Source organism: Mycolicibacterium holsaticum DSM 44478 = JCM 12374, assembly GCF_019645835.1.
In the GTDB taxonomy this organism is placed as follows: domain Bacteria; phylum Actinomycetota; class Actinomycetes; order Mycobacteriales; family Mycobacteriaceae; genus Mycobacterium; species Mycobacterium holsaticum.
Genome location: NZ_CP080998.1, coordinates 1,476,884 through 1,533,394, shown reverse-complemented (window position 1 = coordinate 1,533,394; position 56,511 = coordinate 1,476,884). Strand labels below are relative to the sequence as shown.

Here is a 56,511-nt window from a genome sequence, read left to right as displayed (position 1 = left end):
CCATCAGCTCCACCGCAGAACGCAGGTACCGGTTCAAGCGTTCGGCCGCCGGCCGCACAGGCAGTCGAGCGCGCAGGCGCGCGTCTTGGGTGGCGATGCCGACCGGGCAGGTGTTGGTATGGCAGGCGCGCATACCGACGCAGCCGATGGCCTGAATCGCGCTGTTGGCGATGCCGACCGCGTCGGCCCCCAGAGCCAGCGCCTTGACCATGTCGGCGGGGGTCCGGATGCCGCCGGTGACGGCCAGCGTGATCGTGCTTTGACTGCGGTCCAGGTGTCGCCGGGCCCGCGCCAGCGCCGGAATGGTGGGGACCGAGATGTTGTCGCGGAAGATGGTTGGTGCCGAACCGGTTCCGCCGCCGCGGCCGTCGAGGATGATGTAGTCGACACCGATCTCGAGCGCGGCATCGAGGTCCCGCTCGACGTGCTGGGCACTGAGCTTGTAGCCGACCGGGATCCCGCCCGAGGCCTCGCGGACCTGTGCGGCGAAGTCTTTGTACTCCGCCAGCGACGTCCAGTCCGGGAACCGTGCTGGCGAGATCGCCGACGTGCCCGCAGGTAAGCCGCGCACCTCGGCGATCTTGCCGACCACCTTGGCCCCGGGAAGGTGCCCACCGGTACCGGTTTTGGCGCCTTGGCCACCTTTGAAGTGAAATGCCTGAACGTTGGTCAGGTGTTGGAAGCTCCATCCGAACCGGCCGGAGGCCAGTTCGTAGAAGTACCGCGAATTCTCCTGTTGCTCTTCGGGAAGCATGCCTCCCTCACCGGAACAGATCCCGGTTCCGGCGAGTTCCGCACCGGCGGCAAGTGCCGTCTTGGCCTCCTGGGACAACGCCCCGAAACTCATATCGCTGACGAACAGCGGAATATCAAGCACCAGCGGGCGTTTCGCCCCCGGACCGATGACTGTCTCGGTGCTGACCGGCTCCTCATCGAGCAGCGGTAATCGGGCCAGCTGCGCAGTCACCAGCTGGATCGAATCCCATGAAGGCAGCTGGGTACGCGAAACACCCATCGCCGCTGTAGGACCGTGCTTCCCGACCTTGCTCAGTCCGTGGGTGGCAAGCTCGTGGATCTGGGTATTGAACGGTTCTTCGACGGTGTCGGCAGGCTTGACCCACCGGCCCTGATAGCCGTCGTCGCCATACGATTGGGCGTTGGCCGCGGCGAACTCGGCGATCGCGGTTTGATCGACGTACACGCCCCCGTTGCGGACCCAGACCGGAAACGTCGCCAAAGCCACCGCGGGGTTGACCGGCGAGACGCCGGTGTCAACGTCGTACCGCCAGCCGTGCACGTCGCACACCACTAGGTTTCCGTCGACATGCCCGTCGCCCAACAGCGCACCCCGGTGTGCGCAGCGCCCGTAGAGCGCAGAGACGTGCTCACCGCGCCGGATGATCACAAGGTCCACGCCCGCCGCAGCGGTGGCGAAGGGAGCGTTGTCAGCCAGGTCGGAAAGGGATGCCACCTTCACGCCGGTTGTCGCTTCTGGTGTCATCTTTATGGGCTTTCCTCTGGTTAGTCGGGGTGCTCGGCGTCGTCGAGCAGGTGCGCCCGGATCTCGGCATAGGCGTGCGTGAATAGCCTGACGTCGCGGGGACTGAGCAGGTCGAATACATTGCGCCGCACCGTCGCTACATGCCCCGGAGCGGCCGATTGCAATTTCGCGAACCCGGCTTCGGTGAGCTCTGCAAAGAGGCCCCGCTTGTCCTCCGGGCACGGGACGCGGCGCAACCACCCGGCGTGCGCGAGCCTGTTCACCGCCCGAGTCACCCCGCTGCGTGTCGTCACGGCGGCCCCGGCGATCTCGCTCATCCGCAACCGCCGCTGCGGCGCCTCGGACAGCAATCCGAGAACCTCATAATCCGCGAACGAGATGGCGGCAGTGACTTCCAGCTGACGGTCCAATGCCCGCAACAGCAGCCGAGTGCTGTCGAGATATCCACGCCACATCTGCTGCTCGGGCTCGCTGAGCCATTCCACCTCCACCATCAGCAGACGTCCATGCTAGTTGCTAGCGAAACTTAATATCGCAGTACACCACACCCGCTGATGATATTACCTTCGGTGCGCTCACCGTGTCTGCCACGCGTATTCCGGGGCGATAGCCGTGGACGATCGGCTCCAGGTAGGGGCATTGCGCGTGGATTTTTAGTTTCGCCATCAACTAAGAGGCGGTCCGAATCGGACCCCTAGACCCGTGCGGTTCCGCGGCGGCAGTACGGAGCCACGTCCCGCACGACGTCCACGTCCAGGGGTCCGTCACGCCGAACAGCCTGGCTGCAAGCTAGACGCGTTCTACCGGGGCGGTTGACCAAGGAACGGGTTCTGCGCCGCCGATGCCCCTTGGGCTCGTTGCGCGACGGTCTGAGCCAGCGCGTTCAGCAAGGGATTTTCGTTGACCAGCGCGCGCTGCTCTTCTTCGGACAGCTGGTAGAACGTCCACAGTCCCCACGCCGCCGGCCGGACGTACAACGTCACTTTCTGACGGCGGCCTTTGGCCTGCGGCAGCATCGCGGGCACTGGGACCACCCGGTCCAACGTCACCGCGCTGGTGAGTTCCTGCGCGAGCTTCTCGATATCCACTGCGTCCTGAAGCTCATACGCCGACGACTGATGAGTCTGGTGGGCCGGCCCCTGCAGCGCCAGAAACCACGCCATCCTCGCCTCCTTTGCTCGCTATCGACGTCAGCGTAAACGAGGTGCTGCGCGCGCCGGCGTGCCGGGCGCCGGTGAGCTGGGGAGCACAGCGCCTTTTGACCCACCGGGCAGTTTGCGCGACGACGTTCGGCAGCCGTTGCGTCACGCAACGTATCTGCGTGGAATTACACATCCTCGACGAGGAGAAATGCGGCGTATACCACGCTGGTAGCTAACGCAATGACGAAATATCCGAAACTTGTCGTTCGCCACATTTTGGCGCTGTGCCAGCGTTTTCACGTGCCTGTCGTCGTGAAATGCGATAGTTGCTGGCGAAACTCTATTGACGTCGACGAAGCCCGGGGGGGTTTTCATGATGGTCGCCGACCGAACCGATTCGCACAGCCCGTGCCCCGCAGTTGCGCGCCTGCATGGCGTGAACCGCATCGCCGGCACCGGTTACGCCAAATACATCGGTCGCGTTGGGGCCCTCGCCGTCGCCCTGGGTGTCGCGGGCGTCGTTGCCACCTCGCCCGGCGTGGCATGGGCAGACGGCACCTCCTCCTCCACGTCGTCGCAGACATCGCAGTCCTCGCAGACGTCGCAGTCCTCGCAGTCCTCGCAGTCGTCGGAGACCTCGCAGCCCAGCCCGACGCCGGCGGACGAAACCGAAACCGAAACCGTCGACCCGACCGAAGAACCGACTGAGAGCGCTGAAGGCCTCGCCGACGAAGACAGTGAGGACGCCGAGGATCTGGAGAACGTAGCGGACCCAGAAGACGGTGCGGTCGAGGCGATCGACGACACCGACCTCACCGACACCGAGGAATCCACCACCGACGACGACACCGCGACGGAGGACGGTGACACGAACGAAGCCGATTCGACGCCAGCACCGCAGACTCAGACCGGCACCGACGTCAATACCGAATCCGTCGCACAAACGCTGACCACCGAGGCCTCCGACGCCCAGTACACGTCCGCGACCACGCTGAGGACCCAGTCGTCAGACAACCCCGAGACCGTCGCCCTGCTGAGCGCCGCGACAAGCGCGACCGCCGCTTCGGCCAACCGGATTGCGGTCCCGCTGCCGAAGCTGCCCACGCCCGAGGAGGTCGTGCACCACATTCAGGCCAAGGTGACCGAATGCCTCTGCGGCGTCATCAACGGTGTCACCAAACTGGTCAGCGTCGTGGCGGGTGCGATCAACGGAGGCGGCGGCGCGGGCCCTGGCGGCGGATCGCCTGCAGCACCGCCGATCGTGGCCGCGGTACTGGAGTTCGCACGCCGCGAAGTCACCCGCGTCGTCGACGCCCTGAACCGCACCCCGATCGGGCGCTTCGTCAACTACGTCGCAACGCAGGTCACCGACGCGATCACCGACTTCGGCAACTCACCGCAGGGCAGAGCGATTTCGGCGGAGCTCACCCAGTTCCTCGCGCAGTGCCAGGACTCCACGGGGCTGCCGGCCGAGCTCGAACGCGTCGCCATCGTGTCGGGCCTCAACGAACCGACAGACTTCGACATCCTCGCCGACACAGAACATCCCGATGAGATTCATCGCATCTTCATCACCGAGAAGGCCGGAGCGATCAAGGTTTACGACCCGGACACCGGCACCGTCGCGACGCTGATCAACCTTCCAACCGTGACCGCAGACGGTGAACGCGGACTGGTCGGCATCGAGGTCGACCCGCAGTACTGGGATGTCGGTCAGCCCGGCTACCACACCATCTACGTCGCCTACACCGGGGCGGACAACTATGACCGGTTGTCGAAGCTGACACTGAACGATTCGTTCGAGGTGGTGGGCGAACCGGTCGAACTGCTGAAGTCGACCGAGTTGGGCAACAACTTCCACCACGGCGGCGAGCTGCAATTCGATCCTGCCGGTGAGCATCTCTACTGGGCGGTGGGTGACAACACCGAGAGCGCCAACGCTCAGGACCTGTCGAACATCCACGGCAAGATCCTGCGGTTGAACCGCGACGGCACCGCGCCCGAAGACAACCCGTTCGTCGGCCATCCGGGCGCCGTCGAGCAGATCTACGCGATCGGCCTGCGCAATCCGTTTCGGTTCACCTTCACCCCCGACGGCCAGTTGCTGGTCGGCGATGTGGGCGAATCCAACTGGGAAGAGTTGAACGTCGTGACGGCCGGGGCCAACTACGGCTGGCCGGCCGCCGAAGGCTTCTGCACCAGTGGCGACTGCGCGTATGTCGACCCCATCTACGCCTACCGCCACTCCACACCACCGGCCAACGCGGGATCGATCACGTCGGTCGTCGTCTATACCGGTAGCACGTTCCCCGAGGAGTACCAGAACAAGGTCTTCATCGCCGACTACTCGGTCGGTTGGATCAAAGAACTGACGTTCGATTCGGAGTTCACCAGCCTGATCAGCGAGCGCATGTTCGACAACCAGGCCGGCACGACCGTCAAACTTGACCAGGGACCTGACGGAAACCTCTACCAGCTCAACATCTATCCCGGCACGCTCTACGTCATCCGGCCCTCCGGGGGGAACCGGGGACCAACCGCGGTACTCACCGCGTCGGAGACCTACACCGCCGAAGACTCCCTGGAAGTCCACTTCTCGGCCGGCGGATCGACCGACCCCGAAGGCGATGATCTGAGCTACGAGTGGAATTTCGGTGACGGCCGCACCTCGACCGAAGCCAATCCGACCATGGTCTTCACCAACACCGGCGCCGACTTCACCGCCTACACCGTGACTTTGACGGTCACCGACGGGGAGAAGTCCAGCACTGCGACGCAACGGATCGTGGTCGGCAGCACGCCGCCGGTCGTCGAGATCACCGACGTGCCGGACAAGTACAACGCCGGCGACACCGTGTCGTTCAGCGGCAGCGGCTCCGACGAACAGGACGGGGCGCTACCCGCCAGCGCCTACAAGTGGACGGTGGTGTTCCACCACGCCGACCATGTGCATCCGTTCCGGGACAACATCACTGGGCCGAGCGGCAGCGTCACCATCCCACGCACCCGCGATCAGCTCGGCAACACCTTCTACCGGATATCGCTGACCGTGACCGACAGCAGCGGCTTGTCGACCACGGTGTACAAGGACATCAATCCGAACCTGGTCAGGCTCACGTTCAACGCCAGTGACCCCGACGCCACCTTCACCATCGACGGAATCCCGTACCAGGGTTCCTATGTCGAAGAGCAGGCCGTGGTGGGCGTTGAGCGCGTACTCAACGCGCCGTCACCGCAGCCCGGCAGCGGGGGGCAGCTGATCTTCGTCAGCTGGTCCGACGGGGGCGCACAGAGCCACACGATCGTCACCCCGGAGGGCGACACCAACTACACGGTGACTTACGACTTCGTCCCATCGGGGGCCGAGGTGGCCGTCTGAGGCAGGCTGGTACCGGTCTCGTGCTCAGCGAATTCCCATAGCTTCCTGGCGTTTTCGTAGTCACAGGCGACCGCGGCGCGGCCGCTCAACGTCGGACCGCCCTTCAGTCCGAACCGGCTGTCGATGCCCACGTAGCTACCCGGCGGAATCGGCTCGGTGATGCAGTACAGCGTTGGCGCGGCGCCTGCATCGAGATCGTTCGCGAGCACGTCGGCCAGCGACTTGACCACCGAGTGAAACGTCGACATCAAGCGTTTGTCTGAGACGTTGGACAGGTTCGAAGCTACCCAGCCCGGGTGCGTCAGGTAGGTGCAGACCGGTGAACCGGCCTCACGCAACCGGCGGTCGAGTTCCAGACCCCACAACATCACCGCCAGCTTTGAGCGCGCATAGGCGGGAAACGCCGACCATCTGCGAGTGCGCAGGTGGGGATCGTCGAAAGCGATGCTGGCCGACTTGTGCGCGTCGGAGCCGACATTGATGATCTGCGAACGGACCCGTTCGAACAGCAGGTTGGTCAGGGCGAAGGGGCCCAGAAAGTTTGTGCCCAAGGTGATTTCGAAACCGTCCACCGTGTCGCTGCGCCGCTGAGCCACCAGGCCGGCGTTGTTGATCAGGATGTCGACCTCACCGTCGAACAGATCGGGGAACGCGCGCACCGAGGACTGATCGGCGAGGTCGAGTTTGACGACCGACGTGTCACCGCCCATCTCCGCCGCGCGCCGCGCACCGAGGTCGAGGTTTCGGACCGCCAGGATCACCCGCGCGCCGGCGCGGGTCAGCGACGTGGCCGTCGCGAGACCCACCCCGTTGGTGGCCCCGGTGACGATGACGCGCTTGCCGCGCATATTGCCGAGTCGGGTCGGCGACCAGTTCGTAGACACGGTGGCAGATTAACCAGGTGGCCGCCCCGCCGATGCGGGGCGGCCATCAGGTGGGCGGCGTCGGTCACCACTTCCAGGGTTTGTCCCAATGGCCTGGCGGCGGCACGAACGGCAGTTTCGCGATGTGTCCAGGTGGCGGCACGAACGGTAGATGCGCGATGTGCCCCGGCGGCGGGACGAGGTGATGGCCGGGTGATGGCGGGTGCCACCACCAGTCGTGATCGGCTTGCGCCTGACCTGCGCCGAGTCCGACGGACGCCAAACCCAGTGCACCGGTAAGGGCAACCCCTGCGGCGATCGTTTTCAGTGTTGTTCTGTTCAGTGTTGTTCTGTTCATCGAGAACTCCAATCGGCTGGATACCCTGCCGCGATCGGGAAGACGGCTTGCCGTTCTTGGGCTCAACCCGGCGAGACGATGACTTCCCTAACACCTCTATCGTCCCACCGGATCGCTCCGTTAACCACCGTGCGGCGGAGCCTAGGGACTGGCTGCAGCTCCGCTGGTACCAGTTCGCCTACACCCGCCCTGGGTGGCAATGTTTGGTTGCCTATGAATACGGGAAAAGAACTCGCACTGTGCGCACTGAACAGATTCGGTGTCCCGTCCCGTGGAGGCTCAATCGGCAGCATAACGAGCGCGTGAGATTCCTTGCCGAATCTTGATCGGCGATCACTCGTGCGGTTCATTACATTCGCTAGTGATGAGCCCATTTATTGCTGCAAAATTGTCTTTCTGGTCGTCGACCTCATGTCGACCCCGTCTATTGGGCCTTACTGTCACCCCATGGACGGGCAGGCCGGAGCGGACATCCGGCCGAGGATATGACCGGCTCCTGCACCACCTCCGCAGGTCACATCGCTGCACATTGCACAACCAATCCAGCAAAGCCATGGGCTTACGGTGACGTTAGTTTTATCGGGCGTTAGCGCCTGCGGATACGGACCGGGCAAATCGGCGCTCCCCGATGCATATCTCGGGAATGGCTACACTATTTCTTATTCGCATCGCTTCATCCGCGGGAAAGATCGATTAGATGCAACCAATCTTGATAGCCCTAAAGGACATCTCAGACAGAATTGTTCGGCTACTCACCAGACCCCCAAAAGTTCCGTCAATAAATCTGTTTGAATTTGCCAAATAGGGATATTGTGAGCCATACAGCATTTGCTATCGGCCCACCCACCCTAGGAACACCCATGGAACTCGCAGCGCGTCCCCTCGTCACCACCGGCGTCGCCATCGTCGGCGCCACCGCATTGATCGCCAACCCCGTCGCAGCGCCTGTGCCCGAGATCGCGATCCCGTCACTGCCGTCCGTTTCGGCCAATAGCGAGTTGCTGGCCTCCGTTCTCGATATGCCCGCTCCGACGCTGGCTACCCCCGCCGACGCCGCATCAGCGTTGACGTTCCTGATCACGCAAACCTCCGAGCTGATCAACGCCGGCCTGATCACCGTCGCCGAGGGCGTCACCTTCGGCGCCACCCAGTTCGCAGCGCTCGTCGCCGCGGGGGCCACCACCGTGGCCGGGCTGGTGGCAGCGGCCGCGGAAGCCGGCGTGTTCATCACCACCCAGCTGGCTGAGCTCATTGCCTTCGGGGTCACCCAAGCCGCCGGCCTGGTGAACTTCGCCGTCGCGCAGGGGGCCACCGCACTGCTGGCCGGTGGTGCGGTGCTTGCCGGTCTGGTCGCCGCGGGTGCGGGCGCCTTTGTCGATCTGGTCACGGCGGCAGCCGAGGCCGGCACGTTCTTCACCACCAGCGCTGCCGAACTCGTGGTGTTCGCCCTGAACTCGGTTCTCCCAGCGCCGTTCGCGGCGCCGCTGGAATTTCTGGTGAACGCCGGGGCGGGTCTGGTGAACTTTGGCATCACCGCCGCTGCCACCGGCGTGGCGGCCGGCACCGAGGCGTTCGTCGGACTGCTTGCGGCGGGCGCCGCCACCGTTGCCGGCCTGACGGCAGCGGGCGTTGAGGTCAGCGAATTCGTCGTCGACTCGCTGGCCGAGTTGGTGGTGTTCGCCACCGCGCAGACCGCCGGGCTGGTCAACTTCGGGTTGGCGCAAGCGGCCGCGGCGGTCGCATTCGGCGCGGGAGTGATCAGTGGCCTGACCACCGCGGGCACCGAGTTGTTCAGCGGCTTCGTCACCGCCATCGCCGACACCGGTGTCTTTTTCAGCACCGCGATCGCCGACACGCTGGTGTCGATCATCGATGCTGTCACGCCCGGCGCGGCGACGGCTCCAGCCGCCGCTACCTCGTTCCGCGCGGGGGCCGGCGGACCCGAGAACCCGCCCAATTTCAGGGCTCAGACATTCGCCGTAGACACCGATAACGGTGTCGGCCAAGCGGAGTCGGGGAACTCTGGCGACGATGCCGGTGTCGGCACGGGCTCCGAGGACCTCACCGCGGACACCAACGCTTCGACGGATCCCGATGACGGTGGCGTCGTCGACGACACGTCAGCTGACGAGAACACCGGTGGCGAGGTGGACGCCGTCGATGACGACACCGCCACTGACGGGACAGATGCCACCGGCGAGGAAGACGTGGACGTCGTCGTGGGCGCAGACACCGTCGGCGCCGACGACTCGGCCGTTGATGGTGCCGGAAATGCAGTCGGGGACGACGAATCGGTCAGCGACGCCGACGCCGGCGACGCGGATCAGAGCCCCGGGCCCGGAGCTGACGCCGACGGCGGTTCGGGCAATAACTCCGACGCCGGCTCGGGCGACAACGCCAGCAGCGGGAGCACAGACTGATCGACGCGATCAGCGGGTGACAAGCGCGCTGCGCTGCGCCACGCCGAGCGCTCAGTCACGTTCGGCATCGGGTTCCACACCGCGCACCACCACACAGCATCGGTCGGGGTGCGGGGTGAGTTCGGCGTGGGCCTGCGGTTGATCACAACCCGCGATGATTCCCTCGACGAGCCGCAGGTTCAGCCCGCACACCACATCCCGATGGTCGCGGGCGACCTGGTGAAACGGGCAATTTCGCAGGCTGACGCAATCGTCGTCGACGTGGGGCAGGTAGCCGCACCGACGCAGCGCGACGACGATGTCTCGCGCTGATTCGGTTCCCACGCTCCTGCCGGCTTCGAATGCGGCGCCGTCGACCGCCGCCTGCACTGCGCCGCTGTCATCCTGCTCGACGGCTCCCACCAGCAACCTGGCCAGCAGTTCGTAGTCCCGGGGCGGCACGCTGATCGTCATCTCCCCCGGCGCGCGGGCGTACAGCTTCGCCGGGCGACCCGCCCCCGGCCCGTCGCGCCCAGTGAGGCGTTGATAGCTGATCGTGAGCAGGCCGGCGTCGGCCAGCTTGTCGAGGTGATAGGCGGCCAAGGTGCGTCCGATGCCCGCCGCCGCGGCCGCCTGCTCCCGCGAAATCGGGACATCGCTTTCGGCCACGCACTCGTACAACTGACGCCGTACCGGGTCCTCCAGATGGCTCAACCCGGTCAGTGCAGCCAGGTCGTTCGGGCGGTGCACGGGCATGCCCAATTCTATCACCAACAACTCTTGACAAATAGAACGCGCAGGCAGATTCTAAAAAGGCATATTGCTACTTTTAGAAGGAGACTGGCTATGACTGCCTCGCGTTCAACGGCTCCCGCCGGCGTGCTCGATCGGGCCCGGAGCGAACCCGCGTACGGCGCGTTCGTGCTACTGCGGGTCGGGTTTACGGTGCTGCCGATCGTCATGGGCGTCGACAAGTTCTTCAACCTGCTCACCACGTCCCCGGCGAACTGGGAAGGGTATTTGGCAGGCTGGATCGCCGACCTGAGCCCGCTCAGCCCGGCGCACACGATGATGGTCGTCGGCGTGATCGAGATCGTCGCCGGCATCGCCGTTGCGATCAAGCCGCGATACGCCGCGTACATCGTGGCCGCCTGGCTCGCCGGCATCATCGTCAACCTGCTGACGTACTCGGGCTACTACGACGTCGCGCTGCGCGACTTCGGGCTGCTGCTCGCCGCGCTGACGCTCGCCCGGCTGGCCTCCGTCTACGACGCGCCCTTGGGCCGGCCCACCGCCTCGACCACGAGTTCCTCGGCCGCATAGCGAATTTTGCCCACCGATCCGCTCACCCGTCGAGTCCACGCACCTCGACGGGTGGCGGAGTCGATTGCCCGAAAGGAACCTCAGTCCATGCATTCGAACGCGGCGTTGCAGCTCGTTCCCCCGTCCCCTGACAGAGACGTTGCCGCCGCGGGGATCGCCGCCGCCGCGTTCCTGCGGGCGCTTGGTATTTCGCTGGAGTCAGAAGGTCTTCGTGACACCCCCGCCCGGATGGCGCGCGGCTACGCCGAACTGCTCACCCCGCGAACCTTCGACCTGACCACGTTTCCCAACGACGAGGGTTACGACGAACTCGTGATGTGCCGCAACTTGCCCATCCGGTCGGTGTGCGAGCACCACATGCTGCCGTTCACGGGCACCGCGCACATCGGGTATCTGCCCGGTGATCGCATCATCGGGTTGTCGAAGCTCGCCCGCATCGCCGAGCACTTTGCCTGCCGGCCTCAGCTTCAGGAACGACTCACCAAACAGATCGCCGAATGCCTCGTCGAGCACCTACAACCCCGCGGTGTCGGAGTCGTCATCGAGGCCGAGCACAGCTGCATGACCCTGCGCGGGGTGCACGCCACCGGGTCAGCCACAATCACGTCCACACTCCTGGGCGCCCTGCGCGATGACGCTCGCTCACGCCAGGAATTCTTTGCCCTGGCCGACGTCAACGCCTGACGAGAAGCGTTGTCGCGCGAGCTATCTGTTTGACCGAAGTGCCGGTATCAACCGGGTTGGGGTTCAGTTCCGCTCGGTTGCCGCGTGCCGGTGCCCGCTGTGGTCGATGGCGTCGATCGCCAACGTGGCGTGGGCGAACGCGCCGCCGGCCCGCATCTCGGCCGCCACCCAGATGGCTTCCATAATCTCTTCTGGGCTTGCGCCCTTGCGGGTTGCCAGTTTCGTGTGGCCGGTGATGCAGTACGGACACTGCGTGACGTGAGCAACGGCAACCGCGATCAGTTGCTTGGTCTTCTCCGGGAGGGCGCCCTCGGCGAAAACGGCGCTGCTGAACCGTTCGAACGCTTCATGGATTTCCGGCGCAAGCGCCTTGCGACGGGCAGACACCTCTGCGGTGGTCGGCTGATACATCGAATCCGGCATGCTGCTCTCCGATCCTGTCGGGCGTTACCAGCAGGAGCGAAAGAGGCAGCGCCAGTAGCGCGTTGATATCCGCATCCACGTTAGTCCGACAGGAATTCGCGGTCATCGCCAGCCCGTTGATGCACGCGTCGCAACTCGCGCCACCACGCTGGGCTATGCGAAGTCCTTCACCACGTCGGCGACCCGTCGCAGTTGGTCGGTGTCGGAACTGGTTGGGATGAGGTGGATTTCGTCTGTGCCGATATCGCTGAACCTGCGCAGCACCTCGGCCAGCTCGTCCTCATTGCCGGCCCATCCGGTGCTGGGAGCCATCGCATCGACGAACTCGGCGGGAATCCAGTTCATGTACCGCCGCAGATGCCGGTGAACCTGTGCGCGCGCGTCGTCCCCGTCACCGATGGCGAACCAGAACGAGGTGGCCAGGTGCGGGCTGGGCTTACCCGCATGGGCCCATGCCTTGCGTGCGACGTCGAACAGTTCGTCTTGCTTGGCGACGTCAAGGTCGAGAATGGTGCCCGCCATGCCGTCGGCCCATTCTGCAGCGCTGCGCACGGTCTTCGGCCCGATCGTGCCGACCATCAGCGGCGGGCCGCCGGCCTGAACCGGTGGGGGCCCGACCGCTTCGACGGATTCTGTCACCTTCTCGCCGGCCCAAACGCGCTTCATCACCGCGACACGCGCGGCCATCCCCTTCATGGTCTGCGTCGCCGGATCCGCACCGACGGCGTGGTAGTCCTCGTGCCTGCCGCCGACACCGATCCCGACGGTCAGCCGGCCGTCGCACAGCATGTCGCCGGTCGCCAACTGCTTGGCGAGCATGACGGGGTCGTGCAGCTGCGGCACCACCACCGTCGTCACGAGCCGCACCCGCTCCGTCCACGCTGCCAGCGCCCCCAACAGCGTCAGGCTCTCGGGGTTGTCGAACGCGATCCGCTCTCCCCAGCACAGCGACGAGAACGGCCCGTCGTCGATGGCCTTGGCCCACGCCTTGAGCGTGGCGGCATCGAGGTCGGCTTCCATCACCGGCATGGTCATCCCGATCTGCACGCCCGCGATTCTGGCACGGCCGACCCGATGCCGGGGATTGACCTCGACGAATCGTGTCCGCTGGCAGCATGGCAGTCATGGCGATCAACACCCGGTCCGTCGCACACGTTCGGCTCACCGTCACCGATATCGAGCGGTCACGACAGTTCTACGAGAGCGTGTTCGGCTGGGGAGTGCTGCTCGAGATACCCGACAAGGCCGACGAAGCCACCCGCGAGGCCCTGGGTTTTCTCTTCGGCGGCGTGGTCTATGACCTCGGCGGCATGCTGGTGGGGCTGCGTCCCGTCGCGTCCGATCGCTTCGACGAGAACCGCGCCGGTCTGGACCACCTGTCGTTCCGCCTGGATAGCAAGGACGAATTGGAGGCGGCCGCAGAACATCTCGATGCCCTGGGTGTCGCGCACGAGCCGGTCAAAGACATCGGCCCGGCCTACATTTTGGAGTTCAGAGATCCCGACAACATCGCGCTGGAACTCACCGCCCCGAAGTGATGCGGGGGTTAACCCCCATCAGGTTCTCCGGATAACGCTGTGTCGCCCGCCGCCGGAAATCCATAGGTTGGGGGCATGGTCGCAGTCACCGACACGAGCCCCGACGCCACCACGCCCGTCGGCGTGCACAGGAAACCGGCCCGGCACATCGGGGTGGCGCCGACCGCGTCGATGATCACGGGTGCGGCGGTGGCGCTGGTGTGGTTCTGGATCCCGTTGGGGATCCTGATCCTCGGCATCTCGTCGATCCCCAGCGGCATCGGATTCGCGCTGGCCGTCGTGATTTTCGTCTACCTGATGCGCGGCGTCGAGTGGATTGAGCGCACCCGCAGCGAAGCTGTCTTCGGCATGGGCATCGGCGTCCCGCCGCGGCGCATGTCGCCGTACGAGGGCATTCAACGCTGGCTGCACCAGCTGTGGCTGGACATCAGCGGCGCCCGGCTATGGAAGGCCACCGCCCACCACTATCTGCGGATGGCCTACGACATGCTGGCGACCGGCATCGCGTTCCTTCTGCTGCTGTTCGCCTTCGTGGGTCCGGCCGGTGCGATCGCCGTCCAGCACAGCGACGACGACGCAGGAATCTCGTTCCTGCCGGTGCCGTTGGCGTGGGTGCTGGCGCTGGTCGCAGCCGCGTCGGCGGTGGCCATCCTGATCTTCGCGCCGACGCTGGACGCCTCGATCGACCGGTGGCTGCTGGCCCCGTCGTCCACGGCGGCACTGCAGCACCAGGTCAGCGCGCTCGCCGACGCCCGCGAGGGCGCGGTGTCGTCGGCGCAGACCGAGCGTCACCGCATCGAACGCGACCTGCACGACAGCGTCCAACCCCGGCTGGTGTCGCTGGCCATGACGATCGGGCTGGCCCAGACCAAACTCGACACCGACCTGCCCGCGGCCAAGACGCTGATCGCCGAGGCGCACGACGACGCCAAAAACGCGCTCGTCGAATTGCGCAACGTGGTGCGCGGTATCGCACCGACGATTCTGTCCGACCGAGGTCTGGACGCCGCGCTGTCCGCGGTGGTGCAACGTTGCGCGGTGCCGACCACGCTCAACATCCACCTGCCGCGGCGGTTGCCCGACGAGGTCGAAGCGTGCGCGTACTTCGTTGTCGCCGAGGCATTGACCAACGTCGCCAAACACGCGCACGCCACCCAGGCCATCGTGAGCGTGCGGTTCGACGAATCGTCGAATCAGCTGTCGGTGTCGGTGTTCGACGACGGTCGGGGCGGTGCGCAGATCACGCCCGACGACGACGCGACCGGGTTGCGCGGTCTGGCGGAACGCGTGCGGGCCGCCCGTGGCGTGTTCACCGTTTCCAGCCCGGCCGCAGGTCCCACCATCGTGACGGCGGTGCTGCCATGCGCATCGTGATCGCCGAGGACTCCGCCCTGCTGCGGGCGGGGATCGAACGCATCCTCACCGATGCTGGTCACGAGGTGGTGGCCGGCGTGCCCGACGCCGGCAACTTGCTGCGACTGGTCAACGAAAAGCGTCCGGATCTGGCCATCGTCGACGTGCGCATGCCGCCCACGTTCACCGACGAAGGTATCCGGGCGGCCGCGCTGCTACGCAGCCAGAACCCGGAGTCGCCGGTGCTTGTGCTATCCCACTATGTCGAGGAGCGCTACGCGGCCGATCTGATCGCCTCGGACACAAAAGGATTCGGCTACCTACTCAAGGACAGGGTTGCCGACGTGCCCGCCTTCCTCGACGCCGTCGAGGTCGTCGGCGCAGGCGGAACCGTGCTCGATCCGGAGGTGGTTTCCCAGATCCTGATGCGCTCACACCGTCGCAGCGCGCTGGATCAACTCACCCCTCGCGAGCACGAGGTGCTGCAGTTGATGGCCGAGGGCAAGACGAACTCCGCGATCGCCGCCGCGCTGCACGTCTCGATCGGGTCGGCCGAAAAGCACATCGCGTCGATCTTCACCAAACTCGACCTCGTTCCCGACGAAAGCGAGAACCGCCGCGTGCTGGCGGTGCTGCGCTTCCTCGAGTCCTGAACCGCCGGAAGGATTCTCCCTGTGACCACGATCGCTCCCCCGCCGTCGGCGCCGCCCGCTGCCGTCGCCGGTCCGCCGCCGTCGCTGTCTCCCAGTGGCCGCACCGCCGTGCGCGCCGTCCTGATCGTCGCCGCAGTGGTGCTGTTGGTCGCAACGCTTGTCACGCTGGCCGTGTTGTCCTGGGGCATCACCACCTTCCGGGTCATCACGGATTCCAAAACGCTACCGCCGGCGATGCGGTCACTGGTGGTCGACTCCGGGTCGGTGCCGGTGGCCATACGTATCACCACCGACCGCCAAGCACGTGAGCCACGGGCCGATCTGCGCATGGTCAACTCGACTTCGGCGGGGGCAAACCCACTGTCGGTCAGCGCCGACGGCGCCGAGGCTCGGGTCACCATCACCGGTGAACCGTCGGAGTTTCTGCAATGGAGCCGGGCCGGTGAGATCACCGTCGTGCTGCCGCCTGAGCTGGCGCGCCGGATCACGGTGAGCACGCACCAGGAGACCGGTGTGGTGTTCGCCCAGGCCGATCTCGACCAACTCATCGCACGCACCGACGACGGCGCCGTCGTCCTCAGCGGTGCTGCACGACGTGTCGAGATCCACAACGTCAACGGCAAGGTCGTGACACGAGAACCAGTCAGTGTGTCCGAATCATTCACGGCCACAACGGTTACCGGAGACATCAAGGTGGATTTCACCGAAGCTGCACCGCGCACCGTCGACGTCAGCAGCCAGGACGGCGACGTCCTGGTCGCGCTGCCTGCACACGGGCGGTACTTGGTCGACGCCAGCACAGGCCGAGACCGCGGCGGGGCGGTCGTGCGGATACCGCGGACCACCGAACGGCAGGAGGCGGCCGCAGTGATCACGGCCCGCTCCGATACCGGCGATGTCGTCATCGACGATTCGCGCTAGCGCACCGCCTCGGCGAACAGCAGGCAGTCCTTGGTGGGTGGCCGCAGCGTGACCCGTGGCCCGGTCAATACCGTGGGGTCTGCCATGTCCACATCTTGCACCGATACCGGTCTCATCGTGGCGCGGCGTGCGCCGCGGTGGTTGACTAGCAACGTATGGCTATCACGTTCAACCACACCATCGTCGCCGCCAGGGACAAGACGCAGTCGGCAAAGTTTCTCACCGAGTTGTTCGGCCTGCCCGAGCCCCAACCGTTCGGCCATTTCATGGCGGTGGCACTGAACCACGGCGTCAGCCTCGACTACGCCGACATGCCCGACGGCCAGGAGATTCGTCCGCAGCACTACGCGTTTCTGGTCTCCGAAGACGAATTCTCCGAAATCTACGGGCGTATCCAGGCGCGCGGCATGGAGCATTGGGCCGACCCCCGCCAGACCCGGCCCGGGGAGATCAACCATCACGACGGCGGTCGCGGGGTGTACTTCCTGGACCCCGCCGGCCACTACCTGGAGATCATCACCCGACCGTACGGTTCGGGCGCGGACTGAGCCTTGATGCCAGCACTGCTCGACGGAGTCGCCGTGCGAGGCGCGAAGCGGCGGCGTTAGTCGAGGGAGTGCCCGCGGGTGGACTCCTGCCGGCGGTAGTCGTCGGCGAGCTTGCCGACATGCTCGGGCAGTGTGCCCGCGGCGACGTCGGCCAGGCTGGTTTCCTCAAGGACCGAACGCATGCTGGCCCGCAGCGCGCGCCACACATCGGTCAGCGCCGCCGTCGGACCGGAGTACGGCAGGTCGCCGAGACCGATGTCGCGGACGCTGGCCAGCGGCCCGTCGATGCAGCGCAGCACGTCGGCGATGCTGATATTTGCTGCCGCGCGCGCCAACTCGTATCCGCCTTCGCGGCCGCGATGGCTGCGGACCAGCCGGTCGGTGCGTAGTGCGGAAAGGATGTCGACGAGAAACTGCGGCGGGATGCCCTGCGCCTTCGCCAGGTCCTCGGTTTTGACCACCGCTCCGTCCTTGGCCGTGGCCAGCTGGACCATCGCCCGTACGGCGTACTCCGCCTTGGCCGACATCCGCATGTGCGAATTGTGCCAGGGCCGTCAGTCAGGGATGTCGGATGCGCCCGGAACGACCACGGCGAACATGTCGGCGACGGCGGCGAGGCTGGCCGTGTGCACGGCCGACGCCGGCACGGTGGACCCGTCGGGACCGGGAAGGGAGCGGGTCGCGGTCGCGGCGGCAACCACGCTGGGCGCGTAGCCGAGGTTGAACGCGCCGCGGGCGGTCGAGTTCACGCACATGTGCGTCATGAAGCTGTGACCTGCGCCTGAGCAAGCGGCTGTCGACACCAAATATCGTGTCTACCAGCCCTATCAGGGGCGGTGACGTTGCTTGAGTGCACGTCGGCGCGTTTGGGCGACACGCCACGACACGCCGGTCTGACCCGCTGAGGGTGCAGGGGTGACGCCGGGGTGAACCCGTTTGCTGGCCGTGTGCTAGCCCTTGGGATCATCGCGGCGATCCGTCTTTCGGACCACTTCGCCCTCCACTACTTCCCCTGGCGTCGCGGTCGGTTGCGTTCGACATGCGGCTTGCGACCGGCCTCGCCTCCGCGCAAGCACCCCTGCAAGCATCTCAGCGGGGGCGTTGACTATTCCTCCCAGGCTCCCAGCGAAGGCGTCAAACAGAACTTCTAGGACGCTATTCAAAATGCTCGTGAAGGCTCCCGCCAGGAACACGTAAATGCCCAGTCCTACCAGGACGCCGACGACCACCGACACGAATGCCAAGAGTGTATAAGAGTCTGATTCATTCGCGTAGAAGCGAAGCACGCCTTCGGCATCTCGGCGGAAGCCGATTCCGTTTCCGCCCTGTATCAGTACGACGATGAAGAAGGCGACGGCTGCGAATACGACGGCAATGTACGTCAAGAGAAGCCGCGCACGTCGCACCGGTTGCGCACGAAGGCTAGCGACGCGGTCATCGATGTGACGCAGTAAGTCAGCTTTCGACGTGCTCTCATCTGGCAGCTTGTCCCAGATATCCAGATCGCTCTTGATCGACTCTCGAAGGTCGCGCCGTCGCAGCATCTCCGTGACGGCGGTGCTCGCAAGCACGGTTCCGACGAGTCCGACTACGGCGATGACAATCAGTTGCACGTCGGCATCGTCCCAGTCGATGCGCCGACATACCGCCGAATTGCCACACAACCCGTCCTGGCACAGCGGAAGCGCCAAGCCGAGAGGATCGCGGCGACGATTGATCGGCTGCAAGTTCAGGTCGACGAACTCCGCACGCTACTGGCCGACGACGCTTGGGACTACGAACCTGAGTTGATCGAAAAGGCGCGGCAAACTGTCAGCGTCGGTTACGAATTGAGCCTGCTACTCGACCGCCCCACCTAACCCCTAAGCCCCAACAGCAACACAGGTGTCCCCGCACGGCGTGGCATGCCGGTGCCCGTCAGTGGTCGCTGGGACGATGGGCAGGTGGCGGAGCAAGAACGTGGTGAGGGCCGGGCGAGGGGTAGGCGCAACCGCTCACTAGAAGGCCTGATCGCCGGGGTCGGTGTGATTGCCGTCGTCTATGTCAGCCTGCGCCTGTTAGTCGTGGCGCGGGGCAACTCGGATACGTTGCGTGCGCTCGCGCAGAACCTCAACTTCACGGCCATATTCGTAGCGAGCATTCTTCCGTTCGTCACGGTCGGGCTAGCCGTACTGGTCTTCGCGTTTCTCAGCTCTGCGGCGGGCGTGTGGCAGGGTCACGTAATTCCCAGGCGCGCTGACCAGACCCGAAAGCAAGCTGCGCAAACCCAAGTCGTCGCAGCCATCCTCACTTTGTTTCTGTTGCTCGTCGTCGGATGGTGGTCGATGCCGTTGAAGTACGCCGCCGTCAGCGTCATCGCAGGCGGCATACTGCTGGTGGTCTACGTATTGTCGATGTTTCTGCATAAATTGGCTGGTCTACTGAAGGCCCTCCTAGGGCTGTACTTGGTGCTGCTGGCACTCGTTGGCGTTGTCCTTATGATCGTCCAGGTCGGCATGTGGTTGCCTCGCGAACGATTGACGGTCAGAGGTTCGCAGACGGACGTTGTATACGTCTTGTCCTCGGACGGCGAATGGACGAAATATCTAGACGCCGCGAGTCACAAGGTAAAGATTGTGAGAACCAAGTACGTAGAACGGCGCGAGCCTATGAAAGACGAAGTAAGCACGTGGAATATGACGGCTTCGGAATACTTCGCGAAGTAGAGCGCCCACGACGTTACACAGGTTGCGTCACGAAGCCGCCGCCTCCCGAGGTTTACGTCCTCAGTTGCCGCCCTGGCACGCCGTAGCGCTGGCCTTGGCGGTCAGGTGCGATGCCGGGTGATAGGCCGCTGTACGCGCCGCCGTCGTCCGGCGCGGCGTGGCGAGCGTGGCGCGGGGTTAGCCCGCTGCCCCAGCTGTATTCGCTTGCTTGCCCGCTGTCCCGCAGGCCCCAATAGCGTTCGTACCAATCCATTTGCGGCCCGCCCTAAAGGTTGATGGTCGGCGGCTCGTATTCGCCGCTGGCTTTGATTTGCACGCATGCCGCCGCCCCACGGTGCCGAACGCCGGTGCCGAGGCCGCGTTGAAAGAAGCTCTCTACCAACGGATATTTGGCCCAGTTGCCCTCAATCAGCCTGAGCCCCTGCCAAGCGGGTGATGGGTGCATCCTTCGGGCGACCACGTTCTGTTCGCTGTCGGGTCCGCCGGTCGCGAAGACGGCGAAGTACCCGGCGGGCACCAACATCGACTCGATTACCCATGCCTTGCCGTAGCTTCCGAGCACCGGCACGCCGTCAACATCGGTCGGCGGCAGCGCCCCAACAATGGAACTTTGGGTCAAATATGTCGGCGCGTTGGCGGACGGGATGAAATCGAAGCGGGCTACCTGAGCATTAGCGTTCTCTTCGCCTGCGCGCCAGGATTGGACGTGCTCGGCTTCTGCCGGGTTGAATAGCGCGACCAGCTGACTGCCGCTATCGGCCCCGAGACCATAGCCGTGTTCAGTCACTAGCCGCATAGCGGATTCCACGTCGCCGCTGTCGATTTCGGCAGCCTCGGACACAAGGTAGTGACTGTGACTGCCGGTAAAGTTCTTGCCCATGTAACCCGGCGGCACAATGGAATCCGCGTTCCAGAGCCCGTATACCGTATGGGCAAAGTCGTTCTCGGCGGGTGTCGGATCAAGCAAACGCTGAAGCACCAAAGATTGTACCAACCGGCTGTCGGCGTCGAGCAGGTTGCGCACCCTGTCGGTAACTTGCTCAGATGTGGCGTCGCGCAGAAACTTCCACGTGAAGCGCGTACTTTTGTCCCAGTCCGCATACTGAAAACCCAGCTTGATCACGTCAACGGGCGGGTTCAGGGCCGTTGGGGTCCCGTACTCGCTCGCCACGTCGAAGTGCTCTTGTGCAAGCCCCTGAGCGATAGGCGCTGCGGCTTGTGTCGTCGGGTATGACAGCAGCGATGCAATCGTCGTTTTGTGTTGGTTGTATACGTCTACTGCTCTTTGAATTTCGGCATATACGTCCTCAACCCTGACCCCATCGGCCAAGGTGTTGATGAGCACCTGGCCCTGATCGGCGAAGCCTGGCATCGCGCACCTACCTTTCGTCGTGCTTGACGGCCACGCTACGCCCGAAACATGCTGCGCCGCAGATCACTTACCAACGACTCGCGGCAACCTACGCGAAGCTGCGCGGTGCTTACGTGACTTCAGCCGTACAACACGGCAACTAACGCGAAATCGGCGTAATGTCAGCATCACGCGGCAGCGCCTTAGTGAGTCTCGGTGCTGCACAACGCTCGACAGAAGGACGCCTGCGACATGTCCCGTACACCAACGGAGTACACCATTCCGCCCCCACCGCCAGGGCTAGTGCTCAACCCGGTGGCGAATCTTCGCGGTCGTGCCGCTGCTGTTGCGTGGATACGTGAGAAGCTCGGTATTGAGGTCAGCGAGCGTTACCTACTCGACGCCACGACCCGCCGCGAGGTAGAGCACGCGAGGATCATGCGCGAAATCCACTACAGCGAAAGCGGGTTGTACCGCTGGATTATGAGCAAGACCCGACCCGCAAACGAAAGGCACACCGCATGACCAACCCGGCAGCCAAAGAGATCGTGACCGCCATGCGCGATTTCGAACGCGCCGTGGCGCAGCAGCCCGGACCGGTGTTCGCCCCGGCATGGGCACAGACGAAGCCGCCCTGCAACGTGTCCATTCTCTTCGACCCTCAGCTTTCGCCGACGCTGCACGCCAAGGCGAAGCGGACATTGCACACCCTCAAGATGTTGGGGCGACAAGCCCGCTTGTTGCTGCACTACCCGTTTCTGCGCGAAGCAGGGTCAAAGCCAGACGAACTGACTACCAGCACAGCAGACGGCGACGCCCTGGCCGTGTTCGTCCACGACGTGCGCGACAACGAGGCACAGGCGTACGTGCTGACCGACCGGCCCCGCGAGCACACTGAGTGCACCGTGCAGACCGACTGGCCGCGTGACGTATGGCTGAACGGCGACGGCAGGCCGGTGATCCGGCTGACCGATCACTTCGCGCACAGCTTCGTGTGGGGTGAGGGCGGTCGATCGACCTACGTCACGTCAGCCAACGAACTCGACCCCTTCATGTCCCCGGCACAGCAGTTCATCCATCGACTGCGCTTCGGCACCCTGACCGGGGACGCCTGCGATGCTCGCGTGAGCGCCAGGTGCGGCGGGCGGACCCTGATGCTCGTGCAGAACTGTGGAATGACCAATCTGTGCTGGGAATTCTGCGAGCACTGTTACGACGCGGCCATCGACACCGCCAAGGCCAACTACCAAGAACAGGTGGCCGACGCGTGGCGTAACCCGCCGATTCCGAAGTGGGGTGTGCGCGGTGCCTAGGCGGTCGCGTGGCTACAGGCCAGCGCCGAACCCGAACACCAAGACTCTGCGGGCAGAAATCAAACAACGGCGACAGGCCATCGCCGCATACACCGCCGTGCAGTTGGCGAATCAACGTGCCGTCCGAGCGGCCAGGCTGGCGCAGGCGAACGAGAACCGGCCCGAGCCGACGACCGATGAACTGCTAGCACAGCACCGGGCACTGCTAGACGAGATTGACCGGCGCTTAAGCACCGAACGCCCAGCCACACCAGCGACGCCCCAGCCGGCGCCCAAGGAGAAGCCGCAGCGGCGGAGTTAACCACAGCTAACGAAAGCTTGGTTGCCCGAACTTCAACCTTATCAGGGGTAGATTGGTGCACAACGCAATTCGTGGCTCAGTCGCGGTAAACTGTCGGGATGGCAAACCTCCGCACAGTGAGAGGACGACAAGTGCAGACCACACATCAGGAACCGGCCGAGTACATGCTCAGGTCACAGATCAGGCCATATCTGGCCAGTCAGCACCGCAGCATGCGGGCAGTATCCGAACGGCAGGTGATCCTGGCCGATCGGCGCGGTGAGATTCCGCATATCCAGCTTGGCCGGGTCCGCTACTACACGCCAGAGGGAATCGACGCGTGGTTGGAGTCGCTGAACGCGGCAGCACTGGCTGAGGCCGCGAACCGAGAAGTCGTCACCACGACCTAGACAAGCGACCGCCCGCCGTCTCGCGGAAGAAGAGGCCGAAGACGAGCGGGCGGTACCGGAGATGAACCGATGACACAGACTTTACCCGACAAGCCCGCACAGGGCCACTGCGTCAGCGCAACTGGGTGCCCGGTTGCCGAACCACCTTCAATCCCAGACCTTTCCGGTATTCGGATCAGGCCGGGTTATGCCGGTTCGCAGTATCGCGGCGCACTCGCGTGGGCCGAGGCGGGGTGGTACGAACTACCCACGGACCCCTACGGTTTCACCAACCGCAGCGGCGAGTACGTCCAGACGATCAAGCGCCCCGGCAGCCTCGTCGGGCGGCAGTGGTACAAATTCAGCACCCGTGACCCCGAAGACATCCTTGAGTGGTGGGGATGGTGGTGGCCGTGGGCGGGGATCGCACTGGATTGCGGCGCCAGCGGTGCCGTCGTATTCGACCTCGACGTGCCCGATCTGGCAGTGCTCGACCTCGACGGCAGGACCGACCTTGCGGACGCTCTGCGCGGTGCTGAGGGACGAATGCGGACCCGGCGGGCAGGTCAGCGCGGCCACTACCCGTTCGCGTTGCGGCGCAACGCAGACGGCACCCTGGCCGAGTTGTACGGTGATACCGCTGGTGCGTTTGGGCGGTACGGCGAAGTCCGCTGCCATCACGCCGTCGTCATCGCCGCCCCGACACCGCACCCTGACCCCGACAGCGGCGGGCACTACAGCGCCATCCCCGGCCACCTGGCCCCGCTGCCCGACGTATTGAGGGCATGCCTGGGGCCGAACCTGTTGCTGCTGGACAGTGGCATCATGCCGACCGCGCCGATGAGCGATGCCGAGCTAGACGAGTTCCTCAAAACTAATAGCCGCTACGGCAACACGATGAAATTACGGTGGGTCGTCGGGAGATTCCACCGCCGCGTGGAGGACGGCGAGAGCCGCCACCGAGTCCTGACCGGTTGTCTGAGTTGGGCGTTCGAAGAAGCACGCTGCGGCTACTACCCGGCAAGCATGGCGTTGCGTGAACTGGCCGAGGCGTTTGTTGGGCGTTTTGGAAAAGGCGAGCAGGGCAAGAGGATTACGCCGGACAGCGATGAAGTACTGAACGCGGCGAAGTGGGCTGCGGCGTCGGCCAACCAGATTGATGTGGCCGACAGGATCGCACGAAGGAATGCAGCCCGATGACCGACGCCGCAACAGCAAGTTTGGGTAGCGATGATGGCCGGTATGAGAGGTTCAACCCCGGCGATCACGCGGGCCAGCTTCGGATGGCGCACTGCATGGCGGATTACTATGGCGACAGGCTGATTCACGTCAACGGCATCGGCTGGCACTTCTGGGACGGGAGGCGTTGGGACAAGGACGTGACGGGGAACGCCAACCGGATCGCCCAAGCCACCCTGAAACGGGCAGCCAGCGAGGCGTTCGACTTCCCCGACCCCGCCGACACGAAGCGACTACTCGCAGATGTCAACAAGTGCCACGGCACCGCCAGCGGGATCACGGGAATGCTGAAACAGGCCGAGGCAGAACGGCGGTTCGCCGTTACCGCCGACGCACTCGACGCCGATCCCTACCTGCTGAACGTCGCGAACGGGACGCTGGACCTCCACAGCGGCAAGGTCAAGCCGTTCGATCCCGCCGACCGGATCACGAAAGTGTGCCGTGCGGGCTACCGGCCTGACGATCCGAGGGACGGCCAACTGTGGGAGGCGGTGCTGAAACGTGTCCTACCCGACGAAGCCGTCCGCGACTACTTTCGGCGAGTCGTCGGAATGTCGTTGATTGGGGAGCCGCGGGACCACATCCTGCCGATACTCAACGGCGACGGTCGCAACGGTAAGACGACCGTTGTGGAGGCCATCCTGTATGCGCTCGGTGACTACGCGAGCCTAGCTGAACCTGAACTGCTGCTACACCGCGACGGCGCACACCCGACCGGACAGATGGACCTCATCGGGCGGCGCTTCGTCGCCATGTCCGAGATCCCAAAAGGCAGCCGCATGAACGAGGTCTTGATGAAGCGGCTCACAGCCGACCGGGTGCTCAAGGCGCGGTACATGCACAAGGACTTGGTCGAATTTAACGCGTCGCACACAGCGGTGATGGTGACGAATGATCTGCCGAAGATGAGCGGCGATGACCTGGCGGCGTGGGAGCGGGTTCGGGTGATTCCGTTCGATGTGTACATACCTGAAGCGGAACGTGATGTGGAGCTCGGGGCGAAGCTACAACTTGAAGCGGACGGCATTTTGACGTGGGCCGTGGCGGGGGTGAGGGACTACCTCGATGGCGGTTTGCGGACGCCCGAAGGGGTGTTGGTGCGGACAAATAAGTACCGGCTGGACAACGACGAGCTAGGCCGGTTCATCGGTGAGTGCTGCACGACCGGACCCGACGCGAACGGAACCGAGGCGACGACTAGAGAGTTGCATGCCCGGTTTGGCTCCTGGCGGGCCAGGCAAAGCGGCGGTGTGAGCATGCATGTCGGGGAGCGCGAATTCGGAAGGATGCTGGATCAGCGCGGCCACACGACGATGCCGCCGATCAAAGGGCGTAGGCCGCGCAACGGAATTGCGTTGAAGCCAGAGAGCGGCGGACGCGAATGATGTTTCGCAGCAAACGTAGAAATGTAGAAACACTACGCAACCTACATTTGCCAAGTAAATCCTCTATGAGAAAACACTTTTCAGAATTACCTGAGATTTGTTTGTTCTGTAGCTGCCGGTACCCGAGGGGGTATACGCCACGGCTCCGCCGACCCCGGAGGAAAACTACCGATGACGACGAACTGCTACACACCGCCCGAGGTGCCCTACGCATCTCAGCCGGTCCAATACCGCCGGAAGCCAAATCGCCCGCCGCGCAACCCGTGGAGCGAGCCGAGGCCGAGAGCGGGGCGACCGTGACGGCGCATTACTGCTTGAACGGGTTCGACCAGTCAAGCCCCCAGCGGCCAGGCGTGAAGGCTTCTCGCTGTGCTGGCCGTGGCGGTCGCGGTATAGATGGAGGTGACTCTCCCGCGCTCGTTGCGATGTCGGGTGGAGGGGTTGTGTCGGCGTCGACAACGTATGTCAGCGGTGCGACTAGCCGACTCTGTGCCACTGCCGCGAAGCCGATTCCTAGAGGGCCGAGGAAGAGAATCGTGATCCAGAAAAACGTCACTCGCCGATCCTTCGGTGCGACAAAGGCGGCGACGCCACCAACAAATATCCACCACAAGAGGATGGCGATAAACCAGTTCCTGAAAATGTCTTCAACTTGGTCTGCGCTCATGCGCTTGATTTTGCAGGACTCACGCCCCGTGCGGGTCGAATAAGCCAAGGCAACCGAGAAAGGACATTGACGACATGGCCGAACGCGTAGAGGCATCGAACGATCAACCCATCGCATTCGCCGATGAATCGAACGATCAACCCATCGCATTCGCCGATGAGTGGAACCGAGGCAACCCGTTACGGCGTTGTGTGGCAAGGAGCAGCCGCACCGGGAAGCGGTGCAGACGGTGGGCGATCAAGGGCGGCACGGTCTGTCCGACGCATGGCGGCTCGACGGTCAGCGTTAAGCGCAAGGCCCGCGAGCGCATCGAACGTGCCGCCGAGCAGATGGCACGCGAACTATTGGGCATCGCCACGAGCGCCGAAAGCGAGGCCGTTCGCCTGGCCGCAGTCAGAGATGCACTTGACCGCGCTGGCCTGAACCCGAAGACCGCCGTCGAAGTGGACGTTGGGCCGACGCCAGCCTTTCAGCAGTTGATCACGGGCATCGACCGCAGCATCCGCCGCGATGGCACCCGAGCGCCACAACCGCCAGCCCCGGCGCTGCCTGCGCCGGAAATCGTGGACGCTGAGCTAGTGCCAGACCCCGCCGAAAGCGGTGCTGAGCGCCCACGTACGCCCACGGCACCCGGTAGCGCGGGTGACGGGCCGAACCGCCCGCCACCGTGGCAAGGAGAGCCATTACCGAATTACACCCCGAGGCCACCCGGCAACCAATTGATGACGCTTGAAGAGGCCAACGCCAGCCTGTCCCGCGAGCGCCGCCGGGGCCGCAGGTGACCCGCGAACCGAACGCCTGGCCCGAACCCTACGTACACCACAAGCCGCCTGACCCGCTGAGCGGGCTGCTCGGGCGCGGCGACCGGGTGAAGGTGCTCAACGGCCTGGACCGGTACGCAGGCCAGACCGGCAAGGTGCGCCGGGTGACGTTCACTGCCGGTGAACTGCTCATTGCCGTCGAATTCGAAGACGGCAGCACGGGCGAATATTGGGAGGACGAACTGTTACGCCCGAAAGGGCCGCAGGGTGAAGCGAAACACGCTGTGCACCAACGTGAGTAGGGAGATGGCTACCGAACACCCATGGCACGAATGGGCGTTGCGTGACGGAAGGGGTTGGCCCACAACGAAAGCCAACAGTAGCGACCATGACAATGCAGGTCAGGCGCGGTAGCCTGAAGGCGCTACTCATACAGGAATGAAGAGCGCAACGCTCTGACCTGCGGATTTAGAAAGGGGCGGGCATGAAGGTAGTCGCCTATGTGCGTGTGTCGTCGGCCAAGCAGCAAGAAGCGTTCGGCCCTGACGTGCAGCGCGTAGCGATACGGGAGTGGGCCAAGCGGCACGGTCACAAGATCACGGCATGGCGCGAAGACGCGATCAGCGGTGCCAGCGAGCTTGCCGACCGGGACGGTTGGTGCGAAGCCGCCGAGCTTGTGAAGACGGGCAAGGCCGAGGGCGTCGTAGTCGCACGACTCGACCGGCTGGCGCGTGACGTGATGATTCAAGAACTGTTGTTGCGCAAGCTATCTGAGTTCGGCGGTGTCGTGCTGTCCGCCCGCGACGGTGAAAACGACATGCTCGTCGGTACGTCGAACGACCCGAGCCGCAAGATGATTCGCACGATTCTCGGGGCGATCAGCGAGTACGACCGCGAGATGACGGTAGAGCGGTTGGCCGCAGCACGACGCGCCAAGGCTGCGAAGGGCGGCTACGCACACGGCACCGTGCCGTACGGGTACCGCAGTACCAAGGGCAAGCTCGTGCCGGTGCCCGCCGAGCAGCGCGCCTTGGCCTTGATGCGTCAGCTTGCCGCGCAGGGCGAGACGCTGACCGACATTGCCGCCCGCCTCAACGATGACGGCGTGCCGACCCGACGCGGCGGTATCTGGCGGCACGGCACCGTGGCGCGAATCTTGACGCGACACAACGAGCGGAAGGCGAGCTAGAAAATGGCCTACATACGCACACATGAGACGACGACCCGTCGCAACGGTAAAGTTGTTAAGCGATACGAGGTCGTTTGGTCAGAGCCACACCGCGATGCTAGCGGCGCACCTATCCCCCGTGGCCGTCGAAGCCGTCAAGAGAGCTACACGACGCGCAAACAAGCCGAGGCGCGCTGCGACGAACTCAACAACGCCAAGCACAGCATCGGCGGCCCCGGTGCCCTGGCTGACCAGCGCCAGGCCGCGCTGCGCCCGTTCGCCGACTACGCCGCAGGCTGGCTGGCAGAACAGCGCCGCCGAAACGCTGAAGGTACCCTGCGGACAGGGACGCTCGACAATTACGAACGCCTGATGCGAGCCGACATACTGCCGCGCTTCGGTGACACGGCAATTGGTGCGATCACGCTTGTGGAGTGCGAAGAGTTTCGCGCCGACCTCGCCGCACGGCTTAAGCCGCGCAGCGTGGCGAACGTGTGGTGGCCATTCGCTGCGGTATTCCGTTACGCCATGCGTGCCAAGGCGTTACAGTCCAGCCCTGCCGACGCCATCGACCGTGCCCCGTCGGGCCGCAGAGTAACCAACACCTTCAAGCCGCACCCGCTGACCGGCCAGCAAGTCGCCGCCCTGGCCGAGAAGGTCGGCGAGATTTCGCACCCGGCATACGGACTAATGGTGCTGTTTCTGTGCTACACCGGCCTGCGCCGGGGCGAGCTTCAAGGGCTGACCGTGGCCGACCTGACCCTGACACACGCGCCGGACGGCACCGTGACTGGCAGCGTGCGCGTCGAGCGCGCCAGCATCCGCCGCAAGGGCAAGCTCACGACCGGCGAGACCAAGACGGGTGTACACCGTGCGGTGCCGCTGCCCAGCTGGCTGGCCGCACGCATGACCGATTACCTAGCAACAGTTCACGAGCGCGCCAACGACCCCTCAGCGCCGTTATGGCCGAACAGAGTGCAGGGCGGTGCCCGCCGCAAGGGGAAACACACAGCGGCGCTGCTCGATTGGTCAGAGCCGGTCGAGCTACGCAGTTTCGCCCGCCGCACCCTGCGCGATGCCTGCGAGGCGGTCGGTATCCCGGTCGGCACGGCGCGCAAGGTCGACGCTGACGGCACGGTGACGCCGCCAACGAACGGATTCCGGCTGCACGACACCCGGCACACCTTCTCGGTGATGCTGCTGACCGCTGGCGTCAACGTGCTGCAAGTGTCGAAGTGGCTTGGCCACGCAAACAAAAACATGACGCTCGCGGTCTACGCCGACTACATGCCCGAAGAGGCACCCGTGAACCCGCTTGCCGAGCCGATCGCCGCACCAAACGCTAACGTCGTCACTCTGTTTGGCGCTTAGGTTTCTTCAACCGAGTAATGTCCCGTTCAACCGCATCTGTGAAATTGTTATGAGCCGTCTTAACGGCCTGCCACTGCTCTTCGAATTGATTTTTCGCAGTCTCTAACTCTTGCTGACTGGCTCCTCTATCGCGGCGACGGAAAGTCCTGTACGTCAACGCACCTCGGCGTAGTTCCGGCTTATTTATCTGTTCCCACAAGTTATCCGCCGACTCCGCAGGACTCTCGGACCCTATGAGCTTGAGGGCATGCCGCCCTGAAATAATCTTAAGTACCCATTCGTCGACTCGATCTGCCCGCTGCTCAATGTCCTTGGCGCTCAGGGAGTCGTACTCTTCGGCGATTGAGTGTATCTCGTCCATTGCAGTCGAACTGCATTCGGTTACTTCCACGCCCAGGCGCAACAGGTGATCTCGCCGCCATTGATTCAGTTCACGCATGTCGGCACGCTTATTCGTTTGCCACACAGTTATCAGAGCAACCGCCGCCACCACTAACGACCCGCAGAAGGTCAGCACCGGCGCGAGCCATACCCACACCGATGATGATTGACCCGCGAAGTTGAAGATCACGCCGCTATCGTCCCATCGGCTGTTCGCCACTACCCTCCGCCACGCCGGGTGCACACTTCCGCGACTCACCCTTGACACCGAAGTTTGCTGCTACCGCACCCTTCCCGCAGCACGCCGGGGTGACACCGGGGTGAAGCTTCTCAGCCGCGTATCGCGTCCGCGTCCGGTACGACCACGGCAAATAGATCAGCCAGTGCAGCCAGGCTTGCCGCGTGCAGGGATTCCGCAGGTATCAACCTTCCATCGTCACCGGGCAGTGCCCGCGTCGCGGTCGCGGCGGCAACCACGGTCGGCGCGTAGCCCAGGTTGAACGCGCCGCGCGCCGTCGAGTTCACGCACATGTGCGTCATGAAGCCGGCCAGCACCAGGTTCGACGCGTTGAGGCTCTTGAGCCGCTCGTCGAGGTCGGTTTGAACGAACGCGTTGGGATAGCCCTTCACCACGACCGGTTCGCCTTCGCGCGGAGCGACCCGGTCGACGATGGCGCCGATCTCTGCGTCGATGTCATAGGGCGAGCCGGGGCCGGCGTTGTGCTGGATGTGGACGATCGGGATGCCCGCGGTGCGGGCCCGGTCGAGCAGGGTCTCGGCCTCGTCGAGCGCGCGCTGCACACCCTCGAGTTCCATGACGCCGTAGGTGTAGGTGTTCTGGCAGTCGATCAGCACCAGCGCGGACTCGGCCAGGCCGACGGGTTCGGCGGGTAGGCCGACGAGTTCGCGAAGGGTGGGTCCGGTCATGGTGCCGAGCCTACTGCCGTCCGCCGAGATCGACGTTCTGGCGGGATTTACTCGCACTTTCCCGCCCGAATGTCCCTTTGGGCGAACGATCTATCCCGTGACGGCGAGGACGGCGTCGGCCAACTCCGGTCGGCACACCACCAGGTCGGGCAGCAGCGGATCGGCCCGGTTGTACACCAGCGGCGAACCGTCGATGCGCGAAGTGTGCAGGCCCGCCGCGCGCGCCACCGCGACCGGCGCGGCGGAGTCCCACTCGTACTGGCCCCCGGCATGCACGTACACGTCCGAAAGACCCTGTACCACCGATGCGACTTTGGCCCCCGCCGAGCCCATCTCGACCAGCACACCGTCGAGCGCGTCGCGCACGGCCAACGCGACCGCCGGCGGCCGGGTGCGCGACACCACGATTCTCGGCGTAGCCGGCGCGTTCGGCGGCGCGCTGACTGTCGGCGTGGCCAACGTAATACCTTGCGCCGGAAGGGCTACCGCACCGGCGACCAGCGCGCCGGATTGCCACAGCGCCACATGCACCGCCCAGTCGTCGCGGCCCAACTCGGAGAACTCGCGGGTGCCGTCGAGCGGGTCGACGATCCACACCCGCGAGGCGCTGAGCCGGACCGGGTCGTCGGCGCCCTCCTCGGACAGCACCGCGTCACCGGGCCGTTCGGCGGCCAGCGCTTCGGCCAGGAAGTCGTGGGAACGTTTGTCCCCCGCGTCTTTCCGCTCGGCCTGGCTGGCCTCGGCGAGTTCCTCGCGGACCTCCAGCAGCAGCTTGCCCGCCGCGGTTGCCAGCCGCGCAGCGACGCCGTGATCGCCGCTCATCGCCTGCTTTCCAGCAGCTCGACGACCATGTCCGCGTGCTCGTCGACGCTCTGCTCGGGGGTGAGGCGCAGGTCGGGATTCTTCGGCCGCTGATAAGGGCTGTCGATTCCGGTGAAGTGGGTGATCTCACCGGCACGCGCCTTGGCGTACAAGCCTTTCGGATCGCGCCGCTCGCAGTCCTCGAGCGGGGTGTCACAGAACACCTCGAAGAAGTCGAGCCCGGCCTCGTTGGTCACCCGTCGTGCCAACGCGCGGTGTTCCTCCAGCGGGCTGATCGCCGGGACCAGCACCACCTGACCGGACTCGGCCAGCAGCGCCGCGACGTGGGCCAGCCTGCGCTGGTTCTCGGCGCGGTCAGCCATCGAGAACCCGAGGTCGGCGTTGAGCCCGTGGCGCAGGTTGTCGCCGTCGAGAACATATGCTGGGATGCCCTTTTCGAGCAGCTTCTGTTCGACGCGCACCGCGATCGACGACTTGCCCGAACCCGACAACCCGGTGAACCACACCGTGCGTCCCGTCGAGAGCCGGTCGGCCGCGGTACACAGCGACTCGTGGCGCACGGTGTTGGGGCTCGAGGTGCGAGACGCCACGTGCGGCAGCACCATGCCCGCGGCGACGGTGCCGTTGGTCGCCGGATCGATCAGGATGAACGACCCGGTGGCCGCGTTGCGGCTGTACTCGTCGAGCAGCAAAGGAACGTGGCTGCGCAGCGAAATCCGGCCCAGCTCATTGAGTTTCAGCGCGGTAGCGGACTTGTCCCGATGCAGCGTGTTGACGTCGAGCCGGTAGTCCAAACCGGTCACCTTGACCCGCGTGGTGCGGGTGGTGTGTTTGATGATGTAGTCGCGACCCGGCTCCAATGACGACTCGTCGGCCATCCAACACACGGTCGCGTCGAATTCCTGCGCCACCCGTGGCTGATTGTTCGGCCGGGCGATCAGGTCACCGCGGGAGATGTCGATGTCGTCGGTGAGGCTGATCGACACGGCCATCGGCGGGAACGCTTCCTCGATCGGCCCACCGGGACCCTCGATCGCCGCGATCCGCGACGACTTGCCGCCCGGCAGGACGACGATCTCGTCACCGACCTTCATCACGCCGCCGGCCACCGTGCCGGCGTAGCTGCGGTGGTCGCGATGTTCGTGGGTGTGCGGACGGATCACGTACTGGACGGGGAAGCGGACGTCCACCAGGTTGCGGTCGCCGCCGATGTACACCTCTTCCAGGTGCGTCATCAGCGACGGGCCCTCGTACCACGGCATGTTCGCAGACCTGGTGACGACGTTGTCGCCCAACAGTGCCGACAGCGGGATCGTCGTCACATCGTGGATGTCCAGCCGCGCGACGAACTCGTGGAAGTCCTCGCGGATCTTGTCGAACTTCTCCTTGTCCCAGTCGATCAGGTCCATCTTGTTCACCGCGAGCACGATGTGGCGGATGCCCAGCAGCGACGCCAAGAACGCGTGGCGGCGGGACTGCTCGAGCAGGCCGTGGCGGGCGTCGACCAACACGATCGCGAGCTGCGCGGTCGAGGTGCCGGTGACCATGTTGCGCGTGTACTGGAGGTGCCCGGGGGTGTCGGCGATGATGAACTTGCGCTTGGGCGTGGCGAAGTAGCGGTAGGCGACGTCGATGGTGATGCCCTGCTCGCGCTCGGCGCGCAGGCCGTCGGTCACCAGTGCGAGGTCGGTGTAGTCATGCCCGCGTTCCTTGGAAGTCCGCTCGACGGAAGCCAATTGGTCTTCCATGACGGCCTTGGAGTCGAACAACAGCCGCCCGATGAGCGTGGATTTGCCGTCGTCGACGGATCCGGCCGTGGCGATCCGCAGCAGGGTGGCGGACGGCAGCGCGACGGTGGCCGCGGCGGCCTGCGAATCAGTACTGGTCATCAGAAGTAACCCTCGCGCTTGCGGTCTTCCATACCGGCTTCGGAAATGCGGTCGTCGGCGCGGGTGGCGCCGCGCTCGGTCAGCCGCGACACCGCGGTCTCCGCGATCACCTCCGCCACGGTCCCCGCAGAAGATTCCACGCAACCGGTGCAGGTGACGTCGCCGACGGTGCGGAACCGCACGGTCTTCTCGACAATCTCCTCGTCCTCGCGCGGCTGCAGGTACCGGTGCACGGCCAGCCACATCCCGTCCCGCTTGAACACGTTGCGGCGGTGCGCGTAATAGATCGACGGCAGCTTGATGTTCTCGGCGCCGATGTACGACCAGATGTCGAACTCGGTCCAGTTCGACAGCGGGAAGACCCGGATGTGCTCGCCTTTGTGGTGGCGGCCGTTGTAGAGGTTCCACAGTTCGGGTCGCTGCGCCTTGGGATCCCACTGGCCGAACTCATCGCGGAAGGAGAACACCCGTTCCTTGGCGCGGGCCTTCTCCTCGTCGCGGCGGGCGCCGCCGAACGCGGCGTCGAACCTGTTCTCCCGGATCGCGCGCAGCAACGTCACGGTCTGGATCGGGTTGCGTGACGGGCCGGTTTCGACGCTTCGCCCGGCATCGATGTCGTCCTGCACCTTGGCGACCACCAGCCGCACCCCGTGTTCGGCGACGAGTTCGTCGCGGGTCTGCAGCACCTCGTCGAAGTTGTGGCCGGTGTCGACATGCATCACCGGGAACGGCAGCCGGCCTGGTGCGAACGCCTTCATCGCCAGATGCAGCATCACGATGGAGTCCTTACCGCCGGAGAACAGCAGCACCGGCCGTTCGAACTCCGCGGCCACCTCTCGGAAGATGTGGATGGCCTCGGCCTCCAAGGCCCGTAGGTGGCTGAGCTCGTAGCGGCCCGCGTTGACCCGCTCGGTCTGTTCGATGACGGTCATCGCATCCTCGTAAAGTTGGTAGAAATGACCATATTTACGGTCATTACCCGATATTAGACACCTGGGCCGTCGGCGGTGTCAACGTGGGGTATGTCGGGTTGCCGCGGTTGCGCTTACCTCCGAGGTAATTGAGCCGGCGCGGTTTCCGCCGATACTCGAGCCATGACCACCACTACGCCGCCGCACACGGGTGCGGAGGTCATGGCGCGGTTCATCCCCCAGTCCCCGTTCGTCACCAAACTCGGCATCGTGGCCGAGGTGCTCGACGCCGAGGAGGTGCGGCTGCGACTGCCGTGGGACCCGTCGAACGTCACCGTCGGCGACATGGTCCACGGCGGCGCGATCTGTGCGCTGGCCGATGTCGCGGTGATGGCGGCGGCGTGGGCGCAGGCCGACGTGCCCGCTGCACTGCGCGGCGTAACCACCTCGATGTCGGTGCACTTCCTGGCACCGGCACGGGCAACCGATCTGATCGCGATCGGACGCGCACTGCACCGCGGACGGACCTTGGTCAACTGCGACGTCGACGTCGTCACCGCCGAGGGCGTCGCAGTGGCGAAGGCCATCGCGACCTACAAGGTCGGATGACCCCCGCCAGTCGAGAGCGACGGCCCGGCTACACCCCTGGGAACCGTTTGCTGAGTTCCGCCAGGGTCAGATTTTCGCGTTGGTCGGCGTCGAGGTAGGCAATGCCGATGCCGTATTCGGCCCAGCGGGCGGCGATTCGCGCTTCCAATTCAGGCGAGATCCGGTCGACCGGCGGATAGTGACGGCCACCCCAGTCCTCCCGCGGTTCGAATTCCCAACTACGGGTGGCGTCGACGAGCACTCGGGTCCATTCACCCGCGCCGTACTTGGTGCTGTCGTTCTTCTCCGGCGGGGTGGACGGGTCCAACGAGGAACCCATCGTCGGGCCGTAGAACGCGATATCGCCGAGACCGGCGTTGACCCGGTACGACATCGCCCAGTCCAACGCGGCCGGGTCATGTATGTCGACATCCTCCTCGACGACGACAACGTTCTTGTGAAACCACACCGAGCCGGCCGACCCCCACAAGGCGGCAGCGACCTGTTGGGCGTGTCCGCGATACATCTTGTGAATCTGCACGACGGTGGTCTGCCCGTTGGTCACCTCGGTCATCCACAGGTCGGTGATGCCTCCGATCCCGGACTCTTCCAACGCATTCCAGGTGATGGCCGAGCGCGCGAAGTTGGTGATGCTGTCTTCGTTGAGGCATCCGGGCCGGATTCCCTCCAGTGTCCCGCGCAGCACAGGATCGTTGCGGTGGGTGATGCGGGTGACCTGCAGGACGGGCGCCGGCGCGGCGCCGCCGAGATAACCCGGATACTCCCCGAACGGACCTTCCATCACGTAGGTGGCGGGATCGGGATCGATGAAACCTTCGACGACGATCTCCGCGCTGGCGGGCACGTGCAACGGAACCGTCTCGCAGGCGACGAGCTCAACCGGTCGCCCGAGCAGCGCGCCCATCATGTCCCATTCGCAGATGTCCTTGGGAAACGGGCTGCCGGCGCAGAACCCGAGCACGTCGTGCCATCCGTACACGACGGCCACAGGCATCGGCTCGGGCTGGTACTCCTGCATGTGCCCGCCCCAGCCCTGGCTGGGCACCAACAGTTTGGCGATCTTGTCACGAGCCACGATCTGGCCTCGGTAACAACCGACGTTGTCGCGTCCGGTCACCCGGTCCTCGGTTACTACCCCGCAAAAGGTGTCGATGTAGCGGCCGCCGTCGACGGCATGCCACTTGGGCGCCGGAAACTGAAAGAGGTCGATGTCTGCACCCTCAACGACGTTTTCCTTCACCGGCCCGGTGTCGACGATGCGCGGGGGCATCGGCTTCTTGAAGGTTTCTCGCAGGTGGCGCACGATGCCCGAGTCGTCGGTGCCCTCTCCCAGCCCCAGCAGCAAGCGGACCTGATCCCGGTTGCCGATCGCTGAGGTGAGCAGCTTTGTGCACCAGGTATTTTCGTGGCCGATGATGTTCTCGAACAGAAGCGCCGGGCCGCCCAGACTCAGGTTGGCGCGGGTGATGGCACCGATCTCCTCGTCCCAGTCCACCGGTGCGGTGACCCGGCACAACTGGTTCGCGGCCTCCAGGGCGGCGATCCAGGTCCGTTGATCCGGCCCTGTCAGCGCGTCGGCCTGTCGGCGCTGGCGCGTATCGTCGGCGACGTCCGTTCCAAAGTTCATCGCTGTCTCCTCGAGTTGGTGTTGCCGCTGGCGAGCTGGAAGCCGTTCTGCCGGAAGGAATCCGGGTCCTCACGCCACCGCTTGATCAGTGAGTGGCTGATGCCCAGTTGATCGAGGACCCGACCGGCGATGTTGGTCGTCACCTCTTCGACCGAAACGGGCCGCGCGTAATACCCGACCACGGGCGGGAAGATCACCACCCCCGCGCGCGCCAGATAATGCAGGTTGTCCAGGTGAATCTCGCTCAACGGGGCCTCGCGCGCGACCAGGACGAGCGTTCGCCGTTCCTTGAGCGTCACATCCGCCGCGCGGGTGATCAAGTTGTCGCTGTGGCCGATTCGGATCGCGCTCAGCGTCTTCATGCTGCAGGGACAGATGATCATGCCGTCGGTCGGGAACGAGCCACTCGATATGCTCGCGGCCAGATCTCGGGCGCTGTATGTCCGCGTGGCCAGCGCGCGGACCTCTTCGACGCTGCGGTCCGACTCGAGTTTTATCGTCGCCCGCGCCCAGTCACTGAGGATGAGATGCGTTTCCACCTCCAGCTCGCGGAGCGCTTCCAGCAGGCGGATGCCAAGCGGTGCGCCCGTCGCCCCGGTCATCGCGATCACCAGACGCATCAGAGGGCACCGTCGCGCTCAGCCGCGGCCGCATCGGGGCCGGGTCGTGCCCAAAACTTCCCGGTCATCTCAGTCGGTCGCCACGTGCGGCGGGTCGTAGATGACGAGGAAGATCAGGTCATCGGGGCCGGTGTTGGTGACGCTGTGTTCGAGGTAGGCGGGGATCTTGACGAAGGCGCCGGGCTTGGTGTGCCGCGCGGTTGCCCCGAGCACGATGCGTGCGGTGCCGGCCAGGAAGTAGAACGCGTGGTTGTATTCGTGGTGGTGCAGCGCAGAGCCGCCGCCCGGTCCGAACTTCGTCAGCTGGGCGCTGAACAACGCGGAATAGTCACTGCCCACCAGGTCATCGCTGACCCAGAAGTTTCGGCCCAGGTCCGTCTGATGCCAGTCGATGTCCTCGAGCTGATACACCATCGCACTCATTGTGAACCTCCTCGAACGTCCCGCTATCCCGCGCTCATAGGGCGCTTTTGAACCAGCCTCGCTGGCGCGCAGGCACCTTCGCATCCGCCAAGTGGCCAGTCGTGACCACCGTGCGGCTACGACGGCGACGAAGCCGAAGAGACGCCGCCGGCGGCGAGGGCGGCGGGAAGAGTGCGGTGCAGTTGATTGCGTGAGGTGATGCCGAGCTTCGTGAACACCTTGCGCAGGTGGTACTGAACCGTGCGGGCACTGATGAACAGCCTGGCACCGATTTCCCGGTTGGACAGCCCCTCAGACGCCAGCCGAGCCACCTGGGCTTCCTGCGGGGTCAGCTGTTGGCCGCCGGCGGCGGTCGCGTGTTTACGGGCCGTTACGCCGGTGGCCTGTAGCTCGCGTCGGGCCCGGTCGGCGAACGCGTGCATCCCGATGGTGTCGAACAGGTCATAGGCGATGCGCAAGTGCGTGCGCGCGTCGGTGCGCCGGCGTTGACGTCGCAGCCATTCCCCGTAAAGCAGATGGGATCGCCCGAGTTCGGTGCGAACGCGGCTGCGCCGAAGGTGATTGACCGATTCGAGGTAAAGCGCGTCGGCGGCATCGTCGTCGGCAAGCAGTGCACGCGAGCGCATCTGAACCCCGAGCGCCCAGTCGGTTCCCGAGGCGGCCGTCATCCGCGCGATCCACTGCATCGCTTCGGTCGCCTTGTCGGTCCTCCCGGCGCGTGTCGCCGCTTCGATGAGCTCGGCGGCGGCCCAATTGGCTACACCCGGGTAGTGACGATCGGGATACTCCTGGTGGTCAAGGGCGCGCTCCGCTGCGGCCATCGCCTCCGGATAGTCGCCAAAACCGTTGTGCAGCAGGGCTGCGGTCCACTCGGCGACCGCTATCGAAATCCCCTCTCCTCGCCGGGATGCTTCGACGGCGGTCTTGTCGACGAGCATCAGTGTCTCGGCACGCCAGCCGCGCAGCGCGGCGTGCGTCATCGCGGTGTAGGGAGCGAGGCTGCTTCCGGTCGCCTCGGTCAGAATGCGTTGCTCGTCGATGAACGTCCCTGCGCCGGCGAGGTCTCCGGTGAACAGAAGCAGCATGGCGCGGGTGCTCAACGCCAGCGGCAGCTGGTTCATGGCACCGGCCGAGCGGGCGAGGAAGAGAAACCGTTCCGACAGCGTGGCCCAGCGTCGGTCGTCCCACAGATGCAGCGCTGCCTCGTTGATCAACCACATCCAGCGCAGTTCTTCGGCGCCGGACATACCGTCGCCGAAGATCTCGATCGCGTCGCGCAGGTAGGGCACGGCCGCGGGATATCCGTCGACGAAGTTCGCCGCCAGCCCGTCGAGGAGGAGGTCGGCGGATCCCGGGCTGTGCTCCGGTGAGCGGGATGTGGTCGCCGCCCGCGCCACCTCGACCACGTCACCGCCCGGACTCGCCAGACGGCCCGCGAACGCGGCCGCGGAGATCGCGTCCAGGTACGCGGCCCTGGCAAGGCCGGGGTCTACGGGTTCGAATTTCCTGGCCGCGGTCAGGAGAAGCAGCGGGGCGTCACCGCCGCGACTGGTGGCGAAGGCGAGCTGGGCCCGAACCAGATCCGCGCGGGCGCGTTGAAGCTCATCGAGCGGACCGCGTTCGGCCGTGGCCAACAACTCCGTGGCCGCATCGAACGCGCCGGCCTCGACCTTCGCCGACGCGGCACCCAACGCCCGTCGGGCGCGCTGAGCCGGATCGAGTGTCAACGTTGTTGCCCGCTCGAGGAACGCGGCGGCGGCGACCACGCCACCGCGCGATCGGGCGCGCTCGGCAGCGCGTTCCAACTCGGCGGCCACCTCGTCGTCGGGTCCGGGTGCGGCATATGCCCGGTGCCATGCGCGCCGGTCGGGATCGCGTTCGGAGTCGGTGACCGCGGCCAGCGCCTTGTGCACCTCCTGTTTGTCGGGCAGCCGCGCGGACCGGTAGGCAACCGATCGGATCAACGGATGACGGAAACGCACCTGTGTGCCGAACTCGATCAAACCGGCGTCAACGGCTGGGATCGCCGCGTCGGCGCCGATGCCCAGAATTTCCGCGGCGCGCCACAGCAGTCCCGCGTCGCCGAGCGGCTCGGCGGCTGCAAGCAACAGCAGCTGACGCGTCTGCGCCGGAAAGGCCTCGACTTCGCGGCGGTAACTGTCTTCCATCGCCTCCGAAATCCGCGCCGCGCCGGGAAGTGCGAACCCGCCCGCCAGGTCCTGCCCGTCGACGCTGCGGGGCAACTCCAGCAGTGCCAGCGGGTTACCGCGCGTTTCTGCGACCGCCCGCGCACGCACCCGCTCGTCGATCGGAGCGGTCAGCACGGTGTCCAGTAACGTCCGCGCGTCGACCCGGGCGAGGTTACGGACCTTTAGTGTCGGCAGACGCCCGATGTCGGGATCGGGGACGCGCGTGGCCGCGACCAACCCGACGGGGTCGGCCGCGAGTCGGCGCGCCACGAAGGCCAGCGTTTGCGCCGAGGCGCTGTCAAGCCATTGCAGGTCGTCGACCAGACACATCAGCGGACGCGTTTCGGCGGCGTCGGACAGCAGGCTCAAGACCGCCAGACCGATCAGCAGCCGGTCCGGCGCCGGTCCGGCGCGTAGGCCGAGGGCGGTGCTCAATGCGTCGCGTTGCGGCGACGGCAGATCGTCCAACCGATCCAGCATCGGCGCGCACAGCTGGTGCAGCGCCGAGTAGGCAAGCTCCATCTCGGACTCGACACCGGCGGCACGGATGAGGCGGCAGTCGCCGGATCGGCGCGCGACGTAGTCCAGCAGCGCCGACTTACCGACGCCCGGCTGACCGTGGATGATCAGCACCTGGCTGGTTCCGGCGCGGACAGTGGCCAGAAGCTGGTCCAGCACCTCGCATTCGGCGCGCCGGCCGATCAGCCCGTCGTCGGCCTGCGACCGTACCCCACTGGGGCGAGACCCGTCGCCGCCCATAGCCAATAGCTTTGACGAAAACGGGGGTTCGCGCACGAACCTCGGGCAGATACGCGCACGGCACGCCCGACGCGGGTGGGCTAGAGGGTGACCTCGTTGAGCTTGCCGGTCGCGACGTCGAAGACGAAACCGCGCAGCGATTCGTGCAGGACGACGAACGGGCTGGCCTCGATCCGGCGCAGGGACTGACGCACGTCCTCGGCGGGGTCGGGGAATGATTCGGGCGCCCACCCGGGTTTGATCCCGGTTTCCTCCTGGATCGCCCGCTTGAACTCGTCGTCGGTGAAGGTCAGCATTCCGCAGTCGGTGTGGTGGATCAGGACGATCTCCCTGGTCCCGAGCAGCCGCTGGCTGATCGCCAAGGACCGGATCTCGTCGTCGGTGATCACACCGCCGGCGTTGCGGATGATGTGCGCCTCGCCGTCGCCGATACCGAGCATCCCGTAGATGTTGAGGCGCGCATCCATACACGCCACGATCGCCACGTGTTTGCTGGGCGGCATCGGCAGCGGGCCGGAGAACGTCTTCGCGTATTCCTCGTTGTTCTTCAGGTAGTCATCGGTCACGGACATTCATCGACCATAACCAACTAGCCGCGCATTGCACCGCAACAAGATCAAGAAGATTGAAATCGGGCTGGGGCTGACGGTGGCTGCTGGGGCAACCGCACCTCGAACCGCGTATCGCCTGGAACGCTCTGCACCGCGATGCTGCCCGCGTGCGCCTTGACGACGGCCGCGACGATCGCCAACCCGAGGCCGGTGCTGCCGCCGCGCCGGGATCGCGACGAGTCCCCGCGGGCGAACCGCTCGAAGATCTCCGGTTGCAGCCAGTCGGGGATGCCCGGGCCGTCGTCGGCAACCGTCACCACCGCCGCACCGTCTGCGACGGTCAGCGACGTGGTGACCGAGGTGCCCGCCGGGGTATGCACCCGGGCGTTGACCAGCAGGTTGGCGAGCACCTGATGCAGCCGCGCCTCGTCGCCGACGATGACGACCGGTTCCTCGGGAAGGTCCAGCAACCACCGGTGCGCCGGGCCGGCGACGTGCGCATCGCTGACCGTGTCGGCGATCAGACGCGACAGGTCCACCGGTTCGCGCTGCAGTGGTCGGCCGGTGTCCAGCCGCGCCAGCAGCAGCATGTCCTCGACGAGTTGGGTCATCCGATCGGCCTCGGACTCGACGCGGCTCATTGCGTGGGCGACGTCTTCGGGCACGTCGTCGCGTTTGCGTTGCGCGAGTTCGGTGTAGCCGCGAATGGCGGCCAGCGGGGTGCGCAACTCGTGGCTGGCGTCGGCGACGAACTGCCGCACCCGGGTCTCGCTGGCATGCCGCACCGACAAGGCCGACGCGATGCGGTCCAGCATCCGGTTCAGCGCCGAACCCAACTGGCCGATCTCGGTGTGCACACTGGCGGGGTCGACCTTGACGATCGGCGTCGGCAACCGGACTTCGCCGCGGTCCAGTTCGAGGTCGGCGACCTGCCTGGCCGCGTCCGAAACCCGTGCCAGCGGGGCGAGTTGGTGCCGGATGATCAGGAACCCCGCCGTCGTTCCGCCGATCAGGGCCGCGGCCCCGACCACGCTGAAGATCAACGTCACCCGCAGCAGCGTGGAGTCGACGTCGGAGGTGGGCAGCCCGGTCACGATCGTCTCCGCGGGCCGATGTGCGGGCATCGCGATCACGCGGTAGCGGCCGAGCCCGTCGAGGTCCACGGTCGCAGGCGTGCCGTCGGGTGTGACCTGAGCCAGCTGTTGTGCTGCCGCCGCGCTGATTTGGGCGCGTGCGCCCTCTGCGGTGACAACGCCCGCGTCGACGGGCGTACCAGCCGAGACCACCGCACCGACGGTGCGCGCGGCCTGCCCCGGCGCGTTGAGGAACGCGGGCCCAGGACCGCCGTCGTCGCGGAAGATCATCCGTCGCGGAACGCCGTGTGGGGGTGGAAATCCCGGCGGCGGTGGTGGGCCCAGCTGGAAAATGCCCGCCGAGCGACGGCCGGTTTCACCCAGCTGCGCGTCGAGCTGGCTGGTCAGGAAGTGTTGCAGCGCAACGATGGTGCCCACCCCGATCGCCGCGCACACCAACGCCAGCAGCATGATCTGGGCGGCCAGCAGCCGCGACCGCAGCGACCATGTCCGCGGTGAACGAAACCGCGTCAACCGTCCCTCAGCGGGCGGGTTTGAGGACATATCCGGCGCCGCGCAGGGTGTGGATCATCGGCTCGCGCCCGCTGTCGATCTTCTTGCGCAGATACGAGATGTACAGCTCGACGATGTTGGACCGGCCACCGAAGTCATAGCTCCACACCCGGTCGAGGATTTGCGCCTTGGACAGCACCCGCCTGGAGTTGCGCATGAGAAACCGCAGCAGTTCGAACTCGGTGGCGGTCAACGAGATCAACTCGCCGCCGCGGGTGACCTCGTGGCTGTCCTCGTCGAGGACCAGATCGCCGACGACGATCTTGGCGCCGCCGGTCTCACTGGCCACCCCGGTGCGGCGCAGCAGGGCCCGCAGCCGCAGCACCACCTCTTCGAGGCTGAACGGCTTGGTCACGTAGTCGTCACCGCCTGCGGTCAGACCCGCGATGCGGTCCTCGACCGAATCCTTGGCGGTCAGCAACAGCAGGGGTAACCCGGGGATCTGTTCGCGCAGTTTGTGCAGCACGTCCAGCCCGCTCATGTCGGGCAGCATCACGTCGAGCACCACCACATCTGGCGGGTGCTGGCGGGCGGAAGCGACCGCACTCGCGCCGTCGCCGGCGGTTGCGATTTCCCAGCCCTCGTAGCGCAGCGCCATCGACACCAGTTCGGCCAGCACGGGTTCGTCGTCGACCACCAAGACGTGAATGGGCTTGCCGTCGGCGCGGCGCATGACCACGCGCGACGAATCCTGATTGTTCACCGAACCACCCGCAGTTGGCACCGCACCATTATTTTCCCTGGGCATGGGGGGCGCCTGAGCGCTTCCTATGCGCTGCCTGTGAAACCCCGAACGGGTGGGATCAGCTCTCGGGTTCCTGGCCGATCGTGGACGGCGGGGTGGTGATCTCCGGGGTGGCGACCGAGGTCTCCGGCGAGGACGGCGCGCCGGCATCCGTGCTGGTCTCACCCATGGTGATCTCCGGCGTGGTCGACGGCGCCTGCAATGGCAACGGCTCTGCAGCGCTGGTCTGCTCTGCGGCCACGGTGAGCGCGCCCATACTCAGCAACGCTGCCGCCCCGACCGCCGCGGAAACCGCTTTGATCTGCTTCACACTCACGTTGCACCTCCACTCTCCGCTCCGGGTAACCCGAGCCGACACAGGTCAAACGCCGCGTCGCAGCGGCCGTCATCTCGCCCATCTCATAACCTGTGCGTCATGGCGCTGACCGACGGACCGGCTGCATGACGCGGTATCTGGCCCGTCGGCTGCTGAACTACGTCGTCCTGCTGGTCCTGGCATCGTTTCTGACCTTCGGGCTGGCCTCGGTGGCCTTCAATCCGCTGGAGAACCTGCTGCAGCGAAATCCGCGGCCGCCGCAGGCCGTGATCGAGAACAAGCGACTCGAGTTGAACCTCGACAAGCCGATACCCGTGCGCTACGTGCACTGGGCGTCCGGGGCGGTCCGCGGTGACTTCGGGACCACCATCGGTGGGCAACCGGTGACCGACGAACTGTGGCGCCGCATCGGGGTGAGCCTGCGGTTGGTCGTCATCGGCTCGGTGTTCGGCGCGGCGATCGGCGTCGTCGCCGGCGCGTGGAGCGCGATCAGGCAGTACCAGATGAGCGACCGGCTCATCACGCTGCTGTCGTTTCTGCTGATCAGTACCCCGACGTTCGTGTTGGCGCCGTTGCTGATGCTCTCCGCGGAGCGGGTCAACAGCCTGCTGGGATTTCAGCTGTTCGAATACATCGGCGAAACGTCACCGAACGCGATCGTCGGCACCTGGAACCAGGTTGTGGACCGGCTCCAGCACCTGGTGTTGCCGTCGGTCACGCTGGCGCTCAGCGCCATTGCGGGCTACAGCCGCTATCAACGCAACGCAATGCTCGACGTGCTGGGTCAGGATTTCATCCGCACCGCCCGCGCCAAGGGGCTGACCCGGCAGCGCGCGTTGTTCAAGCACGGGTTGCGCACCGCGCTGATCCCGATGGCCACGCTGTTCGCCTACAGCGTCGCCGGACTGTTCACCGGCGCGGTGTTCGTCGAGATGATCTTCGGCTGGCACGGCATCGGTGAGTGGTTCGTGTACGGCGTCAACACCCAGGACACCAACATCACCGTGGCCATCACGGTGTTCGCCGGGATCATCGTCCTGGTGGCCGGGGTGCTGTCCGACGTCATCCTGGCCGCCCTCGACCCGAGAGTGCGGGTGCGATGACCGATTCGTCGACCACCGCCAAGTCCGGCGTGGACGCACACAAGTTCGCGTCGCGGCGCGTCCTGGTGTGGCGCCGGTTTCTGCGCAACAAGGTCGCGGTGGTGTCGCTGGTGTTGCTCGTGCTGCTGTTCGTCGGCTGTTATGCGCTGCCGCCGTTGCTCCCCCACAGCTACCACGAGCTGGACTACTACGCCCTGCGCCAGCCGCCGAGCCTCGAGCACTGGTTCGGCACCAACGCGCTGGGCCAGGATCTGCTGGCGCAGACCCTTCGTGGCATGCAGAAATCCATGCTCATCGGTGTCTGCGTGGCGTTCATCTCGACGGTCATCGCCGCGACGGTCGGCACCATCAGCGGCTACTTCGGCGGCTGGCGCGACCGCAGCCTGATGTGGGTCGTCGACTTGATGCTGGTGGTGCCGAGCTTCCTGCTGATCACGATCGTCGTGCAGCGCACCAGGGGCGACATCGTCTGGATGATCGTGCTGCTGGCCGTGTTCAGCTGGATGATCAGCTCACGCATCGTGCGGGGCTTGACGATGAGCCTGCGCGACCGCGAATTCGTCGCCGCGGCGCGGTATATGGGCGTGAGCAACCCGCGGATCATCCTTCGCCACATCCTGCCGAACGTCGCCTCGATCATCATCATCGACACCGCCTTGAACGTCGGCGTCGCCGTGCTGGCCGAAACCGGTTTGAGTTTCCTGGGATTCGGCATCCAGCCGCCCGACGTGTCGCTGGGCACGCTGATCGCCGACGGCACCAAGTCGGCGACGACCTTCCCGTGGCTGTTCCTGTTCCCCGCGGGTGTGCTGGTGCTGATCATCCTGTGCGCCAACCTGGTCGGCGACGGGCTGCGCGACGCACTCGATCCCAGCGCGCAGCCGCTGCGACGGGGCAGGCGCAAATGAGCCTGCTGCAGGTCCGCGACCTGACCGTCGCCTTTCCCACCGACACCGCATCGGTGAACGCGGTGCGCGGCATGAACTTTGACGTCCACCCGCGCGAGGTGGTGGCTCTGGTCGGTGAATCCGGTGCCGGAAAGTCGGCCACCGCGATGGCCGTCGTCGGGCTGCTGCCCGAGTACGCCGAGGTGTCCGGGTCGATCCGGCTGCACGACGACGAGCTGATCGGGCTGTCTGATGCGCGGATGTCGGGTATCCGCGGCAAGACCATCGGCACGGTGTTTCAGGATCCGATGTCGGCCCTCACGCCGGTCTACACCGTCGGTGACCAGATCGCCGAGGCGATCACCATCCACCAGCGCGGCACCACCCGCCGCGCGGCTGGAACCCGCGCCGTCGAGTTGCTCGACCTGGTCGGCATCGCCCAGCCCGAACAACGCTCGCGCGCATTTCCCCATGAACTGTCCGGCGGTGAGCGCCAGCGGGTGGTCATCGCGATCGCCATCGCCAACAACCCCGATCTGTTGATCTGCGACGAACCGACGACCGCGCTGGACGTCACCGTGCAGCAGCAGGTCCTCGAGGTGCTCAAGACCGCGCGCGACGTGACCGGCGCCGGGGTGCTGATCATCACCCACGACCTCGGCGTGGTGGCCGAGTTCGCCGACCGCGCGCTGGTGATGTACGCCGGCCGGGCCGTCGAGGTGGCCACCGTGGAAGAGCTGTACCGCAACCGCCGGATGCCCTACACCGTCGGGCTGCTCGGCTCGGTGCCGCGGCTCGACGCCGCGCAGGGCGCGCGGCTGGTGCCCATTCCCGGGGCGCCGCCGTCGCTGGCCGCGCTGCCGCCCGGCTGCCCGTTCACCCCGCGCTGCCCGCTGGCCATCGAGGCGTGCAGCGCCGCCGAACCGGAGCTTGTCCCGGTGAATCCGGCGGCCGCCCCCGGAGCCGCCCCGGCGGCGACACCGGAATCCGCTCACCTGGCGGCGTGCATCCGTACCGAACACGTCGCCGGTCGCAGCGCCGCCGAACTCTACGGGGTATCCACTGAGCCGCCCCCGGCGCAACCTGCCGAGGATGTGCCCGTCGTGCTGCGCGTGCAGGACCTGGTCAAGACCTACAAGCTGACCAAGGGCGTGGTGTTCCGCAGGCAGGTCGGCGAGGTGCGCGCCGTCGACGGCGTCAGCTTCGAGCTGCCACGGGGTCGCACGCTGGGGATCGTCGGCGAATCCGGATCGGGCAAGTCGACCACCCTGCACGAGATCCTCGAACTGGCTCCGCCGCAGTCGGGTTCGATCGAGGTGCTCGGCGCCGACGTCGCGTCGTTGGATCGCCGCGCCCGCCGGGCCCTGCGTGGCGACCTGCAGGTGGTGTTCCAGGATCCGGTCGCGTCGCTGGATCCGCGACTACCGGTGTTCGATGTGCTGTCAGAGCCGTTGCGGGCCAACGGCTTCGACAAGGCCCACACGGAGACCCGGATTCGCGAACTGCTGGACATCGTCGGGTTGCAGGCTCAAGACGCCGCGCGGTACCCGGCGGAATTCTCCGGTGGGCAGAAGCAGCGCATCGGCATTGCCCGTGCGCTGGCCCTGCAACCGAAGATCCTCGCGCTCGATGAACCGGTGTCGGCGCTGGACGTCTCGATCCAGGCCGGCATCATCAACCTGCTGCTGGATCTGCAGGACCGCTTCGGGCTGTCCTACCTGTTCGTCTCGCACGACCTTTCCGTCGTCAAACACCTCGCCCATCGGGTCGCCGTCATGTACAAGGGCAGCATCGTCGAGCAGGGCGACGGCGATCAGGTCTTCACCAACCCCCGCCACGACTACACCCGCCGGTTGCTGGCTGCGGTGCCGCAGCCCGCGGTCAATCGCGGCTAGAGTCGATCGGCATGAAGACCCGAGGCTTCGCTGCGGCAATTGTGGCTACCGCGTTGGTGCTGGCCGGCTGCTCCGGCGGCAACGAGGAGGCCCCGTCGGCAGGCGGCGCGGCAGAAGTCGGCACCACCAACGACATCAACCCGCAACCGCGGGAAAACCTGCGCGAGGGCGGAAATCTGCGGTTGGCGCTCAACGACTTCCCGCCGAACTTCAACTCGCTGCACATCGACGGCAACGTCGGTGACGTCGGCTCGCTGATGCGCCCGACGATGCCACGCGCGTTCCGGATCGCGGCGGACGGTTCGGCAACGGTGGACACCGACTACTTCACCAGCGTCGAGTTGACCAGCACCGACCCGCAGGTCGTCACCTACACCATCAACCCCGAGGCGGTGTGGAGCGACGGCACGCCGATCACCTGGGAAGACCTCAAATCCCAGGTCGACGCCACCAGCGGCAAGAACGATCAGTTCGCGATCGCAGCGACCAACGGCAGCGACCGCGTCGCCTCGGTCGAGCGCGGCGTCGACGACCGCCAGGCGGTCATCACCTTCGCCGAGCCGTGGGCCGACTGGAAGGGCATGTTCGCCGGCAGCACCGTGCTGACGTCGAAGGTCACGACGGCCACCCCGGAGGCGTTCAACAAGGGTCAGCTCGAGCGCCCAGGGCCGTCGGCCGGCCCGTTCGTCATCTCCGAACTCGACCGCGGCGCCAAACGAATCACGTTGACACGCAACCCGAAATGGTGGGGTGAGCCACCGCTGCTGGACCGCATCACGTTCCTCGTGCTCGACGATGCCGCGCGTATCCCCGCGTTACAGAACAACACCATCGACGCCACCGGCCTGGCCACGCTCGACGAGATGGAGATCGCCAGGCGCACCGCGGATATCGCCATTCGTCGCGCACCGGGCCTGTCCTGGTACCACTTCACGTTCAACGGCGCGCCCGGCAAGATCCTGGAGGATCCGGCGCTGCGCCGGGCCGTCGCCAAGGGCATCGACCGCAAAACGATCGCGGCGGTGACCATGCGTGGGTTGGCCGACAACCCCGTGCCGCTGAACAACCACATTTACGTCGCGGGCCAGGAGGGGTATCAGGACAACAGTGGCGTCGTCTCGTTCGACCCCGAACAGGCCAGACAAGAACTCGACGCGCTGGGCTGGCGGCTCAACGGGCAGTTCCGCGAAAAGGACGGTCGCCAACTGGTGATCCGCGATGTGCTCTTCGACTCGCTTGGCACCCGGCAGTACGGGCAGATCGCGCAGAACAACCTCGCCCAGATCGGGGTGAAACTCGACCTCGATGTCCGGCCGGCCGCCGGTTTCTTCACCGATTTCGTCACCGTCGGGAACTTCGACATCGCCCAATTCGCTTGGAGCGGTGATGCGTTCCCGCTGGCAAGCTTGACCCAGATCTATCGCACCAACGCCGAGAGCAACTTCGGCAGGATCAGCAGCCCGGAAATCGACGCCAAGATCGAGCAGACCGTTTCGGAGCTGGATCCCGACAAGGCCCGCACGCTGGCCAACGAGTTGGACAAGATGCTGTTCGACGAGGTGTTCAGCCTGCCGCTGACGCAGTCGACCGGAAACATCGCCGTGCGAAGCAACTTGGCCAACTTCGGCGCGTTCGGGCTGGCCGATGCGAACTACTCCGAGATCGGCTTCATGAAGTAACGCGGTGCACCATCTGCGGAACGGCAACGGGCAGCGCTGATTCCAGCGCGGTGCCGGCGGCGACGCCCCACAGCAACGCGCGGATCCCCAGTCCCGACGGCCGGGAGTCCAAGGTGGCCGAGCGGGCGGGCAATGTCTGGGCCCTGCCCGTGTAGAGGGCGTCGAGGATGTCCAACGCCGCGCGTTCGCGGATATCCACGATGCTGTGGCCCGCGGTGGCCAGGGTGACCAGCACTGCATCCGGTATCAGCGACGCGACCCGGCGGGCCACCGCTGGCGGGGTGATCAGGTCGCGGCCACCGGAGATCACCACCGTCGGCCAGCGAAACTTCGGCATTTCGCTGGCTAGGTCGTATGGTTCTGCGACGAACTCCGTTGCTTGCAAGGCGCTTTCGCGGTAGGCGACCGCGGGGTCCAGCGGTCGGCCGTCCGGCGTGGCGCCGTAGTTGAGTTCGCGGTAGGCGATTCGGCCGACCAGGTCCGGTTCGTTGCGGTACGGCGCCTTGCGGTCCACGACGAACCGGCTGGCCTTGTCCATCACGGACCACAGCCACCGCCGGCCGGCGAGCAGTAGGTCCAACTGGCGGCCCAGCAGGTCGGGGCCGGCGAACCCGTAGACGGCGGTGGCCAGGTTCGTGGCGGCGGGCGTCAACACGCCGTCGTCGACGAGCAGGCGCACCTTGGGCGCCAGGTCCGCGGTCTCGGGATCGGCGCCGTCCCACAGCAGCCGTCGGGTCGCATCCCGGACGGCGTGGATGTCGCCTGCCGACAGCACCGGAGAGTCCAGCACCATCGCGTGCACCCGGCCGGGATGGCGCACCCCGACGCCAGCTGCCACATAGCTTCCGTACGAGGTGCCGTAGACGACGGCCTTGTCCACGCCCGCGTCGTCGAGCACCGCGGCGATGTCATCGACAACCTGCTCGATCGTGATGGCCTCGGGCGGCAGGTCCGCGCCGCTGTCGTCGTGGCGGGAGAGCCCGACGCCGCGGTGCTCGACCATGATCACGTCCAGGCCCGCGGCCGCCGCGCGGCGGCGAAACCCCCGGTACAGCGCCACCGACGCGGCGCCGGGGCCGCCGGGGATGAGCAGCAGCGGATGCGTCGACTTGCGCCCGGCACGCACGTAGTAGAGGTCGAACCGGTCGTCAGCGCCGGGCCGGACCGGACGGCGGACCGGCCGCACCCCCGGCAGCCCCGCGAGCTTGTCGTGGGTGCGCCGGCGCCGGGCGTTCATGGCCATTGCCAACATTGTGCCCCGCCGCGGATCGGGCCTGGTTGGTCACGGTCCGCGTGACGAGCTACGCCGACGTGGCCAACTCGATGTGCCGGGCGCCGTCGATGCTTGCGTAGCGCTGCGCGTTACAGGTCAGCACGATCACCTGACCGTCGCCGCCGACCGCGTTGAACACCGCGCCCATCTTGGCGAGCCGGTCGCTGTCGGTGAACCCCAGTGCGTCGTCGATCACCACCGGAACGGTGTCCTCCTTGGCCACCAGCGCCGCACTGGCCAGCCGCGCGACGATGCCCAACTGCTCCTTGGCGCCGCCGGACAGCGAGTCGTAGGGGACGGTGCGACCCGACAACGTGCGGCTGCAGATCCGCAGCGCGCTGTCGATCTCGACCTCGAAGGTCTCACCGAACACGATGCGGCCCAACCGCTCCACCTCGGTGCGGAACGGTTCGACATAGCGAAGCCGGGTGGCGTCGCGATGGCGGGTGATCACCGAGCGCAGCAGTTCGGCGGCACGTGCCCGGCGACGCACCCGCGCGTATTCGGCCTGGGCGTGCTCGCGCTCGGTTTCGGCCTCATCGAGTCGGCCTTTGCGGCCCTCGGTGCCGTACACCTTCAGCTGCGTGGACACCTCCCGCAGCGCCTCGGCCGATTCGTCGTGGCGAGCCGCCAGTTCCTCGGCCTGCTGCGCGGCATCGCGCAACGCCGTCGCGACGGCCTCCGGGGTCATGCCCACCAACTCGTCACCCAACTCCGCGACGAGCGCTTCCGCCCGGCGTGCCTTATCGGCGTGCGTCTCGGCGTTGAGCGTCAACTCGTCATCAGCGGCTGCCGCCCGCTGCTCGGCCAATCGCGCACGCGCCGCCTCGATTTCGGCCTCGATGGCGGTGAGCTTCTCGCGCAACGCCGTGGCCCGCACCTTGCGCTCCCCCAGCCGCTTGGCCGCTTCCTCGGCGACCTTGCGGTGTGTTTCGCACTGCACGATGGCCTGCTGATAGGCCGCCGACGCGGCGTCGAGTTCGGCGCGGATCGGCGCGGGGTCGCGGGGTCCGCCCGCGCCCTGCTCGGTGGGCTCGCCGAGTTCGGCCAGCCGCGACCTGAGCTCGTCAACGGTGTCGTCGCCGGTCAGCGCGTCGGCGGTGGCGCGCAACCGGTCGCACTCGGCGGTCAACTCGCGGTGTCGCTGATGGCTCCGCCGCGCCGAAGCGACGTCGTCGACCCCGGCCTTGGCCAGCGCCTGGGCCAGAACATCTTGAGCGGCAACCAGTTTCGCACGGGTCTCAGTGGCCGTCGCGCCGGGAACCACCCGGGCGGTGAGGACACCCGGCAGCTCGATGTCCGTCGGCGCGCCGAGGCTCGACGACCATGTCGCACCGGCCCGCAGCCCGACCGGTTCACCGTCGACGCGGACCTCGACGTCATCGAGGGCCGTGAGCTCCACTCGCGCCGACATCAGCTCGGCCTGACCCGCGGCCCGTTGCACGGCAACCTCGGCGGCCTCGATGACCTTCATGTGCGCGTCGGTCAACGTGATCTCCGCGAGCTCGGTGTGCAACCGCTCGAGGTCGCGGAGGGCCGCGTCGATTCTGGCGAGCCGGGCCGCGAGCCGCTCGGATTCTTCGCGGTCGGCGAGCTGTTGCACCGCCTGCCGCGCGGCTTCGACCCGGGCCCGGGTGGTCTCCACCGCGGCCCTGGCCTTCTCGGCGGCCTCCTCCGCGGCCTGCGCCACCTGCGCGGCGGTGTCATGCTCATCGGCCGCCACGGTGACCGAGGCCTGCAATGCGGTGATGGCGGTGGCGCGCTCGTCGATATCGGCGCGCAGCCGTCGCCGTTCGGTGACCGCGGCGACCGCGGCCTTGTGCCCGGCGTCGGCCGCCGCGGCCACCAGTTCGGCTTCCTTGAGTTGGCGCGTCAGCACGGCGACGGTGTCCGCGGCCTGCTGCGCCGCGGCGAGCCGCTTCGAGGCCTCCGCACGGGCCACCGCCGTTCGGTCCAGGTGTTCGGTCAGCTCCGCGTGGCGTCGAACCGCGTCGTCGACCTGCGCGACCGCAGCCGCGCACCTCGCCACCTCCTCCTCGGCGGCGGCCAGCCGGGCGGTGACCCCCGCCCACTCCCCGGTGGGCCTGCCGGTGCGGGTGAAGTAGCGCAGGTACTCCGTTTCGATGCGGTCGATCAGCAGCGCCTCGGCACCCGTGGCCCCCGGCCCCGCGGTGTCCGGCCCCGAGGTGTCCGGCCCCGAGGTGTCCGGCAACGCCTCACCGGCCGCGACGTCCAGCGCCCGTGACAGCGCATCACAGCCCGACAGGTCAACGGCGGCGGTGGACGTCGACTGGAGCACGCGGTGCGCCTGCCACAGGCCGGTGTCGACGGTCTCGTCCAACATGGCCCGGACCCGGTCGTGGGCTTCGTCGCCGGTGAGTTGTTCGCGGTGCGGAGCAAGCACCGTCAGCGCGGTCTCGCAGCGCTTGTGGAACCGTTTGCGGTATTCGAAGCGGTAAGGGCCAGTGGATATTTCGGCCGTGATCTCGGCGCCGACGTCGGCGTGCGTCGGCTTGACCTGCTTGACTTCCTTTTTGGCCGACCGGTCCTTGGCTTCCAGCAGCAGGTCCAGCGCCTCGATCATCGACGACTTGCCAACCTCGTTGGCGCCGCTGACCACCACGACGCCCCGGTCGGGAAATTCGATCTCGCGGTGGGTGATCCCGCGATAGTTCGTCAACACCAGCCGGTGCAGCTTCATGCCACCCCCCGATCGGCCAGCCGCAGCAGCAGCGCCAACGCCGCACGCGCGTCGTCGGCGGCATCACCGTCGGCACGTGCGGTGGTGACCAACTCATCGACGGCTGCCGCAGCGAAGCCGCCGATGCCGAGGTCATCGAACTCCCCGTCGGCAGGCACCACCGCGATGTCGGACTGCTTGTCCCACAGCGTCAACGCCGCGAACAGCCGGGCGTACTTGTCCAGGCAGGCGTCGAGGGCGGCCTTGTCGGTCACGGTCAGCGATCCGTTCAGTGCCACCCGCACGACCGTGCGTTCCTTGTCGGGCAGGCAGTCGAGGTTGATGTCGAGGTCGGCCACATCGCGGTTGCTGTCCACCGAACGGCGCAGCGTCATGAACCGCCAGCGACCCACCTTGTGCGGTTGCACCTCGACCGGGTGCGTGGGGTCGTCCTCGTCCACCTCGACGACCAGCACGTGCCCGGGATCGGGTTCGATGTCGTCATAGTTGGTGACCTCCGGTGACCCCGAATACCAGATCCGCCCGGTGGCGCCCACCTGCATGCGAGAGTGCTTGTCGCCCAACGCGACATAATGCACGGCACCGCGGTTGACGGCATCCTCCAGCGCCGCCAGCCGGATCAGCGACGGGCGGTCCTTGTCGGGTACGAAGATGTCCACTCCGCCGTGGCCGACGACGATCCGGGTCACCCCGTCGGCAGGCAGGTCGGCGAGCACCCCGGCGACCGGATCGCTGAGCGGGGCCTTCGACGTCCACGGCGCCGCCACCAACTGCAGACCGGGCCGCACCTCGTGCACGCCTGCGCGGTCCAGAACCGTCACGTTGTCCGGGCACTCGGCGGTGAACAGTGCGCTGGTGTACACCGACGACGCATCCAGCGGATCGTGGTTACCCGGCAGCAGGTACACCGGAATACCGATGCCGCGCATGGCTTCCAACGACTGGCTGACATCTCGGGGAGCGAGTTGGTTGTGCTCGAACACGTCGCCGGCGACCACCACGAACTCCGCACCGGTGTCGGCGGCCACCTGCTTGAGGCCGGCGACCACGTCGCGACGGGCGGCCGAATACCGGGGCTGCGCCTCACCGTTGAGGAAGTAACGGGTCATACCGAGCTGCCAGTCGGCGGTGTGCACGAAACGCATCTCGGCTCGTCCCCTCTACTCGTTGTTTTGCCGGGCATCGCGAGTGTAGGACCGGGCGCCGACAAGTCCGGTGAGGCGCGGCGCGGCATGCCCTACGGTTGACCGGGTGAGCGCCTCCTACCGCACGTTGCTGCTGCTTCGCCACGGCAAGTCGGACTATCCGCCGGGGGTCGACGACCACCAGCGGCCGTTGGCGCCACGCGGGGTGCGCGAGGCCGCGCTGGCCGGCGACTGGCTACGCGCTCACGCGCCCGGGATCGACGCGGTGCTGTGCTCGACGGCCGTGCGCACCCGCCAGACACTGCAGCGCACCGGCATCGAGGCGCCCGTCGAGTACGTCGACCGGCTCTACGACGCGACGCCCGGCACCGTCATCGACGAGATCAACCGGGCGTCATCGCATTTCGCGTTCGAGGTGCAGACCCTGCTGGTGGTCGGGCACGAACCCGCGATGTCATCGGTCGCGTTGGGGCTGGCCTCCGCCGACGGCAGCAACAGCGCTGCGGCCGAACACATTTCCACCAAGTTCCCGACGTCGGCCATCGCGGTGCTGCGCACCGACCAACCGTGGCCGGCCCTGGCGCTCGGCGGTGCGGCCCTGGTCACCTTCCACGTTCCGCGTTAGCGGTTTGTGTGCGTTTTGTTGCGCTGACCGCAACCGGACGCACACAAATCGCGGGGTCAGGCGCGGGTGGCCAGCGTCAGCTCCATCAGCTTCAGCGCCATCTTGCAGGCGTCGATGCCCGGCGACTGCGGGTTGACCCACCATCCCACGACGCCCGCCGCGTCGCTGGCCACCCCGCACGCGCCGTTCGGATCGTTCGGGCGCATGACGATCGACTGGATGCCTGCCACGGACCGGTCCTCGATCCGGTAGTCCAGCCGTTGCGCGGTCTGGCGTTCGTTGTCCAGATCGCCCTGCTCGAACCAGAACCGGGTGATGTCCACCAGCCCGGACGGGTTGGCGGCCTGCCAACGGCACACGGCGCCGACGAAGGTGCTCTGGATGTCCAGCGGATCGGCACCGACGGTCTCGGCGAGGATGTCCTCGGTGAGCACGTCGCACTCCTTGAGCAGGTTCGGGTACTGACGCTCGGAGTCGTCGTTTCGCGGGACGCTGCCCGAACCGGACTTGGCCGCGGTGCCCTCGACGGTCTGGGTGCAGCCCGCCAGCAACGAGAACCCGGCCAGCGCCACGATCGAAGCGGCGGCGGCGCGACGTAATGGGCTGCGTGTCATTCGGAGTTCACAATCGATTGACGGGTCAGTTCCTTGGCGACATCGCACGGATCGGGGAACGGCTTCTGGACGTAGCTGACCGACCACTCGATGAAGTCGTCACCGAACTGGATACCGATCTCGCAGAGGTTGTTGCCCAGCATGGGATCGTCGCCCAACGCGATGAACCCGTCGTGGCCCTCGATGTTGATGTCCTCCACGCTGGCCCGCGTGAGCTCCTCGGTTTTACGTTCGCGACCGATGGGGCTGCCGCGAAACCAGGTGAACGAGAAGTGCGGCCCGAGGATGCTGCCACCGGCCAGCCATTGGCATCCCACCGACGTCTTGGCGGTGTTGACCAGGCCGGGTACGCGGGTCTGCGCGGCGATCTCCTCATCGCTGACGCCGCCGCACTGCGGGAAGAACGGCCCGTGTGAAACGTTCTGCGCAGGCGCCGTCGTCTGCGGCACCTCGGGGTTGG

53 protein-coding genes, 1 tRNA gene and 2 pseudogenes (2 of these 56 only partly in view) are annotated in these 56,511 nt (G+C 66.0%); 26 read left to right on the top strand and 30 right to left on the bottom strand.

Annotated elements, in window-relative coordinates; translation table 11 throughout:
- The 3 genes from K3U96_RS07425 to K3U96_RS07415 form a co-directional block, all read right to left on the bottom strand.
- Positions 1-1,477, bottom strand: partial view of a glutamate synthase-related protein gene (locus K3U96_RS07425; protein ID WP_230982395.1) — the 5' portion only. 125 nt of this gene lie to the left of the window's left edge; the window shows 1,477 of its 1,602 coding nt (coding positions 1-1,477); it begins with the start codon at positions 1,475-1,477; its stop codon lies beyond the left edge, outside the window.
- Positions 1,478-1,521: 44 nt separating this feature from the next.
- Positions 1,522-1,995 (bottom strand): MarR family winged helix-turn-helix transcriptional regulator, encoded by a 474-nt coding sequence (locus K3U96_RS07420; RefSeq protein WP_220692565.1) that lies wholly within the window; start codon positions 1,993-1,995, stop codon positions 1,522-1,524.
- A 306-nt stretch (positions 1,996-2,301) separates the two neighbouring features.
- Positions 2,302-2,664 carry a hypothetical protein gene (locus tag K3U96_RS07415; protein ID WP_069407737.1) on the bottom strand — a complete coding sequence of 121 codons (363 nt, stop codon included), beginning with the start codon at positions 2,662-2,664 and terminating at the stop codon, positions 2,302-2,304.
- A 415-nt stretch (positions 2,665-3,079) separates the two neighbouring features.
- On the opposite strand from K3U96_RS07415, the gene K3U96_RS07410 reads away from it, so the two are divergent.
- Complete coding sequence (locus tag K3U96_RS07410) at positions 3,080-6,022, top strand: PQQ-dependent sugar dehydrogenase (RefSeq protein WP_230982394.1); 2,943 nt, start codon at positions 3,080-3,082, stop codon at positions 6,020-6,022.
- Here K3U96_RS07410 and K3U96_RS07405 read toward each other — a convergent pair.
- A complete protein-coding gene (locus tag K3U96_RS07405; RefSeq protein ID WP_275085166.1) occupies positions 5,983-6,870 on the bottom strand; it encodes an SDR family NAD(P)-dependent oxidoreductase in 888 nt (295 codons plus the stop codon). The two genes, K3U96_RS07410 and K3U96_RS07405, sit on opposite strands and share 40 nt — an antisense overlap.
- Before the next feature lie 1,233 nt (positions 6,871-8,103).
- Here K3U96_RS07405 and K3U96_RS07400 point away from each other — a divergent pair.
- Positions 8,104-9,663: an MSCRAMM family adhesin SdrC gene (locus K3U96_RS07400; RefSeq protein WP_220692563.1), complete on the top strand. Its 1,560-nt coding sequence runs from the start codon at positions 8,104-8,106 to the stop codon at positions 9,661-9,663.
- A gap of 51 nt (positions 9,664-9,714) precedes the next feature.
- Here K3U96_RS07400 and K3U96_RS07395 read toward each other — a convergent pair whose 3' ends face one another.
- Entirely contained in the window at positions 9,715-10,398 is a 684-nt protein-coding gene (locus tag K3U96_RS07395) for a helix-turn-helix transcriptional regulator (RefSeq protein ID WP_220692562.1), read from the bottom strand.
- 90 nt (positions 10,399-10,488) lie between these two features.
- Between K3U96_RS07395 and K3U96_RS07390 the strand changes: the two genes are divergently transcribed.
- On the top strand, positions 10,489-10,965 hold the full coding sequence (locus K3U96_RS07390; RefSeq protein WP_220692561.1) for a DoxX family membrane protein: 477 nt from the start codon (positions 10,489-10,491) through the stop codon (positions 10,963-10,965).
- A gap of 87 nt (positions 10,966-11,052) precedes the next feature.
- On the top strand, positions 11,053-11,649 hold the full coding sequence (gene folE / locus K3U96_RS07385) for a GTP cyclohydrolase I FolE (protein WP_220692560.1): 597 nt from the start codon (positions 11,053-11,055) through the stop codon (positions 11,647-11,649).
- A gap of 63 nt (positions 11,650-11,712) precedes the next feature.
- On the opposite strand, the gene K3U96_RS07380 is transcribed toward folE, so the two are convergent.
- Together K3U96_RS07380 and K3U96_RS07375 are read right to left on the bottom strand one after the other, a co-directional pair.
- Positions 11,713-12,072, bottom strand: a complete 360-nt coding sequence (locus tag K3U96_RS07380) for a carboxymuconolactone decarboxylase family protein (protein ID WP_069407379.1) — start codon at positions 12,070-12,072, stop codon at positions 11,713-11,715.
- 153 nt (positions 12,073-12,225) lie between these two features.
- A complete protein-coding gene (locus K3U96_RS07375) occupies positions 12,226-13,107 on the bottom strand; it encodes an LLM class flavin-dependent oxidoreductase (protein ID WP_069407384.1) in 882 nt (293 codons plus the stop codon).
- 89 nt (positions 13,108-13,196) lie between these two features.
- Here K3U96_RS07375 and K3U96_RS07370 point away from each other — a divergent pair, with 89 nt between their 5' ends.
- From K3U96_RS07370 to K3U96_RS07350, 5 genes are all read left to right on the top strand, one after another.
- A complete protein-coding gene (locus K3U96_RS07370; RefSeq protein ID WP_220692559.1) occupies positions 13,197-13,610 on the top strand; it encodes a VOC family protein in 414 nt (137 codons plus the stop codon).
- 75 nt (positions 13,611-13,685) lie between these two features.
- Positions 13,686-14,984 carry a sensor histidine kinase gene (locus K3U96_RS07365; RefSeq protein WP_220692558.1) on the top strand — a complete coding sequence of 433 codons (1,299 nt, stop codon included), beginning with the start codon at positions 13,686-13,688 and terminating at the stop codon, positions 14,982-14,984.
- Positions 14,972-15,616, top strand: coding sequence for a response regulator transcription factor (locus tag K3U96_RS07360; protein ID WP_069407377.1), 645 nt, complete (start codon positions 14,972-14,974; stop codon positions 15,614-15,616). Before K3U96_RS07365 ends, K3U96_RS07360 begins: the two co-directional genes overlap by 13 nt.
- A 21-nt stretch (positions 15,617-15,637) precedes the next feature.
- The gene (locus K3U96_RS07355; protein ID WP_069407376.1) at positions 15,638-16,537 is read left to right on the top strand and encodes a DUF4097 family beta strand repeat-containing protein; all 900 of its coding nucleotides are present in this window, start codon (positions 15,638-15,640) and stop codon (positions 16,535-16,537) included.
- A 155-nt stretch (positions 16,538-16,692) separates the two neighbouring features.
- The gene (locus K3U96_RS07350; RefSeq protein ID WP_220692557.1) at positions 16,693-17,085 is read left to right on the top strand and encodes a VOC family protein; all 393 of its coding nucleotides are present in this window, start codon (positions 16,693-16,695) and stop codon (positions 17,083-17,085) included.
- A 56-nt stretch (positions 17,086-17,141) separates the two neighbouring features.
- Here K3U96_RS07350 and K3U96_RS07345 read toward each other — a convergent pair whose 3' ends face one another.
- The 3 genes and pseudogenes from K3U96_RS07345 to K3U96_RS07335 form a co-directional block, all read right to left on the bottom strand.
- Positions 17,142-17,618, bottom strand: coding sequence for an Rrf2 family transcriptional regulator (locus tag K3U96_RS07345; RefSeq protein WP_220692556.1), 477 nt, complete (start codon positions 17,616-17,618; stop codon positions 17,142-17,144).
- 21 nt (positions 17,619-17,639) lie between these two features.
- Positions 17,640-17,852, bottom strand: a pseudogene (locus K3U96_RS07340) (isochorismatase family protein); the annotation flags it as partial.
- Between the two features lie 183 nt (positions 17,853-18,035).
- Positions 18,036-18,776 (bottom strand): hypothetical protein, encoded by a 741-nt coding sequence (locus K3U96_RS07335; RefSeq protein WP_220692555.1) that lies wholly within the window; start codon positions 18,774-18,776, stop codon positions 18,036-18,038.
- Positions 18,777-19,028: 252 nt separating this feature from the next.
- Between K3U96_RS07335 and K3U96_RS07330 the strand changes: the two genes are divergently transcribed.
- On the top strand, positions 19,029-19,790 hold the full coding sequence (locus K3U96_RS07330) for a hypothetical protein (RefSeq protein ID WP_220692554.1): 762 nt from the start codon (positions 19,029-19,031) through the stop codon (positions 19,788-19,790).
- 265 nt (positions 19,791-20,055) lie between these two features.
- Here K3U96_RS07330 and K3U96_RS07325 read toward each other — a convergent pair whose 3' ends face one another.
- Positions 20,056-21,162 (bottom strand): hypothetical protein, encoded by a 1,107-nt coding sequence (locus K3U96_RS07325; protein ID WP_220692553.1) that lies wholly within the window; start codon positions 21,160-21,162, stop codon positions 20,056-20,058.
- Positions 21,163-21,662: 500 nt separating this feature from the next.
- Here K3U96_RS07325 and K3U96_RS07320 point away from each other — a divergent pair, with 500 nt between their 5' ends.
- The 8 genes from K3U96_RS07320 to K3U96_RS07285 all read left to right on the top strand — a co-directional run bounded on the left by K3U96_RS07320 (position 21,663) and on the right by K3U96_RS07285 (position 29,714).
- Entirely contained in the window at positions 21,663-22,454 is a 792-nt protein-coding gene (locus K3U96_RS07320; protein WP_220692552.1) for a hypothetical protein, read from the top strand.
- Between the two features lie 432 nt (positions 22,455-22,886).
- Positions 22,887-23,144, top strand: coding sequence for a hypothetical protein (locus K3U96_RS07315; protein ID WP_220692551.1), 258 nt, complete (start codon positions 22,887-22,889; stop codon positions 23,142-23,144).
- Positions 23,145-23,213: 69 nt separating this feature from the next.
- Positions 23,214-24,323 carry a bifunctional DNA primase/polymerase gene (locus K3U96_RS07310; protein ID WP_220692550.1) on the top strand — a complete coding sequence of 370 codons (1,110 nt, stop codon included), beginning with the start codon at positions 23,214-23,216 and terminating at the stop codon, positions 24,321-24,323.
- Positions 24,320-25,747 carry a DNA primase family protein gene (locus K3U96_RS07305; RefSeq protein ID WP_220692549.1) on the top strand — a complete coding sequence of 476 codons (1,428 nt, stop codon included), beginning with the start codon at positions 24,320-24,322 and terminating at the stop codon, positions 25,745-25,747. Before K3U96_RS07310 ends, K3U96_RS07305 begins: the two co-directional genes overlap by 4 nt.
- Before the next feature lie 741 nt (positions 25,748-26,488).
- On the top strand, positions 26,489-27,196 hold the full coding sequence (locus K3U96_RS07300; RefSeq protein ID WP_220692548.1) for a hypothetical protein: 708 nt from the start codon (positions 26,489-26,491) through the stop codon (positions 27,194-27,196).
- Entirely contained in the window at positions 27,193-27,477 is a 285-nt protein-coding gene (locus K3U96_RS07295; RefSeq protein WP_220692547.1) for a KOW domain-containing RNA-binding protein, read from the top strand. Before K3U96_RS07300 ends, K3U96_RS07295 begins: the two co-directional genes overlap by 4 nt.
- 182 nt (positions 27,478-27,659) lie before the next feature.
- Positions 27,660-28,364 carry a recombinase family protein gene (locus K3U96_RS07290; protein WP_268928473.1) on the top strand — a complete coding sequence of 235 codons (705 nt, stop codon included), beginning with the start codon at positions 27,660-27,662 and terminating at the stop codon, positions 28,362-28,364.
- Positions 28,365-28,367: 3 nt separating this feature from the next.
- Positions 28,368-29,714, top strand: a complete 1,347-nt coding sequence (locus K3U96_RS07285) for a tyrosine-type recombinase/integrase (protein WP_220692545.1) — start codon at positions 28,368-28,370, stop codon at positions 29,712-29,714.
- Here the strand turns inward: K3U96_RS07285 and K3U96_RS07280 are convergent.
- From K3U96_RS07280 to cysD, 5 genes are all read right to left on the bottom strand, one after another.
- Positions 29,695-30,285 (bottom strand): hypothetical protein, encoded by a 591-nt coding sequence (locus tag K3U96_RS07280; protein WP_220692544.1) that lies wholly within the window; start codon positions 30,283-30,285, stop codon positions 29,695-29,697. The genes K3U96_RS07285 and K3U96_RS07280 overlap by 20 nt on opposite strands.
- Positions 30,286-30,425: 140 nt before the next feature.
- Positions 30,426-31,022 (bottom strand): cysteine hydrolase family protein, encoded by a 597-nt coding sequence (locus tag K3U96_RS07275; RefSeq protein WP_220692543.1) that lies wholly within the window; start codon positions 31,020-31,022, stop codon positions 30,426-30,428.
- Positions 31,023-31,112: 90 nt separating this feature from the next.
- Positions 31,113-31,844 carry a 3'(2'),5'-bisphosphate nucleotidase CysQ gene (locus tag K3U96_RS07270; protein WP_220692542.1) on the bottom strand — a complete coding sequence of 244 codons (732 nt, stop codon included), beginning with the start codon at positions 31,842-31,844 and terminating at the stop codon, positions 31,113-31,115.
- Positions 31,841-33,733, bottom strand: a complete 1,893-nt coding sequence (gene cysC / locus K3U96_RS07265; protein ID WP_069407371.1) for a sulfate adenylyltransferase subunit CysN — start codon at positions 33,731-33,733, stop codon at positions 31,841-31,843. The genes K3U96_RS07270 and cysC overlap by 4 nt, the downstream gene beginning before the upstream one ends.
- Positions 33,733-34,665, bottom strand: coding sequence for a sulfate adenylyltransferase subunit CysD (cysD, locus tag K3U96_RS07260; RefSeq protein ID WP_069407370.1), 933 nt, complete (start codon positions 34,663-34,665; stop codon positions 33,733-33,735). Before cysD ends, cysC begins: the two co-directional genes overlap by 1 nt.
- Positions 34,666-34,827: 162 nt before the next feature.
- Between cysD and K3U96_RS07255 the strand changes: the two genes are divergently transcribed.
- Positions 34,828-35,253, top strand: coding sequence for a PaaI family thioesterase (locus tag K3U96_RS07255; RefSeq protein WP_220692541.1), 426 nt, complete (start codon positions 34,828-34,830; stop codon positions 35,251-35,253).
- 28 nt (positions 35,254-35,281) lie between these two features.
- Here K3U96_RS07255 and K3U96_RS07250 read toward each other — a convergent pair whose 3' ends face one another.
- The 4 genes from K3U96_RS07250 to K3U96_RS07235 form a co-directional block, all read right to left on the bottom strand.
- Positions 35,282-36,880: a UbiD family decarboxylase gene (locus K3U96_RS07250; RefSeq protein WP_220692540.1), complete on the bottom strand. Its 1,599-nt coding sequence runs from the start codon at positions 36,878-36,880 to the stop codon at positions 35,282-35,284.
- Entirely contained in the window at positions 36,877-37,500 is a 624-nt protein-coding gene (locus K3U96_RS07245) for a UbiX family flavin prenyltransferase (RefSeq protein ID WP_220692539.1), read from the bottom strand. Before K3U96_RS07245 ends, K3U96_RS07250 begins: the two co-directional genes overlap by 4 nt.
- 69 nt (positions 37,501-37,569) lie before the next feature.
- Positions 37,570-37,923, bottom strand: a complete 354-nt coding sequence (locus K3U96_RS07240) for a cupin domain-containing protein (protein WP_069404834.1) — start codon at positions 37,921-37,923, stop codon at positions 37,570-37,572.
- A 116-nt stretch (positions 37,924-38,039) separates the two neighbouring features.
- Positions 38,040-39,320 carry a helix-turn-helix domain-containing protein gene (locus K3U96_RS07235; RefSeq protein WP_165614114.1) on the bottom strand — a complete coding sequence of 427 codons (1,281 nt, stop codon included), beginning with the start codon at positions 39,318-39,320 and terminating at the stop codon, positions 38,040-38,042.
- Positions 39,321-39,365: 45 nt separating this feature from the next.
- Here K3U96_RS07235 and K3U96_RS07230 point away from each other — a divergent pair.
- Positions 39,366-39,442, top strand: a tRNA-Ala gene (locus K3U96_RS07230).
- Between the two features lie 76 nt (positions 39,443-39,518).
- Entirely contained in the window at positions 39,519-40,259 is a 741-nt protein-coding gene (locus tag K3U96_RS07225; RefSeq protein WP_220692538.1) for a hypothetical protein, read from the top strand.
- 105 nt (positions 40,260-40,364) lie between these two features.
- Here the strand turns inward: K3U96_RS07225 and K3U96_RS27135 are convergent.
- The 5 genes and pseudogenes from K3U96_RS27135 to K3U96_RS07200 all read right to left on the bottom strand — a co-directional run.
- A pseudogene (locus K3U96_RS27135) lies at positions 40,365-40,871 on the bottom strand (ATP-binding protein); the annotation flags it as partial.
- 80 nt (positions 40,872-40,951) lie between these two features.
- Positions 40,952-41,443 (bottom strand): beta-class carbonic anhydrase, encoded by a 492-nt coding sequence (locus tag K3U96_RS07215; protein ID WP_220692537.1) that lies wholly within the window; start codon positions 41,441-41,443, stop codon positions 40,952-40,954.
- A gap of 44 nt (positions 41,444-41,487) precedes the next feature.
- Positions 41,488-43,059, bottom strand: a complete 1,572-nt coding sequence (locus K3U96_RS07210; RefSeq protein ID WP_220692536.1) for a sensor histidine kinase — start codon at positions 43,057-43,059, stop codon at positions 41,488-41,490.
- A complete protein-coding gene (locus K3U96_RS07205) occupies positions 43,037-43,741 on the bottom strand; it encodes a response regulator transcription factor (RefSeq protein ID WP_069404855.1) in 705 nt (234 codons plus the stop codon). Before K3U96_RS07205 ends, K3U96_RS07210 begins: the two co-directional genes overlap by 23 nt.
- A 130-nt stretch (positions 43,742-43,871) precedes the next feature.
- Positions 43,872-44,129, bottom strand: coding sequence for a hypothetical protein (locus K3U96_RS07200; protein WP_220692535.1), 258 nt, complete (start codon positions 44,127-44,129; stop codon positions 43,872-43,874).
- A 125-nt stretch (positions 44,130-44,254) separates the two neighbouring features.
- On the opposite strand from K3U96_RS07200, the gene K3U96_RS07195 reads away from it, so the two are divergent.
- Genes K3U96_RS07195 through K3U96_RS07180 form a run of 4 tightly spaced genes read left to right on the top strand, consistent with a single transcriptional unit; the run spans position 44,255 to position 49,693 of the window.
- Positions 44,255-45,232: an oligopeptide ABC transporter permease OppB gene (locus K3U96_RS07195; protein WP_220692534.1), complete on the top strand. Its 978-nt coding sequence runs from the start codon at positions 44,255-44,257 to the stop codon at positions 45,230-45,232.
- Positions 45,229-46,140: an oligopeptide ABC transporter permease OppC gene (locus tag K3U96_RS07190; RefSeq protein ID WP_069404839.1), complete on the top strand. Its 912-nt coding sequence runs from the start codon at positions 45,229-45,231 to the stop codon at positions 46,138-46,140. The genes K3U96_RS07195 and K3U96_RS07190 overlap by 4 nt, the downstream gene beginning before the upstream one ends.
- Positions 46,137-48,014: an oligopeptide ABC transporter ATP-binding protein OppD gene (locus K3U96_RS07185; protein WP_220692533.1), complete on the top strand. Its 1,878-nt coding sequence runs from the start codon at positions 46,137-46,139 to the stop codon at positions 48,012-48,014. Before K3U96_RS07190 ends, K3U96_RS07185 begins: the two co-directional genes overlap by 4 nt.
- Before the next feature lie 11 nt (positions 48,015-48,025).
- Positions 48,026-49,693 (top strand): oligopeptide ABC transporter substrate-binding protein OppA, encoded by a 1,668-nt coding sequence (locus tag K3U96_RS07180; protein WP_069404841.1) that lies wholly within the window; start codon positions 48,026-48,028, stop codon positions 49,691-49,693.
- Here K3U96_RS07180 and K3U96_RS07175 read toward each other — a convergent pair.
- Genes K3U96_RS07175 through K3U96_RS07165 form a run of 3 tightly spaced genes read right to left on the bottom strand, consistent with a single transcriptional unit; the run spans position 49,683 to position 54,812 of the window.
- The gene (locus tag K3U96_RS07175) at positions 49,683-50,936 is read right to left on the bottom strand and encodes an alpha/beta hydrolase (protein ID WP_220692532.1); all 1,254 of its coding nucleotides are present in this window, start codon (positions 50,934-50,936) and stop codon (positions 49,683-49,685) included. The two genes, K3U96_RS07180 and K3U96_RS07175, sit on opposite strands and share 11 nt — an antisense overlap.
- 58 nt (positions 50,937-50,994) lie before the next feature.
- On the bottom strand, positions 50,995-53,667 hold the full coding sequence (locus K3U96_RS07170) for an AAA family ATPase (RefSeq protein ID WP_220692531.1): 2,673 nt from the start codon (positions 53,665-53,667) through the stop codon (positions 50,995-50,997).
- Positions 53,664-54,812 (bottom strand): metallophosphoesterase family protein, encoded by a 1,149-nt coding sequence (locus K3U96_RS07165; RefSeq protein WP_220692530.1) that lies wholly within the window; start codon positions 54,810-54,812, stop codon positions 53,664-53,666. The genes K3U96_RS07170 and K3U96_RS07165 overlap by 4 nt, the downstream gene beginning before the upstream one ends.
- A 106-nt stretch (positions 54,813-54,918) precedes the next feature.
- On the opposite strand from K3U96_RS07165, the gene K3U96_RS07160 reads away from it, so the two are divergent.
- Complete coding sequence (locus K3U96_RS07160; protein ID WP_069404845.1) at positions 54,919-55,437, top strand: SixA phosphatase family protein; 519 nt, start codon at positions 54,919-54,921, stop codon at positions 55,435-55,437.
- Positions 55,438-55,493: 56 nt separating this feature from the next.
- Here K3U96_RS07160 and K3U96_RS07155 read toward each other — a convergent pair whose 3' ends face one another.
- Together K3U96_RS07155 and K3U96_RS07150 are read right to left on the bottom strand one after the other, a co-directional pair.
- Entirely contained in the window at positions 55,494-56,051 is a 558-nt protein-coding gene (locus K3U96_RS07155) for a DUF3558 domain-containing protein (RefSeq protein ID WP_220692529.1), read from the bottom strand.
- Positions 56,048-56,511 carry the 3' portion of a DUF3558 domain-containing protein gene (locus K3U96_RS07150; RefSeq protein ID WP_069404847.1) on the bottom strand. Its footprint extends 103 nt past the window's final position, so only the last 464 of its 567 coding nucleotides appear in the window; its start codon lies off the right edge, out of view; its stop codon occupies positions 56,048-56,050. The genes K3U96_RS07155 and K3U96_RS07150 overlap by 4 nt, the downstream gene beginning before the upstream one ends.

What these genes read in the sequence shown, in the direction of transcription:
- K3U96_RS07175 (WP_220692532.1), bottom strand. Translation starts at nt 50,936, where the DNA reads ATGGCCATGAACGCCCGGCGCCGGCGCACCCACGACAAGCTCGCGGGG.
- K3U96_RS07210 (WP_220692536.1), bottom strand. Translation starts at nt 43,059, where the DNA reads ATGTCCTCAAACCCGCCCGCTGAGGGACGGTTGACGCGGTTTCGTTCA.
- K3U96_RS07300 (WP_220692548.1), top strand. Translation starts at nt 26,489, where the DNA reads ATGGCCGAACGCGTAGAGGCATCGAACGATCAACCCATCGCATTCGCC.
- K3U96_RS07415 (WP_069407737.1), bottom strand. Translation starts at nt 2,664, where the DNA reads ATGGCGTGGTTTCTGGCGCTGCAGGGGCCGGCCCACCAGACTCATCAG.
- K3U96_RS07170 (WP_220692531.1), bottom strand. Translation starts at nt 53,667, where the DNA reads ATGAAGCTGCACCGGCTGGTGTTGACGAACTATCGCGGGATCACCCAC.
- K3U96_RS07325 (WP_220692553.1), bottom strand. Translation starts at nt 21,162, where the DNA reads ATGCCAGGCTTCGCCGATCAGGGCCAGGTGCTCATCAACACCTTGGCC.
- K3U96_RS07290 (WP_268928473.1), top strand. Translation starts at nt 27,660, where the DNA reads ATGAAGGTAGTCGCCTATGTGCGTGTGTCGTCGGCCAAGCAGCAAGAA.
- K3U96_RS07255 (WP_220692541.1), top strand. Translation starts at nt 34,828, where the DNA reads ATGACCACCACTACGCCGCCGCACACGGGTGCGGAGGTCATGGCGCGG.
- K3U96_RS07395 (WP_220692562.1), bottom strand. Translation starts at nt 10,398, where the DNA reads ATGCCCGTGCACCGCCCGAACGACCTGGCTGCACTGACCGGGTTGAGC.
- K3U96_RS07405 (WP_275085166.1), bottom strand. Translation starts at nt 6,870, where the DNA reads ATGCGCGGCAAGCGCGTCATCGTCACCGGGGCCACCAACGGGGTGGGT.
- K3U96_RS07195 (WP_220692534.1), top strand. Translation starts at nt 44,255, where the DNA reads ATGACGCGGTATCTGGCCCGTCGGCTGCTGAACTACGTCGTCCTGCTG.
- K3U96_RS07380 (WP_069407379.1), bottom strand. Translation starts at nt 12,072, where the DNA reads ATGCCGGATTCGATGTATCAGCCGACCACCGCAGAGGTGTCTGCCCGT.
- K3U96_RS07155 (WP_220692529.1), bottom strand. Translation starts at nt 56,051, where the DNA reads ATGACACGCAGCCCATTACGTCGCGCCGCCGCCGCTTCGATCGTGGCG.
- K3U96_RS07165 (WP_220692530.1), bottom strand. Translation starts at nt 54,812, where the DNA reads ATGCGTTTCGTGCACACCGCCGACTGGCAGCTCGGTATGACCCGTTAC.
- K3U96_RS07365 (WP_220692558.1), top strand. Translation starts at nt 13,686, where the DNA reads ATGGTCGCAGTCACCGACACGAGCCCCGACGCCACCACGCCCGTCGGC.
- K3U96_RS07245 (WP_220692539.1), bottom strand. Translation starts at nt 37,500, where the DNA reads ATGCGTCTGGTGATCGCGATGACCGGGGCGACGGGCGCACCGCTTGGC.
- K3U96_RS07400 (WP_220692563.1), top strand. Translation starts at nt 8,104, where the DNA reads ATGGAACTCGCAGCGCGTCCCCTCGTCACCACCGGCGTCGCCATCGTC.
- K3U96_RS07250 (WP_220692540.1), bottom strand. Translation starts at nt 36,880, where the DNA reads ATGAACTTTGGAACGGACGTCGCCGACGATACGCGCCAGCGCCGACAG.
- K3U96_RS07240 (WP_069404834.1), bottom strand. Translation starts at nt 37,923, where the DNA reads ATGAGTGCGATGGTGTATCAGCTCGAGGACATCGACTGGCATCAGACG.
- K3U96_RS07185 (WP_220692533.1), top strand. Translation starts at nt 46,137, where the DNA reads ATGAGCCTGCTGCAGGTCCGCGACCTGACCGTCGCCTTTCCCACCGAC.
- K3U96_RS07205 (WP_069404855.1), bottom strand. Translation starts at nt 43,741, where the DNA reads ATGCGCCGCGCCGACGGCAAGCCCATTCACGTCTTGGTGGTCGACGAC.
- folE (WP_220692560.1), top strand. Translation starts at nt 11,053, where the DNA reads ATGCATTCGAACGCGGCGTTGCAGCTCGTTCCCCCGTCCCCTGACAGA.
- K3U96_RS07420 (WP_220692565.1), bottom strand. Translation starts at nt 1,995, where the DNA reads ATGGTGGAGGTGGAATGGCTCAGCGAGCCCGAGCAGCAGATGTGGCGT.
- K3U96_RS07305 (WP_220692549.1), top strand. Translation starts at nt 24,320, where the DNA reads ATGACCGACGCCGCAACAGCAAGTTTGGGTAGCGATGATGGCCGGTAT.
- cysD (WP_069407370.1), bottom strand. Translation starts at nt 34,665, where the DNA reads ATGACCGTCATCGAACAGACCGAGCGGGTCAACGCGGGCCGCTACGAG.
- K3U96_RS07360 (WP_069407377.1), top strand. Translation starts at nt 14,972, where the DNA reads ATGCGCATCGTGATCGCCGAGGACTCCGCCCTGCTGCGGGCGGGGATC.
- K3U96_RS07310 (WP_220692550.1), top strand. Translation starts at nt 23,214, where the DNA reads ATGACACAGACTTTACCCGACAAGCCCGCACAGGGCCACTGCGTCAGC.
- K3U96_RS07275 (WP_220692543.1), bottom strand. Translation starts at nt 31,022, where the DNA reads ATGACCGGACCCACCCTTCGCGAACTCGTCGGCCTACCCGCCGAACCC.
- K3U96_RS07320 (WP_220692552.1), top strand. Translation starts at nt 21,663, where the DNA reads ATGACCAACCCGGCAGCCAAAGAGATCGTGACCGCCATGCGCGATTTC.
- K3U96_RS07390 (WP_220692561.1), top strand. Translation starts at nt 10,489, where the DNA reads ATGACTGCCTCGCGTTCAACGGCTCCCGCCGGCGTGCTCGATCGGGCC.
- K3U96_RS07190 (WP_069404839.1), top strand. Translation starts at nt 45,229, where the DNA reads ATGACCGATTCGTCGACCACCGCCAAGTCCGGCGTGGACGCACACAAG.
- K3U96_RS07350 (WP_220692557.1), top strand. Translation starts at nt 16,693, where the DNA reads ATGGCTATCACGTTCAACCACACCATCGTCGCCGCCAGGGACAAGACG.
- K3U96_RS07285 (WP_220692545.1), top strand. Translation starts at nt 28,368, where the DNA reads ATGGCCTACATACGCACACATGAGACGACGACCCGTCGCAACGGTAAA.
- K3U96_RS07215 (WP_220692537.1), bottom strand. Translation starts at nt 41,443, where the DNA reads ATGTCCGTGACCGATGACTACCTGAAGAACAACGAGGAATACGCGAAG.
- K3U96_RS07180 (WP_069404841.1), top strand. Translation starts at nt 48,026, where the DNA reads ATGAAGACCCGAGGCTTCGCTGCGGCAATTGTGGCTACCGCGTTGGTG.
- K3U96_RS07345 (WP_220692556.1), bottom strand. Translation starts at nt 17,618, where the DNA reads ATGCGGATGTCGGCCAAGGCGGAGTACGCCGTACGGGCGATGGTCCAG.
- cysC (WP_069407371.1), bottom strand. Translation starts at nt 33,733, where the DNA reads ATGACCAGTACTGATTCGCAGGCCGCCGCGGCCACCGTCGCGCTGCCG.
- K3U96_RS07370 (WP_220692559.1), top strand. Translation starts at nt 13,197, where the DNA reads ATGGCGATCAACACCCGGTCCGTCGCACACGTTCGGCTCACCGTCACC.
- K3U96_RS07375 (WP_069407384.1), bottom strand. Translation starts at nt 13,107, where the DNA reads ATGACCATGCCGGTGATGGAAGCCGACCTCGATGCCGCCACGCTCAAG.
- K3U96_RS07270 (WP_220692542.1), bottom strand. Translation starts at nt 31,844, where the DNA reads ATGAGCGGCGATCACGGCGTCGCTGCGCGGCTGGCAACCGCGGCGGGC.